General features: G+C 42.2%; 43 protein-coding genes (1 of these 43 running past the window's edge). 26 read left to right on the top strand and 17 right to left on the bottom strand.

Annotation, left to right across the window (positions count from 1 at the left end):
* A protein-coding gene (gene lpxC / locus EPB74_RS09165) for a UDP-3-O-acyl-N-acetylglucosamine deacetylase (RefSeq protein ID WP_171996353.1) crosses the window boundary here: on the top strand, window positions 1-445 show its 3' end. Its footprint begins 467 nt before the window's first position; the window shows 445 of its 912 coding nt (coding positions 468-912); its start codon lies off the left edge, out of view; the stop codon is at window positions 443-445.
* 304 nt (window positions 446-749) lie between these two features.
* Here the strand turns inward: lpxC and EPB74_RS09160 are convergent, their stop codons facing one another.
* Entirely contained in the window at window positions 750-1,265 is a 516-nt protein-coding gene (locus tag EPB74_RS09160) for a hypothetical protein (protein WP_089554252.1), read from the bottom strand.
* A gap of 198 nt (window positions 1,266-1,463) precedes the next feature.
* On the opposite strand from EPB74_RS09160, the gene EPB74_RS09155 reads away from it, so the two are divergent.
* Window positions 1,464-2,192 (top strand): CHAP domain-containing protein, encoded by a 729-nt coding sequence (locus EPB74_RS09155; RefSeq protein WP_079692527.1) that lies wholly within the window; start codon window positions 1,464-1,466, stop codon window positions 2,190-2,192.
* A gap of 125 nt (window positions 2,193-2,317) precedes the next feature.
* On the opposite strand, the gene EPB74_RS09150 is transcribed toward EPB74_RS09155, so the two are convergent.
* Window positions 2,318-3,094 carry a hypothetical protein gene (locus EPB74_RS09150; protein ID WP_274903917.1) on the bottom strand — a complete coding sequence of 259 codons (777 nt, stop codon included), beginning with the start codon at window positions 3,092-3,094 and terminating at the stop codon, window positions 2,318-2,320.
* Window positions 3,095-3,296: 202 nt separating this feature from the next.
* A complete protein-coding gene (locus EPB74_RS09145) occupies window positions 3,297-3,605 on the bottom strand; it encodes a YhbY family RNA-binding protein (RefSeq protein WP_274903916.1) in 309 nt (102 codons plus the stop codon).
* Window positions 3,606-3,959: 354 nt separating this feature from the next.
* On the opposite strand from EPB74_RS09145, the gene EPB74_RS09140 reads away from it, so the two are divergent.
* From EPB74_RS09140 to EPB74_RS09110, 7 genes are all read left to right on the top strand, one after another.
* Window positions 3,960-4,592, top strand: coding sequence for an RlmE family RNA methyltransferase (locus EPB74_RS09140; protein ID WP_079692524.1), 633 nt, complete (start codon window positions 3,960-3,962; stop codon window positions 4,590-4,592).
* Between the two features lie 421 nt (window positions 4,593-5,013).
* Window positions 5,014-6,909, top strand: a complete 1,896-nt coding sequence (ftsH, locus tag EPB74_RS09135; RefSeq protein ID WP_274903915.1) for an ATP-dependent zinc metalloprotease FtsH — start codon at window positions 5,014-5,016, stop codon at window positions 6,907-6,909.
* Window positions 6,910-7,055: 146 nt separating this feature from the next.
* On the top strand, window positions 7,056-7,952 hold the full coding sequence (gene folP / locus EPB74_RS09130; protein WP_274903914.1) for a dihydropteroate synthase: 897 nt from the start codon (window positions 7,056-7,058) through the stop codon (window positions 7,950-7,952).
* 155 nt (window positions 7,953-8,107) lie between these two features.
* On the top strand, window positions 8,108-8,389 hold the full coding sequence (locus EPB74_RS09125) for an FAD assembly factor SdhE (RefSeq protein ID WP_274903913.1): 282 nt from the start codon (window positions 8,108-8,110) through the stop codon (window positions 8,387-8,389).
* Window positions 8,390-8,516: 127 nt separating this feature from the next.
* A complete protein-coding gene (locus EPB74_RS09120; protein WP_274903912.1) occupies window positions 8,517-8,975 on the top strand; it encodes a hypothetical protein in 459 nt (152 codons plus the stop codon).
* Between the two features lie 239 nt (window positions 8,976-9,214).
* Window positions 9,215-9,958 (top strand): YidB family protein, encoded by a 744-nt coding sequence (locus tag EPB74_RS09115; RefSeq protein ID WP_274903911.1) that lies wholly within the window; start codon window positions 9,215-9,217, stop codon window positions 9,956-9,958.
* Window positions 9,959-10,324: 366 nt separating this feature from the next.
* Complete coding sequence (locus EPB74_RS09110; protein ID WP_274903910.1) at window positions 10,325-11,782, top strand: anion permease; 1,458 nt, start codon at window positions 10,325-10,327, stop codon at window positions 11,780-11,782.
* A gap of 54 nt (window positions 11,783-11,836) precedes the next feature.
* Here EPB74_RS09110 and EPB74_RS09105 read toward each other — a convergent pair whose 3' ends face one another.
* The 3 genes from EPB74_RS09105 to trmB all read right to left on the bottom strand — a co-directional run bounded on the left by EPB74_RS09105 (window position 11,837) and on the right by trmB (window position 15,808).
* On the bottom strand, window positions 11,837-12,952 hold the full coding sequence (locus EPB74_RS09105; protein ID WP_274903909.1) for a regulatory protein RecX: 1,116 nt from the start codon (window positions 12,950-12,952) through the stop codon (window positions 11,837-11,839).
* Between the two features lie 40 nt (window positions 12,953-12,992).
* Window positions 12,993-14,051, bottom strand: coding sequence for a recombinase RecA (gene recA / locus EPB74_RS09100; protein WP_079692513.1), 1,059 nt, complete (start codon window positions 14,049-14,051; stop codon window positions 12,993-12,995).
* A 1,028-nt stretch (window positions 14,052-15,079) separates the two neighbouring features.
* A complete protein-coding gene (gene trmB / locus EPB74_RS09095) occupies window positions 15,080-15,808 on the bottom strand; it encodes a tRNA (guanosine(46)-N7)-methyltransferase TrmB (protein ID WP_274903995.1) in 729 nt (242 codons plus the stop codon).
* Between the two features lie 276 nt (window positions 15,809-16,084).
* Between trmB and EPB74_RS09090 the strand changes: the two genes are divergently transcribed.
* Window positions 16,085-17,014, top strand: coding sequence for a DUF2628 domain-containing protein (locus EPB74_RS09090; protein ID WP_274903908.1), 930 nt, complete (start codon window positions 16,085-16,087; stop codon window positions 17,012-17,014).
* Window positions 17,015-17,027: 13 nt separating this feature from the next.
* Here the strand turns inward: EPB74_RS09090 and EPB74_RS09085 are convergent, their stop codons facing one another.
* Window positions 17,028-18,914 (bottom strand): monovalent cation:proton antiporter-2 (CPA2) family protein, encoded by a 1,887-nt coding sequence (locus EPB74_RS09085; RefSeq protein ID WP_079692505.1) that lies wholly within the window; start codon window positions 18,912-18,914, stop codon window positions 17,028-17,030.
* A 77-nt stretch (window positions 18,915-18,991) separates the two neighbouring features.
* Window positions 18,992-19,696 carry a hypothetical protein gene (locus tag EPB74_RS09080; protein ID WP_274903907.1) on the bottom strand — a complete coding sequence of 235 codons (705 nt, stop codon included), beginning with the start codon at window positions 19,694-19,696 and terminating at the stop codon, window positions 18,992-18,994.
* A 245-nt stretch (window positions 19,697-19,941) separates the two neighbouring features.
* Here EPB74_RS09080 and EPB74_RS09075 point away from each other — a divergent pair, with 245 nt between their 5' ends.
* Window positions 19,942-20,250, top strand: coding sequence for a hypothetical protein (locus EPB74_RS09075; RefSeq protein ID WP_274903906.1), 309 nt, complete (start codon window positions 19,942-19,944; stop codon window positions 20,248-20,250).
* Window positions 20,251-20,422: 172 nt separating this feature from the next.
* Here the strand turns inward: EPB74_RS09075 and EPB74_RS09070 are convergent, their stop codons facing one another.
* The 6 genes from EPB74_RS09070 to gmk form a co-directional block, all read right to left on the bottom strand.
* Complete coding sequence (locus EPB74_RS09070; protein ID WP_274903905.1) at window positions 20,423-21,592, bottom strand: cation diffusion facilitator family transporter; 1,170 nt, start codon at window positions 21,590-21,592, stop codon at window positions 20,423-20,425.
* A 242-nt stretch (window positions 21,593-21,834) separates the two neighbouring features.
* Window positions 21,835-24,144 (bottom strand): primosomal protein N', encoded by a 2,310-nt coding sequence (locus EPB74_RS09065; RefSeq protein WP_446740034.1) that lies wholly within the window; start codon window positions 24,142-24,144, stop codon window positions 21,835-21,837.
* A gap of 135 nt (window positions 24,145-24,279) precedes the next feature.
* Window positions 24,280-24,660, bottom strand: a complete 381-nt coding sequence (locus EPB74_RS09060) for a RidA family protein (RefSeq protein WP_079692499.1) — start codon at window positions 24,658-24,660, stop codon at window positions 24,280-24,282.
* Window positions 24,661-24,826: 166 nt separating this feature from the next.
* Window positions 24,827-27,016 carry a RelA/SpoT family protein gene (locus EPB74_RS09055; protein ID WP_274903903.1) on the bottom strand — a complete coding sequence of 730 codons (2,190 nt, stop codon included), beginning with the start codon at window positions 27,014-27,016 and terminating at the stop codon, window positions 24,827-24,829.
* Window positions 27,017-27,406: 390 nt separating this feature from the next.
* Entirely contained in the window at window positions 27,407-27,667 is a 261-nt protein-coding gene (rpoZ, locus tag EPB74_RS09050) for a DNA-directed RNA polymerase subunit omega (RefSeq protein ID WP_079692496.1), read from the bottom strand.
* A 174-nt stretch (window positions 27,668-27,841) separates the two neighbouring features.
* Window positions 27,842-28,468, bottom strand: a complete 627-nt coding sequence (gmk, locus tag EPB74_RS09045) for a guanylate kinase (RefSeq protein ID WP_089554234.1) — start codon at window positions 28,466-28,468, stop codon at window positions 27,842-27,844.
* A 371-nt stretch (window positions 28,469-28,839) separates the two neighbouring features.
* Here gmk and ispH point away from each other — a divergent pair, with 371 nt between their 5' ends.
* From ispH to EPB74_RS08990, 11 genes are all read left to right on the top strand, one after another.
* Window positions 28,840-29,796 carry a 4-hydroxy-3-methylbut-2-enyl diphosphate reductase gene (gene ispH / locus EPB74_RS09040; RefSeq protein WP_079692494.1) on the top strand — a complete coding sequence of 319 codons (957 nt, stop codon included), beginning with the start codon at window positions 28,840-28,842 and terminating at the stop codon, window positions 29,794-29,796.
* A gap of 62 nt (window positions 29,797-29,858) precedes the next feature.
* A complete protein-coding gene (locus EPB74_RS09035) occupies window positions 29,859-30,674 on the top strand; it encodes a thioesterase family protein (RefSeq protein WP_274903902.1) in 816 nt (271 codons plus the stop codon).
* 311 nt (window positions 30,675-30,985) lie between these two features.
* Window positions 30,986-32,518: a catalase gene (locus EPB74_RS09030; protein ID WP_274903901.1), complete on the top strand. Its 1,533-nt coding sequence runs from the start codon at window positions 30,986-30,988 to the stop codon at window positions 32,516-32,518.
* Window positions 32,519-32,802: 284 nt separating this feature from the next.
* Window positions 32,803-34,803, top strand: a complete 2,001-nt coding sequence (htpG, locus tag EPB74_RS09025; protein ID WP_274903900.1) for a molecular chaperone HtpG — start codon at window positions 32,803-32,805, stop codon at window positions 34,801-34,803.
* A gap of 323 nt (window positions 34,804-35,126) precedes the next feature.
* Window positions 35,127-36,608, top strand: a complete 1,482-nt coding sequence (locus tag EPB74_RS09020) for a C13 family peptidase (protein WP_274903899.1) — start codon at window positions 35,127-35,129, stop codon at window positions 36,606-36,608.
* A gap of 119 nt (window positions 36,609-36,727) precedes the next feature.
* The gene (fghA, locus tag EPB74_RS09015; RefSeq protein WP_274903898.1) at window positions 36,728-37,636 is read left to right on the top strand and encodes an S-formylglutathione hydrolase; all 909 of its coding nucleotides are present in this window, start codon (window positions 36,728-36,730) and stop codon (window positions 37,634-37,636) included.
* Between the two features lie 255 nt (window positions 37,637-37,891).
* On the top strand, window positions 37,892-38,173 hold the full coding sequence (locus EPB74_RS09010; protein WP_274903994.1) for a TIGR03643 family protein: 282 nt from the start codon (window positions 37,892-37,894) through the stop codon (window positions 38,171-38,173).
* Window positions 38,174-38,326: 153 nt separating this feature from the next.
* Window positions 38,327-39,019 carry a ribulose-phosphate 3-epimerase gene (gene rpe, locus EPB74_RS09005; RefSeq protein ID WP_274903897.1) on the top strand — a complete coding sequence of 231 codons (693 nt, stop codon included), beginning with the start codon at window positions 38,327-38,329 and terminating at the stop codon, window positions 39,017-39,019.
* Between the two features lie 85 nt (window positions 39,020-39,104).
* Entirely contained in the window at window positions 39,105-39,449 is a 345-nt protein-coding gene (locus EPB74_RS09000; protein WP_079692485.1) for a hypothetical protein, read from the top strand.
* A 121-nt stretch (window positions 39,450-39,570) separates the two neighbouring features.
* Window positions 39,571-39,882, top strand: a complete 312-nt coding sequence (locus EPB74_RS08995) for a hypothetical protein (RefSeq protein ID WP_274903896.1) — start codon at window positions 39,571-39,573, stop codon at window positions 39,880-39,882.
* A 202-nt stretch (window positions 39,883-40,084) separates the two neighbouring features.
* A complete protein-coding gene (locus tag EPB74_RS08990; protein ID WP_011514309.1) occupies window positions 40,085-40,396 on the top strand; it encodes a hypothetical protein in 312 nt (103 codons plus the stop codon).
* Window positions 40,397-40,520: 124 nt separating this feature from the next.
* Here the strand turns inward: EPB74_RS08990 and rpmG are convergent, their stop codons facing one another.
* On the bottom strand, window positions 40,521-40,676 hold the full coding sequence (rpmG, locus tag EPB74_RS08985; protein ID WP_062533708.1) for a 50S ribosomal protein L33: 156 nt from the start codon (window positions 40,674-40,676) through the stop codon (window positions 40,521-40,523).
* 160 nt (window positions 40,677-40,836) lie between these two features.
* A complete protein-coding gene (gene rpmB / locus EPB74_RS08980; protein ID WP_011280972.1) occupies window positions 40,837-41,073 on the bottom strand; it encodes a 50S ribosomal protein L28 in 237 nt (78 codons plus the stop codon).
* Between the two features lie 483 nt (window positions 41,074-41,556).
* Here rpmB and EPB74_RS08975 point away from each other — a divergent pair, with 483 nt between their 5' ends.
* Window positions 41,557-52,995, top strand: coding sequence for a hypothetical protein (locus EPB74_RS08975; protein ID WP_274903895.1), 11,439 nt, complete (start codon window positions 41,557-41,559; stop codon window positions 52,993-52,995).
* Between the two features lie 260 nt (window positions 52,996-53,255).
* Complete coding sequence (gene purU / locus EPB74_RS08970) at window positions 53,256-54,119, top strand: formyltetrahydrofolate deformylase (protein WP_274903993.1); 864 nt, start codon at window positions 53,256-53,258, stop codon at window positions 54,117-54,119.
* A 131-nt stretch (window positions 54,120-54,250) separates the two neighbouring features.
* On the opposite strand, the gene EPB74_RS08965 is transcribed toward purU, so the two are convergent.
* Window positions 54,251-55,057 carry a cytochrome C assembly family protein gene (locus EPB74_RS08965; RefSeq protein WP_274903894.1) on the bottom strand — a complete coding sequence of 269 codons (807 nt, stop codon included), beginning with the start codon at window positions 55,055-55,057 and terminating at the stop codon, window positions 54,251-54,253.
* Between the two features lie 344 nt (window positions 55,058-55,401).
* Here EPB74_RS08965 and ffh point away from each other — a divergent pair, with 344 nt between their 5' ends.
* Together ffh and EPB74_RS08955 are read left to right on the top strand one after the other, a co-directional pair.
* Complete coding sequence (gene ffh, locus EPB74_RS08960; protein ID WP_274903893.1) at window positions 55,402-56,952, top strand: signal recognition particle protein; 1,551 nt, start codon at window positions 55,402-55,404, stop codon at window positions 56,950-56,952.
* 98 nt (window positions 56,953-57,050) lie between these two features.
* Entirely contained in the window at window positions 57,051-57,569 is a 519-nt protein-coding gene (locus EPB74_RS08955) for a helix-turn-helix domain-containing protein (protein WP_274903892.1), read from the top strand.
* Window positions 57,570-57,671 lie beyond the last annotated feature (102 nt).

The raw sequence follows: 57,671 nt of genomic DNA, 5'->3' as shown, positions 1-57,671 counted from the left end.
AATTGATTTTGACCATCCTGCTATTGATAAAAATTTCCAACATGCGCAGCTACAGTTTTCTACCCAAAACTTCATCGAACAATTGAGCTCAGCGCGTACCTTTGGTTTTTTACGTGATATTGAAACTTTACGTCAGAATAATTTGGCATTAGGCGGTAGCATGGACAATGCTATTGTCATCGATGAAGCCAAGATTTTGAATGAAGAAGGTTTACGTTTTAATGATGAATTTGTTCGTCATAAAATTCTAGATGCGCTTGGCGATTTATATTTAATCGGCTATCCAATTTTAGGTCGTTTTAATGCCTACAAATCTGGTCATGCATTGAATAATTTATTAGTTCGTGAGATTTTATCGGATCATAATAACTTTGAAATTGTAACATTTGATGACAACGTAACTTGTCCTATCGAATATTTACCTTTGAATAGCTTAACTGTCTAAGGATGAATACAGGAATATACACGAAGTATCGAAACAATTACGCAATATTACATTAATTGGTTATAAGTAAGGTCAAACAATATTCGTTTAAATGGATGCTTTCCTAATAGTTTTATAAGAAATATGCTACATAGTAGGTAAGATAAAAGCTGTAGAGAATAATGAAATCATCTGTTGGTTATGTTCACAATGTGAATAGCACTGATAGATGATTTTTTTTGTTTACGAGATTACAAAAACCCAGCGCTGGCGGTGTCAACTACTTGGTTTTTTTACATAACTTTACAATAGGAAATGAGAGTTTTTACTGACCTGCTAAGCGCAAAAGTGCTTTTTTAAGGTTTTCATCAGTGGTGACACTCTCTGCAGCCTGTGATATAGTCCGCTTTGTGTTTTGGCTAAAGGCCTGATTTTCATGGCCTTTATGAGGCTTTGATAAGGGTGCTGACAACGCTGATGATGATTTAGAATAATGATTATCAGCAGATATCTTGGCCACTACGACGCGAATTTGCTTGAGTTGTTTAAATGTAATTGACTGCTCTGTTAACACCTGCAAATAAGCACTCTGTAAATAGCGGATATGATTAGCAGCAGTCATTGAGCCTACACTGAGTATTAATTGCTCAGCGGTTAAACCCACAACCCAGCAGTTACTGAGAATTTCCTCTGGTAGACAATCTACCAAAAGCTCTTTTACTTCAGTGGTTGCTTGTATATATAAACGCATATTGTCTGCAAGAGTTTGAGGTAGCGCGCTACCAGCAAAAGCTTGATGATCGATAAGTTTAGCAAGTCGGTTAGGTTGTTTTTTTGACATCGTCATAACTCATCTAAAGCGATTGAAGAAGCACATGGCTAAGCTGTTAATAATTTCAGCGTTCGTCATTGAAGAAACAAGAGTGAGCTGTTCTACTAAAGATTTTATCATGTTTGTCTTATGATTATATTTTCTAAACTAATTCATGCTTCGTCACGGATGACGAGCAATCCCGTATTCACAATAGGTAGTAAATTTATGAAACAAGCTTTATTAATTTTGTCAGTATTGGGAATGGGCGTGGCACAGACAAGTGGTGCTGCCGAAACCACCTTTCAATCAAATAATACCTTGACTCATACCATCACAAATATCTCTGCTGCTTCGAACTACGGTTCAAGTCGTAATATCTACAGCACCAATAGCGGCGCTTATGTTTCTAGTAATGACGAAATTAGCCAAGCAATCGATAATTTAAGCGCGCATGCAAAACAAAAAGAATATCAGCTTGCTTCGCTAACCAGTCGTTTGTCTTATGAGCAGCGTCAGCAGCAAGCAAATACAGTGCCAGATCGTTATTCTGCGCCTGCTATTGCAGCAGCAAATGCATCACGAGTCGCTTTATCTAACAGCTCTGGTTACTGTGCTCGTTACGTACGTAAAGCGCTACAATCAGCTGGCTATGAATTTACCCCTAATCCTTCAGCCTATCAATATGCCTCTCGTGGCACATTGTCACAAGCAGGCTTTAGCAAAATTAGTAACAATATGCCGACCCAAGTTGGTGACGTTATTGTTTATGATCGTAGCTCAAGACGTCCACATGGCCATATCCAAATATTTGATGGTAATGGCTGGGTATCTGATTTCCGTCAAAACGGTATCAGCCCATATAGCGGTGTTAATAGCTATACAACATGGCGCGATTCAAAATACGTTGATGATGCCTCAAACCGTGGTATCTACCTTGCAATGGCTGACAAATAAGAATCGTTTAGCTGCTTTTCATGGCTTTTTAAGTTAAGCGTTTTCTCCGAACTCAGTAATATCTTTTGTGATATTACTGAGTTTTTTTTGCGCTTTGAATGATGGTATCAAACCTTCAAAAGTAGCTATTTAATCAGCGCCGCTTTATGGTTAAATCTTGACCAATAATGACGATTATGAAAATCAGGCGGGGAGGAGTGTTCGGGGGCGAAATATAAAGCCGTGTTGCCAAAGTATAAAATGACACAAGGATGTATATATTCGATGGCAGTATTATTGATTCCAGTTGTTTCGTTGGACAGTTGGCTTAATGGCGTCCTAAAGCTGCGCTCGTAGTGATACAGTTTAGGTGCTGAGCTTTTAGATGTTGTCGATAACTGGCTAGAAGCTTTGGTCTCTACTAAGGGCATTTGCTGATTTGAGGTATCAATCCAATCGATAGAGGCGCGTGTCTGTCCATCTGCTTGCAGCAAAGATTTTGGTGGAAGTGTCGCAGGGTTACGATAGCTTTTAAACTGATACATTGCATAACGACCGTCAGGACTTGCGTTTATCTCGACATACGCCGTTGTTTCATGAGTATTAGGTAACTTATCACCATCTTCTGAACGTCTACTAATTAAAGAACCTGCCAAAAAGCATTCAAGGCAAGTTTGTTCCCATAGATAATCAGTAAAGCTTACTTGCTCTGATTGCCACTTTGGCCAATTGAATTGAGTAGCTAACGATTCAGTAGGTAGCATTACACTATATTCTAGCTCTAAGTAAGCGTTTGGCTGCTTTACAAGCGTTGCGGTTACTTGCACACTAATGTTTTGTAAGGTTTCTACCGTCACACCAAGTTGCTGTGCATCCTCTGCTAAAGTTTCAGTTGCTAGACGTAAATCAAAACGCTGGCTCATGTCTTTATTACCTCAAATATAGGTATTATAATATTTGATACGCACTATTATTCATATCAAATACTCGATATCAGTAAATCCTAAGCGATAAATAATATAAAAGCCGCGAGCAAAGATGCATCACGGCTTTTATAATCTAAAAATCTAACTGGCATATCAGCAGGATAAGCTTGTTTTTAAGCGGCCTACCAATAATAAACGACTAAGCGTTACGGGCAAGATTCGATAGTTTAGGATTGGCGTTTGGATTTTTACGAAGCAATAGCGCCATGCGACCAATTGAGTGAATCAACGTCGCCTTAGCAGTAGCAGCAAGCTCAGCACCGATGACGTCACGCTCTTCTTTGGTGCCTGCAGGCAGTTTTACTTTAATGAGCTCGTGATCTGATAAGGCGCGATCGATCTCTTCCGTGATGCTTGGCGTGATACCTTTGTTGCCAATCATAACAATCGGTTTTAGATCATGACCAATGCCTTTTAGGCGTTTGATGGTAGCGTTATCAAGTTGCATAGAATTCCTAGGGTTTGGTAAAAATAGATGACAGTGCGAATGTGTGCAGTTAATGACCATTATAGATAATCTATGATCATCTTGCATGAGATCAGCAGGATTTTGCACGATTTTACGTAATGAAAATGTTAAACTGCAAGTATGAGCACATTATAAACGCTACGGCCTTATAAAGCAGCGTTTTCACTAAGAAAATTTGACCGTTTAATCGTCTAAGACGGATGAATGGATTAATTAGTCGCTCAGTGAGAATAGTTGAGTACGTATTAAAAGCTGCTTATCAGAAAATTATTTAATGAAAGACCGTTTAATAGACGTTTATGAGTATTTTGCAAAATTATAGGAGCAGGAATTTTGGTCACACGTATTGAAAATAAAAAATTGTCAAAAAGCAGTAGTGCTTGGATGAAGGAGCATATTGACGATCCTTATGTGAAAAGAGCCCAAAAGGACGGCTACCGTGCCCGTGCCGCTTACAAGTTACTCGAGATTAATGAAAAAACCAATTTGATTAAAAAAGGTATGACTGTTGTTGATTTGGGTAGTGCGCCTGGTAGTTGGTCACAAGTTGCCGGTGAATTAGTGGGCGAAAAAGGCATATTGATTGCTTCTGATATTTTGCCTATGGATACTTTGCCAGACGTCACCTTCATTCAAGGCGACTTTCGCGAGGCCGAAGTGTTTGACCGTATCATGGCGGAGGTGGGCGATAGACAAGTCGATGTGGTGTTATCTGATATGGCCCCTAATACTGCCGGTAATAGCGCAATCGATCAGCCGCGTATGATGTACTTATGTGAGCTTGCGGTCGATTTCGCGCTTGCAACCTTACCAGAAGGTGGCGCGCTTATTATGAAAGTGTTTCAAGGTGAAGGTACACAAGAATTACGCAAGCAGATGCAGCTTGATTTTAGTAAAATCCGTAGTATCAAACCGGGCGCTTCACGACCACGCTCAAAAGAGATGTTTTGGATCGCTATTAAATAGTTTTAACGTCAATAAGTTGCGATAATATTACATGAGATAATGCGTCACCATATAATGTATTGATGTTTAAATGAAAACCGCTACAATCGTTAACTGAATAAATGCGAAACCTGCTTGAATTATTCAGGTTTATACCACATATAATGCTATATTAACTTTGTTTCAAACCTATGTTTAAGTATTTATGTTTTAAGCAAAGTCGTCTGATCGTAAGCGCCTTATAAACTCAGTTATCTATTGTTATTGTGCATGTTTATATGGCTTATTACTTCCAGTAAAAGTGTGAGGTTGTTTTTATGACCTCTCTTTTGGATGAATAAGCGATAATTTGCCAATAGCCCTTGAATAGTGAGACATACGTTTATATATAGACGTCACGTGTTTAGTAAACACACCAATAAGTAAGGGATGGGAATAACTAGTGAGCGACATGGTAAAAAATACCTTATTGTGGCTGGTGGTAATCGGCGTTTTAGTGCTGGTGTTTAGCGGCTTTGATAAATCATCTGAGCCGGATAGCCTTAACTACTCTGAGTTTGTGACCGCTGTGTCAGAAAATCAAGTAGCCAGTGTTGAAATTGATGGCGAGCAAATCATCGGTGAAAAGAAAAATGGTTCTTCATTTGAGACCATTAGACCAGCTGTGTCTGATGAGCAGCTCATGCCACTATTGCGCGAGAACCAAGTTGAAGTGCAAGGCACAGCGCCTAAGCGTCAAAGTGTCCTGATGCAATTGCTAATAGCCAGTTTCCCAATTCTATTGATTATTGGTCTGTTTTTGTTCTTTATGCGTAATATGCAAGGTGGTGCTGGCGGTAAAGGCGGCGGACCAATGAGCTTTGGTAAATCGAAAGCCAAAATGCTGACCGAAGACCAAATCAAAGTGAGTTTTGAAGATGTGGCTGGTTGTGAAGAAGCCAAAGAAGAAGTGGTTGAGGTAGTTGAATTCTTGCGTGACCCTGATAAATTCACTAAGCTTGGCGCGACAATTCCACGTGGTATCTTGATGGTAGGCCCACCAGGTACGGGTAAAACGCTACTAGCAAGAGCTATCGCTGGTGAAGCAAAAGTACCGTTCTTTTCGATTTCAGGTTCTGACTTTGTTGAGATGTTCGTGGGTGTCGGTGCGTCACGTGTCCGTGATATGTTTGAACAAGCGAAAAAGAGCGCCCCTTGTATCATCTTTATTGATGAGATTGATGCAGTCGGTCGCCATCGTGGTTCAGGTATGGGCGGCGGTAACGATGAGCGCGAGCAGACGCTGAACCAATTATTGGTCGAAATGGATGGTTTTGAAGGCAACGAAGGCGTTATCGTCATTGCTGCAACCAACCGTGCCGATGTTCTTGATAAAGCATTATTGCGTCCCGGTCGTTTTGACCGTCAGGTTCAAGTTGGCTTGCCAGACATCAAAGGTCGTGAGCAAATTCTTAAAGTACATTTGAGAAAACTGCCTAATACAATCGGTGTTGATGCCAACGCACTTGCCCGCGGCACACCTGGATTTAGTGGTGCGCAGCTGGCCAATCTTGTCAACGAAGCGGCATTGTTTGCGGCTCGTCGCAACAAAAAAAGCGTTGATATGAATGATTTTGAAGACGCGAAAGATAAGCTATATATGGGTCCTGAGCGTAAATCAATGGTGATACGTGAAGAAGAGCGCCGTGCTACCGCTTATCACGAAGCAGGTCATGCACTAGTTGCTGAGCTGCTTCCGGGCACCGACCCTGTGCATAAAGTCACTATTATGCCGCGTGGTTTTGCCCTTGGTGTTACTTGGCAGTTGCCCGAACACGATCAGACCAGTCTATATAAGTCAAAAATGCTGAGTGATATTGCTATCTTGTTTGGCGGCCGTATTGCAGAAGAAGTATTTATCCATCAAATGTCAACGGGTGCATCTAACGATTTTGAGCGCGCAACCAAAATGGCGCGTGCTATGGTTACCAAGTATGGCATGTCAGACGCACTAGGTATCATGGTGTATGAAGATGACGATAGCTCGCAAGGCTACTTTGGTGGTGGAACTCGCACCATATCAGAAGCCACGCAGCAAAAAGTAGATGAAGAAGTGCGCCGTATGCTAGAAGAGCAATATGACATCGCTCGTGAGTTGATTGAAGGCAACCAAGAAAAAATGCATGCCATGGTTGAGGCTTTGATGAAATGGGAAACCATTGACCGTGATCAGTTGCAAGATATCCTAGCAGGTGAACAACCTCGTCCGCCAAGAGTTTATCAGCATAATGAAGTGAACTTATCGAAAGGCGATATGAAAACAGTTGGAACGACGCCTCCGCCATTACCAGCGATGTAATATTTACTTCATCAACATTCAGTAGAAAAAGCCCTTTTTAGAAAGGGCTTTTTTGTTGCCGCTATTTTAGAATCGTATAAGATTTACTGCTATCATAAGCTACTCTTTAAGACCGTTTTTTCAATCTTTTATATAATGGATGGGTCATGTCGTTATTCCAACCTTTACCTGCTTATACGGTGACCAGCCGCGATAAAGTATTAGACCTATCACAACCTAATATTATGGGTATTCTTAATGTTACACCAGATTCATTTTCTGATGGTGGACAGTTTAATGGGATCGATAAAGCAGTTGCCCATTGTCAGCAAATGATAAAGGCTGGTGCAACCATTATCGATATCGGTGGTGAGTCTACGCGACCAAATGCGGACGCTGTGGCAACCGATGAAGAGATACAACGTGTTATACCTATTGTGCAAGCAATCAGAGATCACTGTGGTGATAGTATTTGGCTTTCTATTGACACCAGTAATCCGGCGGTCATGCAGGCAGCTTTTGAGGTAGGTGCTGATATTTGGAATGATGTGCGGGCGCTTAAACGCGCAGGTGCAGCAGCGATGGCCGCTCAGCTTGATATACCGGTTATGCTGATGCATATGCGCGGCGAACCAACAACCATGAATAATCTGGCGCAATATGATGATGTCATCAGTGAAGTACATATAGAGTTAAAAGCATGTATCGATGAAGTCACCAGTATGGGTGTCAAACGTGAAAAAATAATTATCGACCCCGGTTTTGGTTTCGCTAAAAACTATGAGCATCACTGTGTATTATTAAGTCAGCTTAAAAATTTGCAAACACTTGAACTGCCGATGATGTTTGGTATATCGCGCAAGCGATTTTTGGCAGAAGTGCTGACCAAAACTGGTGTGCAAGGGCTTACTACTACCCAACCGCCCGAGCGTGATACGGTAGGTACTGCTGCTGGTATTTTTGCGCTTCAGCAGGGTGCTAGCATTATTCGTACTCATAATGTCACTATGATGCAGCAAGCCGTGGCATTATGGAGCCAGCTATCTGCCTACGATAAATACTAATAGCTGTGACTAGATGCTTATAATTAGATGGCTATGCTTAAGTGATTAGAATCAAAAATAGATTTATTTTTGACAGTGATTTCTAACAATAGAACTGCCGAATCCTAATATTTATTTAAATACAATATACAATGTAAACCAATGAGAATATTTTTATGACGATTATAAATCAACCAGAGCCAACCAATGAACAACGTCGCATTATTTATCAAGCACGCCGAGGCCTCAAAGAGTTGGACTTTTATTTTGATCCGTATATCAAAGAGATATATCTAACGGCTGCACCTGCAGAACAAGAAACATTTGCTCAAATGTTGACTCATGAAGACCCTGATTTATTGGATTATTTCACCAATCAAAATCGTCCAGAAGATGAGGCGCTATGGGAATTGGTCAATAAGATTAAGACATGGCGCCATAGTAAAAGTTTGGTTTAATGATTCAAAGGATTGTTTGAATACCAATAATCCTCATCTGTCGTTTAAAGCGCTTGATCTAATTTTCTAATTATCAAAGCCGCTTTAAACAATCCTAATTAATTAAAGCTATGCTGCAGTAACCAATATGACAACGCTAACCTCGCTACGTATCGACACCGCTATTAAGGCAATGAGCTATTTGCGCATGGCATTTTATAGCGTCCTAGCTAGCGCGATCATTATATTAGCAGGGCTTGCTTCATTGTCACTATGGCAATATGTTTTAATGCTAATCATCAGCGCCGCAGTCATAAGTTACTTAGCATTATCACAACCAATATTATTGCATATAACACAGCCGCCACTCGATAAGAGTGTGTATCAAAATTGGCAACTGTTAATACGTACAGGTCGCGGGGATGCATTATGGCAAGCAGAGCTTAGTACGCTCAATCATTATCGCTGGGTTATATGCTTTGATTTTATTGTTATAGAACCCTATCAACGCCGTTTATCTGTGGCTGTGTTTCGTGATCAAGTCAGCGCTGAGCAATGGCGAGAGCTAACTATCTTGGCCAATATGATTTCTAGTAAAACCGCTTAGACAAAGGTAAGTTGATTTTATGGCTTCTAATTAGTTATCTGCTTTATCTGGTAATGTCAAACTATCTACTACATGTCATAACAAAATACCTATCTAGACAGAGAAAAAGATTTGATATATTAGAATCAATCGTTAAAAGTGGTTTACGAAATATTGATTAATGATATATACAGCAGTCGTTATTTCGATAAGTGAAACCTTTCGACGATGAATTTTATTATAATAAAAAGGAACAGACTATGAGTTTACTAGGGAATTTAGTGAGCCAAGTGGCACGTAGCGCGATGGACCCAGAGGATGCCCAACGCAATCCAGTCAATCAACGTATTAATCCGCGTCGTACTGGTGGGCTAGGCGATATATTGGGTAACGTATTAGGCGGTGGCAATCAACCGAGTGGCTATAACCCCCAGCAGTATGAGCGTCGCTCAGACAATGGCTTTGGCTTAGATGACATTATCGGCGGTCTAACAGGTGGTGGTTTAACAGGAAATAGTCAGCGTGGTGGTATGAGTTCAGGTGCGGGCGGGCTTGGCGACATATTAGGTAGTGTATTGGGTGGACAGACTATGGGTGGCCAAACTAGACAGTCTGGCTTCGGCGGTAAAGGGATGCTAATCGCTGCATTGATGCCAATGGTATTAAACTGGATCAAACGTAATGGTGGTTTGAGCGGTGCATTATCAAAAATTACTGGCATGGGCTATGAAAACCAAGCGAAGTCGTGGATGAGTAATCAACAAGACAATGACAATCTTGATCCAAACGAAATCAGTCGCTTATTTGATGACAGTGAAATCCAGCAAGTCGCTGCTCACACCGGCGCTAACGATACAGAAGTACGTCAAGGTTTGGCTGAGTTACTGCCTGAAGTTATGAACCAACTGACACCAAATGGTAACTTGGATAATGAGACTGAGGCTAACCAAGAGGTTGACCAAATTATTAGTCAGTTATCAAGCCGATTGGGTGCGTTAAAGTAGGATAGTTCTTTCTATTCATTGTTTTAAAGTGGCAAAAATAAAAAAGAGTACATATCTGTGTGCTCTTTTTTTTATTTTTTTAATACTATAAAAACAAGCTCATCGAAATGTATGGAACGGCAAAAGCACCCAGGAAATGAGGAGCATTTTTCATACTCAAGCACCACCGAACCTGTATTTATTCGTTTTGAACAGAGTATAAATATGTTAAAAATAGTGAATAAACACCATAAATAGATTTGAAATTATTATGATAACTGTATAATTTATTTAGTACTACTTTATAAAAGCTGTTAATTTGAGGATATTTCACCTTAAAGGTAGCGATATCTGAGGGTATAAATATTTTATAAGGATATATTACTCATGCCATTTAAGCCTATACCTGCTGCGCTTGCGATTTTAGTCAGCCTTATCATCTGGTTTGTCATTCCTGTGCCTAATGGGGTCACACCTGCAGCGTGGCATATGTTGGCATTATTTATCGGCACTATTGTCGCCATCATCGGTAAAGTCTTGCCTATTGGCGCGATTGCCATTATTGCCGTCACCTTGGTGGCGCTTACTGGTGTGACCAACGAGAGTCCAAAAGAAGCGATTGCTGATGCGTTATCAAGCTATTCGAGCCCTCTGATTTGGCTTATTGGTGTTGCAGTGATGATATCGCGGGGATTAATAAAAACGGGTTTAGGTCGGCGTATCGCTTATTATTTTATCTCTATCTTTGGTAAAAAAACCATCGGGGTCGCGTATTCTTTGACTGCGGCGGAGCTGATGATCGCACCGATTACACCCTCTAATACGGCTCGTGGCGGTGGTATTATTCATCCTATCATGAGGTCGATTGCGCAAAGCTTTCATTCTACGCCAGAAGAAGGCACACAGAAAAAAATTGGTCGTTATTTAGCCATGGTTAATTATCATGCCAATCCAATCACGTCCGGTATGTTTATTACCGCTACTGCACCGAACCCATTAGTAGTGGATCTGGTCAACAAAGCTACTGGTAGTGAGATTCAGCTGTCATGGACGACGTGGGCAGTCGCGATGTTTATACCAGGGATGCTCTGTTTATTATTAATGCCATTGGTTATTTATTTAATATATCCACCGGATGTCAAAGTAACTCCCGATGCGAAAAAATTTGCCAAAGATAATTTAACAGAAATGGGTCAGGTGAGCACGCAAGAAAAAATCATGTTAGGCGTCTTTGCGCTGATGCTGATACTGTGGGCAAATATTCCTGCTCTAATTTTTGGTGAGCAATTAAATGTTGATGCGACCACCACCGCTTTTATAGGATTGACGACGTTAATACTGACTGGCGTACTAACTTGGGATGATGTGCTTAAAGAAAAATCTGCATGGGATACCATTATTTGGTTTGGCGCCCTTATTATGATGGCCTCTTACCTTAATAAATTGGGTTTAATCAGCTGGTTCTCAAGTAATATCGAATCAATGATTGGAACGCTAGGAGTAGGCTGGGTCGGCGCTGTAGTTATTTTGACCTTAGTTTATCTGTATATCCATTACTTTTTTGCTAGTACTACCGCTCATATCACTGCGCTATTTGCCGCTTTCTATGCAGTAGGATTGACTTTAGGGGCACCTCCGATGTTATATGCGCTGATTTTGGCAGCAGCAGGCAATATCATGATGACGCTCACTCATTATGCAACAGGTACCGCACCAGTTATCTTTAACTCAGGCTATGTGACGTTAGGAGAGTGGTGGAGTATTGGTGCCATCATGAGTGTGGTAAACCTTGTAGTATGGATAGGTGCAGGGTTACTTTGGTGGAAACTACTTGGTTATTATTAAGTTTACATTAAGTTGTTATTAGATTTTTATTAATGACGAGCTATCAAATTAACATTAAAAACGCTCATCTAAGTTATCTAACGTATAGTTGAGCGCTTGAAAACAAATATCAGTATTAAAGCCACGATATTGTAAAAAGCGTAGCTGCTTTGCTTTGTCTTTTTGTTCAGTGGGTATGTTATCACCATATTTTTTGGTGCGGGCAGTAACCGCTAGTTTCAGCCAGTCTACGCCTTCGACCAAATTATCAGCGCTGTCATCTATAAATTCACTAAATTCTTCGGATTCTGTATTAGCCATATCAATGAGCTCATCGATATTGTCTGGCATGGCAATTTTTTTACGATAAAATTCCTGCTTAATATGTCCGCGCCCACGCCCTTTACGAATGCTTTCACGGATAAGCATGAGGGTCGTACGGTAATCGCTTTGATAGCCTTTATCTTCAAACTCATCGAGTAATGCATCAATCTTTTCTGAGTCTTGTTCTTTATCAATCAGCTTTTGCTTTAATTCAGCTTTACCATACTCGCGCCGTGACAAATAATAAAAAGCCAACCAACGCAATCGGCTTTCTGCTTTGATGGCATCGACTTCCGCTTGCCGTTGCTCAGGCGTGCGCAAATAAGCTTTAAGTGCAGAAGGTAAGTTATCGATTTGACTATCTGCTTTACTGTCATTAGGAGCCGTTAAATCAGATAAACATTCTGAACTTTCTAAATGTTGCCCAACGCCAGCCTTATTATGAGAGTCTATATCGGCTCTATCGCCATGAACGTTGTGTTTAACTTCTGCCAACATCTCTTTAATGCTTTGCGCTTCTGGTGGCTGATAAACAGGCACATCATTAGGTTCAGCTGTAAAGTTAGCAGCTGGATGGAAGTTTTTTTTGCGTTTTTTGGACTTGTAGGTCTTTTTTGTAGGGGAGGGTAGTACGTCAAACGATTCTACATTATAGGTAGATTCCTGATTTACTGAGTCGTGATTTATTGAGTCGTTAGCTGATGAAGGCTCTTTACTTGGATAGGCAGAACGTTTGCCATTTTTACTGGGCTTGTTAGGCGTATCTTTATAGGAGTATTTAGACGGTTTTTTGGGTCTAGTATTAGTATTACTAGCTGAGTCGGCATCCGACTCAGCTAGAATTTCAGCTAAGGTTTTAATTTCCATAATAAATCATAGTTACTTATGACAGTTAATCATTAGACCGTTATTGTACAGGTTCAGAGGCCAGTTCTTCATTAGCTTCAATAAGATCTTCTGCCTTGCTGTCACTTTTTACACCAAGCTTTTCAGCACGAATCTTAGCTTCAATCTCTTCAGCAATAACAGGGTTTTCTTTTAAGAACAGCACAGAGTTGGCTTTACCTTGACCGATTTTTTCATCGCCATAGCTGTACCACGAGCCTGCTTTACCAACCGCACCAATCTCAACACCCAAATCAATGACTTCAGCTAAGTGATTGGTACCTTCGCCATAAGTAATCTCAAACTCAGCTTGGCGAAAAGGCGGTGCCATTTTGTTTTTGATAACCTTGACACGAGTTTGGTTACCAATGATTTCATCGCCGTTTTTGACCGCACCAATACGGCGAATGTCCATACGTACTGAAGCATAGAATTTGAGCGCATTACCACCGGTTGTGGTTTCTGGGCTACCAAACATAACGCCGATTTTCATACGAATTTGGTTAATAAATACCACCATACAGTTTGAGCGTTTGGCATTACCGGTGATTTTACGTAAGGCTTGGCTCATAAGACGTGCTTGCAAACCCATATGTGAATCGCCCATCTCGCCCTCAATCTCTGCACGCGGCGTCAAGGCTGCGACCGAGTCAATGACGATCATATCGATCGCACCTGAACGTACCAACATATCGGTAATCTCAAGCGCTTGCTCGCCATTGTCAGGTTGTGAAAGTAGCAATTCATCAGTATTCACCCCAAGCTTGCGTGCATATACTGGATCTAGTGCGTGCTCAGCGTCGATAAAGGCACAAACACCGCCTTGTTTTTGGCACTCTGCAATTGCCTGCAAGGTCATGGTCGTTTTACCTGAACTTTCAGGGCCGTAAATCTCAACGATACGACCTTTTGGCAAACCGCCAATACCAAGTGCAATATCTAAACCTAATGAGCCAGTCGATACCACATCGACATCAAGTGCTGCTGAGTCATCACCCAAATGCATAATGGTGTTTTTACCAAACTGCTTTTCGATTTGAGCTAATGCAGCTTTAAGGGCTTTGGCTTTATTTTCGTCCATGCAGGACTCCTTATTATTAATCATTAATTCGGAACAGTAAGTATTATTGCTATCAAAAACTGCTTGCTCAATATCATTAATCATGACTTTAATCTTAAACAACAGATATTTTTGAACAAGGTTGGGGGAGATTATAATGTCAGGTTTTAGACAGTGATATCGAATATATCACTCTACTATACAGTAAAATTAAGTGATGACAAAAGTAAAAAAAAGTTCATAAATAATAATAAATGTAATAGTTATTCACACATTTATCATTTAATTATCAGTACATACTTCTTTATACTATTCTTGTTTAGATGAGGCAATTATAACAAAATCTAAGTCAAATAATTAGAGCAATAAGAGGCTAAGCGACAGGTAGTGTCGTATAGTATAAGGATGAAGTCTGCATAAAATATGCTCTGTTTTAACTTAGCATTTAAACTTGATAACAAGGCTGTTTGTCAATAGGTTTATGAGTTGTCCACAACAAATAAAGTGACTTTATTTATGGTGTGTGAAACATCTGAGTAGATAAAATTAATATTAAAAATATTAAAAATAAATTATTTTATTTTTAAATTGAACATAAGATGTTGATATTTAATGAATTTTATATTGTACAAAAAATGAACGATTTTACCTTATCCTTTAAGCTGCCTAGGGCAATCCTTGTCAAGTAGCGACTTATACACAGGGTTATCCACAGCTTATGGGGAGAACTCACGAAGCCCTTATACTATCAATGTTTGCGCAGATAAGGAATATCATCCAGTCTGCCATTATTAGGGATTTCTGTTTTTGCAAATTTAAATTTATCAATAATTTGCTTTGTAATCGCTATGTTTCACGTCAGGGTAGGCGGCTTATTTTTTTATGAAAGTATTTTATATTTTTAAAGTAGATAGCAGAGTAGGTTAGATTTTATACCGACCTCTATAAAACAGGCGCTTGAATAATGATAGCCATAAAAAAGCGGCTAAGGCACTTATAAATATCTTAGCCGCTATATGGGGCGCTGCTAGGGTAAAGGCTTATCGGTATCAGTCCTTGAGATAGATTAAATCCCATACGCCATGACCACGCTCTAAACCACGGCGCTCGAATTTGGTCATCGGACGAAAGTCAGGACGGTCAGTGAAGTTGCCAACGCCAGCTTGATTGGTTAAGCCTGTAAAACCATCTAAAACTTCTACCATCCAAAAAGCATAATGCTCCCAGTCGGTGGCGGTATGGAACCAGCCACCTTGCTTTAAACTGCGAGCCACGATTGCCATGCGCTCAGGGCTGACGAAACGACGTTTGTAGTGACGCTTTTTTTGCCATGGGTCAGGGAAATAAAGTTGAATGCGATCGATATGATTTTCTGGTAACTGCTTTAGCAATTGAATGGCATCACCGTTGATGATTTTGACATTGGTTAAGCCTTGGGTGCCTGCCATATAAGCGCATTTGCCTATACCTGGCTCATGTACTTCGACGCCAACGAAATTACGAGTAGGCTCTGCTACTGCCATCTCAATGAACGAATCACCGAGCCCAAAGCCAATCTCTACAGTAAGTGGGGCATCTCTACCATTAGGACTATCGGTAAATAGCACACGCAAATCATCGATGCCGTCAAGATTGCCATCGCCAAAACTGTTATTAACCAAATAATGGGCAAACTCTGGCGCAGTCAATGCCAGCTCGGCGTTTTTATTCATGTGCGTGCGTCGTTTCATAAACGTATTAACGATACGTAAATGTTTGTCATTCTCTGAAACGGCCATGGTATCGGAAGGAGTAGCAGTACTAGGCTCAGCTACTTGGTTTATATCGTTTGGACTATCGGTATTAGAAGGTTGGCTCATAATATTACTAAGACTTTATAAAGTTGCGAATATGAGCGTATTATAAGTTAAATCTGAGCAAGTGTGAACGTTGAATCCCCTTTTAGCGCGTCGTGCCTCTATCTTTTCGCTGTCCTATACATCTGGCTTAGCCTTATCATATAATAAGACTGATTGATTTCAATTTCTTCGTAGTAGTAAGTAAGGCTTATCACTATGTTATTTATCGAAACGGATACACCACCTCCTTTTTATCAAGAACAACTGACTCCTGCCAAACGTAGACAATTGGACAAATGGTTTATCAGTAATCGTAGCCAGCGCTATTATTTAAAGCGCTTTGAGCAATTTGATAAACAAGGTTATCTCTCACCAAAATGGCATTGGGCGGCGTTTTTTGTGACCTTTCCTTGGCTGCTCTACCGTAAGCGCTATATGGATGCGATTGTCTATAGTGTGGCAGGATGGTCATTTATCCAGCTCAATGTTGCTTTGGTATTGGTTACGGTTGAATTTTTGGCCATGCCTTATATCGCTGATGCTTATCAAATGACGATACGAGCAGCCATCGCTGCAATTATTTGGCTATTTTGGTCGTTTATGGTCGCACGCTGGACGGATGCTTACTATTATCGTATGGCACGTCGTGAGATTGCCGATGCTATTGATGACTATCCGCAAGATGAGCGCTTGCAACAAGCGCATTTGCGCCGAGAGGGTGGGGTTAGTTTATTTGGATTAGGGCTGGGCTTTGGATTTTTTGCATTTGCCTTAATGGTGATTAAGGTGCAGTTTTTGCCTATTATCGCCAAGCCAAAAGCAAATGAAGTATTGTTTGATGCCTATGATAGCGCTAAAACAGCACAAAATCGCGTGGCGCTGATATATCAGCAAACCGGACAATGCCCGATCAATCTGCCTATCAATACTGGCACTCAGCAAGTACGTATTGATATTGATACCAAGGCGGCGGGGGTAGCAGAAACCGACTGTGCCGTTATTGCGACGATTCAGAATGTTAATTTCCCTATACGCTATCTAAATGATCATAATTTGGTTTTTTATCATGTACTAGGCGGTGATAATTGGGAATGTATAAGTTCACTGAATAAAAAGCAAGCACCTGAAAATTGTAGCGCTGATTAGCGTTTTATAAAGCTTAGTTTTTAGAATCAGTCGCGATATGGTCTTTATCATCGATTGGTACTGCTTGGCTTTTGAGCGCCTCATAAAAATCGCTCAAATCCATTTTACGGGCTTTATCAATGTCTTCATCAAATAAGCTTTCTAGCTCTGCCATCGCTGATTGGGTCGATTCAATCATACTGGCTTCATCGTCATAGATAGCTTGTTGGCGTTCAATCAAATCATCATCATAGTCGCGGAAAGTTTGTACCGTTTCGCGTGCTTTTTCTGGTGAAATACCAAGCAGCTGTAGCGACTCACGTGACATATCTAAAGAGGTTAAATAAGTCTCACGCCAAATATGACGGACGCCAACCTCGCGTAGACGATAGTAATGCTGACGATCACGAGCTCGCGCTAAGACAACCAAATCTGGATAGTTTTTACGCAGGTATTGAGCAGTGGTGATAGAGCGCTCTAAATCATCGATGGCAAGAATAAATACACGTGCTTTTTTGATACCAGCCGCCCGTAGTATCTCAGGGTTTTTTGGATCGCCATAGTAAACTTGATTACCAAACTTACGGACGAAATCGACTCGATTGGCAGAGCGTTCAATCGCTGTAAACTCAATATTGTGCATGCGCAATACACGACCAATAATCTGACCAACTCGCCCAAAACCAGCGATAATTACCTGATGCTCGTGGTCTGGAATGGTATCGTATTCGCGGCTTGGTTTACTTTTGGCAAATAACGGCTCACCTATTTTTTCTAATAATAAGAATGCCAAGGGCGTGAGTGCCATAGAGATGGTCACGACAAGGTTCAGGGTATTGGCAAGCTCAGGTCGCAAGACGTTTTGTGCCGTTGCCACGCTAAACAAAACAAAGGCAAATTCACCGCCTTGGGCGAGGGTAACACCTAGCCGAATACTGGTCGGCCAGCGATTGCCTGATATTTTTGCAATCGCTGTAATGACACTGAATTTAATAAACATCAGCCCCATCGCACAGCCGATAATGAAGATGGGCTTTGCTAAGATGAGTTTGACATCGGTCAGCATGCCGACCGACATAAAGAACAGCCCTAATAACAGGCCTTTAAAAGGCTCGATACTGGCCTCTAGCTCGTGGCGATACTCAGAATCTGCTAACAATACCCCTGTCAAAAATGCGCCTAATGCCATAGATAAACCAATCTGACCCATCAAAATAGAGACACCCATTACGATGAATAGCGCTACCGCCGTCAGTAATTCAGAGGCACCACTTGACGCCACAAACTTAAAAAATGGTCGAACGACATAACGACTGGCAAAAATGAGTCCGGCAAAAACAGCGAATACCTTGCCAAAATAAATCAAGTCATAGCTTTGTTCGCGCACGCCTGATAAAAATGGAATGACGGCTAATAAAGGAATAACAGCAATATCTTGGAATAATAAAATCGTAAAGGCTTCACGACCATGAGTGCTCGAAAGCTGCTGTTTTTCAGTCAATATCTGTAGTACAAATGCAGTGGATGAGAGGGCGAGGCCAAAGCCGATGATAAATGCGGTATCGAGTGGTAAGGCGAAGAACTGATGTGAAAGCCACATTAATAACGTGCCAGTTAGACCAACTTGCAGACCACCCAACACAAATATAGAACGGCGTAGCGCCCATAATCGTGATGGCTGCAGCTCAAGCCCAATGATGAATAACAGCATCACCACGCCAAATTCAGAAAAATGCAACAGGCTCTCAGCGTCGCCTGCCACGTCTAAGACACTTGGACCCAATATCAGTCCTGTGATGAGATACCCTAAGACTGTCGCGATACCGAAGCGCTTACCAAGTGGTACAAACAGCAGCGCTGCTCCCAAGAAAATGGTAGCTTGTAACATCAAATTTGGTGAGCCGGCGGCGGCAGCGAACATCTGGACTCCTTAGCAAGAACGATAAAATAAGCAGTAAAGCAAGATTACGATAATAATAAAAACGATTTTAGTATAGTTTATTTTTTACGATAAATCTTCCACACGCCATTATCTGCCAGCGGATTACTATAAGCATCGTTACGGCGCTTACGCGGTGTCTGCCGACTGTCTACGATTTTAAAATCAGGTAGGGCATGAACGATAAGGCCCGTTCGATAAAAACGTACCCGTTCAGGCTCTAGCATCTCGCCCTTATTATCACGGCAAAATACATAAGCACGCAAATCAATAAACTCACGGTGGGCGACCAAACGTGCTTCATCATCATTGTCAAACGCTACTGTCATACGCTCAATGTCATCAGCACTATAATCACCGCATTTATCCGTAAGCGCACCGACCGAGCCGAAGCTTTTGGATTCCTTAGCTCGGGTCTTAGTCAGGTGCAGCCTTTGAACATGATAGATAAACTGTGGTATTTCAAGGCTGGCGGGCAACGGTAGATAGTCAGGTGGCAGATTGGCAGCGGGGTAAAACGCCATCGCACGCTCAAGTAGATTGTGCCAACGTTGCTGGTATGCTTGGACTTCTGCTAAATTACCTTCATAAATAGGCATATCACGAACTTGACGTAAAATATCAGGCGGGAACTGTTCATCTCGAAAGCTCGCAATATCTTCTTGCAGCGTTGATAGCAAAACTTTGGCGTGTTTTTTGCCATCTTTTGAAATAGGATCGTCGATATAATCGGGGGCGACAAAAGGCGCTGAACGTCTAGACATGGCAGAAGGTCATCAATTGGTTATGAAAAAGGCTTTTAATTCTTAAGTATACAGAAGTTATATTAAATATATGGCAGTAAGGTCGAATTTTCTACCGTTTTTAACATGCTATTACAATGCTAGAAATCAGCGGGATGTAAGCTTATTTGAAATAAATATGCCTTATCTGTTCATAATTACTTATTTTTAAGCGAATATGTAATATTAAATATAAAGAATAACGCAAGGATAGAGACTAGTTATCTATGAGTAATCACTCACCAAATACGCCCAATTACCATAAGTGGCACGCTTTATTAAAAGGTATTGGCAATATAGTTATTAGAATTGTTGGTGCAGGATTAGCGCTAGCATTTGGGCTATGGTTATTGCTGGCCTCAAACATGGGACCTGCTTATCTGCCGCAGATAATGAATGGCGCATTGGATTTTTGGATTCGAATAACGCTGTTAATGGCTGGGCTAGCTATTTGGATAAGCACAGCAGTATGGTTAATTTGGCTTATACTGCGTTATTTATATAGTCAGTTCAAAACAAAAGAGAAGCGCTTATAATAACGCGCTATTGGTTATAAATTATTTTTGCTTGCTGTTCGCAGGCGTGACAGAGGCGGCAAAAAGTTTATAACCAATAGCACTGTATCGTTTTTAAAGTGAATTCACTCTACGATTCGATTAGACGTCACTAATAATTGGCGACGTCTAGATTGATTATTGCATCATATTCTTAATGATTGTGACCAATATGGCTATTGCCTTCAACAGCTTGCTCTGAGACATTACAGACGAGGGCATCGCTATGGATATTGGTTTGCGGATGTGATGAGCTTTCAACCTGAATAGTCGCATGATGGATGCCGAGCTCAAGTAAGCTTTGTTCTAAATTGCCAATCAATATACTGGATTCACGAATGCTCATTTCACCATCGACGACCACATGACAAGATAAGGCATTTAGACCACTGGTAATACTCCAAACGTGTAGATCATGTACTTTTTGCACCTGCGGATGGGCAACCAGTTTTTCTTCAACATTCACTAGGGATATGCCTTCTGGTGTGCCTTCCATTAAGATATGTACGGAATCACGCACGACACGGTAACCACTAAACAAAATTAGTATGGCAACAATCACTGACGCTGCCGCATCTGCCCACACCCAGCCAAAGCTCATCATCAATAGCGCAGCGACAATGGCAGCAACTGAACCCATTAAATCACTCAATACATGCAAATAAGCACTTTGCATATTGAGGTTAACAGGCGCTTTAGAGTCCGAAGTTGTGGAGTCATTTGAATCATGACTGTGTCCATGTCCATCGCCACTACGGCTACCTCGGTGCATAAGCCATGCAACCAAAATATTGACCAGCATACCGATAGTGGCGACAATCAGCATCCCTTGGGTAGCAATTTCAGGCGGTGAATTAAAGCGTTTAATGGCCTCATAAAAGATCATTAGGGCAATAATGACAAGCGTAGCACCATTAACCGATGCGACTAAAATCTCAAAGCGTTTATAGCCAAAGGTTTTTTGATGGGTAGCTGCTTTTTCCCCAATTTTGAATGCCATTAAGGTTGCGCCAAGTGCTATCGCATCACTTAACATGTGACCGGCATCGGACAATAGGGCTAAACTGCCAGTAAGCCAGCCACCGATTGCCTCAACAAACATATAGCCAGTAATAATAACAAAACTAAATAATAACGTGCGCTGATAGCCCTTCGTATCTCGCGGTGCGACTGTTTGCTCTAGATGTTCATCATGATCATGATTGTCTTGATTATCATCAGTGTAATTACTTTCCTCACCTTCCTGAACGTGTTCATGCGTATCAGCCGAAATACTCTGATGAGAATGGCCATTTTTTTCAGGCTTTGGACGGTTTGGATTCATAACAACACTCAATTTTGCTGATAGTGGATTTAATAATCAATATTTACTCTATACAGAGTAGTGGTATATTTTGGATTACAGCAATCAAGTCGCTGTTATAAACTTATCATAGTCCAATATTAGAAGCTGTAATAACGAAGTAAAAATAATAGCGGCATCGTTCATTTAAAATAAAGAAATACACTATAAAAGTGTTTTTCTAATATCAATTTATGATACTGCTAATACTTTGCAATTTTTAACTACCAGCCCACAGGATCGATGTCTAAAGTAAGCTTAAGATATTTCGCGCTTGGCAGAGCGAGTACAGGTTGCCACCACTGGCTCAATATATGGTGTAATTGTCGTCGATCTTTGGCTAAAAGCAACAGCTGCGAATGATAGCGGCTGTTCTTTTTACTCATCGGTGCATCGATAGGACCCAGTACAGCCAGATTATGCGCTTTTGGTAAATTGGCAATTGCATCTTTGAGCGCTTGCGTGGTGGCAGCAAGGGTTTTACCTTCACAACGTATCAGCGCGGCATGACTATGTGGGGGTAACCCCATCATCTTGCGCTCTTGCAGCAGTTCGCGAGCAAATGACAAGTAGCCATCCTTCACCAATTTTAATAATAACTCATTGTCCGGTTGCAGCGTTTGAATCAATACTCGTCCTGCTTTATCACCGCGTCCTGCACGCCCTGCTACCTGAATCATCAATTGAGCGGTATGCTCTGGCGAGCGAAAGTCTGCGGATAAAAAGCCGCGATCGGCATTGGGTAAGCAAACGAGCGTGACATTGGGAAAATGATGACCTTTGGCAACCATTTGTGTACCGACCAATATGGCAGGTTTACCTTCATTGATACGCTGATAAATATTTTCCCAGCTGTCTTTACGCCTTGTAGTATCGCGATCGATTTGAATAATGGGATAAAGCGCTTTACTGGTTTGCGGGTTGGCAAAAATCGCGTGCAAGTTTTCGCTTAGCCTTGTCGTACCCATACCTTTGGCATCTAGATTTTGGCTCGCACAATCAGGGCATACAGTTGGAATATAGGCTTGCCAATCACAATGGTGGCATTTTAAATAAGAGTTGCTTGAATAATTGCTACGCTGAGCTTGGCTATTATAATGAACGGTTAAATGCGCATCACAACGCGGACAATCTGCCTGCCAACCACAAGCTTCGCATAATAAAACAGGGGCATAGCCGCGACGGTTTAAGAATATCAATACCTGATCACCAGCCTCTAGCGTTTGCCGTATTGCGCCGATTAACGCATCCGTCAGTCCGGTATCATAGCGTGCGCCATCATCTTGCGTTTGTTGGTGGGTACTTTGCAGGCGTGCATCGATGAGCTGCATAGGCGCAGGCTTAGCATTGCCAGGACGAGTCAGCAATAGGCATTCCACCAACTTGCCTTCATCGACCAATTTTAGGTGCTCAAGAGAAGGGGTAGCAGTACCAAGGACGACGGGAATTTTGGCTTGCAGTCCGCGATATAGTGCGACGTCAGCGGCATGATAACGCAGTGTATCCTGCTGTTTATAAGAGCCATCATGCGCTTCATCAACGACGATGAGCCCTAAATCTGCGAACGGATATAGTACGGCTGAGCGCGTACCGATGATGATTTGTGCATGACCAGTGCGGCAATCTTGCCATCCTTGTAGGCGATGAGTGTTATTCATACCTGAATGTAGCAAGACGATATGCGCAGCAAAGCGACTGGCAAAACGCGCGCGCGTCTGCGGTGTTAACCCAATCTCAGGCACTAAAATAAGTACTTGCTTGCCAACTTCTAATACTGCTTGCATGGCTTGTAGATAGACCTCAGTCTTGCCACTACCAGTAATGCCATTTAATAAAAATCCTGTGTAGCGTTTGGCTTCATGCGCAGCAACAATCGCAGCAACGGCAAGCTGTTGCTCATCATTGAGATCAAGCGGCATTTTTGCCAATTTGACAGGAGTGGCTGCTTGTTTTGGTTCAATATAGCGCTCAATGAGTTCTTTTTCTTCCAGTGTTTTTAAAAAGGCTCGCTGCATACCTTCTAATAATAGTATATCTTCACTAGCGCCGTGCTCACCATGTAGCTTTAGCATATCAAATTGCTGCTTTTGCTTTTTTGCATTGGCACGAAAGTCGTCATCAGTGATATGTGGCAAAATGCGCCAGTGGGTAATGAGTAAATCTAGCGGTTTACCTTGACGAACTAAGCTTGGCAAGATGACTGCTAATACCTCACCAAGGGGATAATGATAATAACGCGCCAGCCAATAGGCGAGCTTTAACATACTGGCATCTAAAATAGCTTCAGTATCTAAGTATTTATTAATAGGTTTGAGCTTATTGAGCGGCACGCTACTATCCGTTTGAGCAATATTAGCGACAACGATACCGATTAGGGTTTGACGACCAAATGACACCTCAACACGACTGCCAATTTGCGGTATTTGTGTTGAGCTATTGTTTGGCGAAGCATTTGGCAAAGCACTTATATCTGCCGGTAGGCTATAGTCAAACACCCGATAAAGGGGCACGGGCAGAGCAACTTGTACCAACATAAAAAGGCTTCGCAGTTTGATTGGGTTAATGTGAAATGAAAATAAAGAGGGAGAGACGAATAAGCTTAGCATGAGGCTAAGCTTATGATGGTTCAATATAAAATACTATTATTTAAGCAAGATTGAATATCAGACTTATTCAATATATAAAATAGACTCAATTTCGACCACGCCACCTTTAGGTAATGCCGCTACTTGGACGGCTGCACGGGCTGGATAGGGTTCGGTCAAATTGGCCATGAATACTTCATTTAATGCCGCAAAATCATTTAAATCGGTTAACGATACATTAAATTTGACCACGTCATTTAAGCTGCCACCAGCTGCTTCACAGATAGCTTTGATGTTTTCAAATACTTGCTTCGCTTGCGCATCAAAACCTTCTTTTAGCTCCATGGTTTTAGGATCAAAACCTAACTGACCTGAAATATAAACAGTATTGCCAACTTTTACCGCTTGCGAGTAAGTACCAACGGCTGCAGGTGCTTTATCAGTTTGGATGGTTTGACGGGTCATAATCTATCCTTATCATATTTTTGGGTGTTTAATGTACTAAAGCTACTTGCCAAGATATTGATAGAAGCGTTTAGCACGATTGAAATTTTCTAAAGTTCGAAATGATATATGCTTTAAGAGGCGACTTAAAAGACATAGGTTTTAACAGTTATTTTTATAAAAGTATTTATAGCTGATATAAGCGCATGATATTTGGGAAACCAAGTAACGAGCGTAGTTCGCGAATACCTTGGGCTAAGTGATTGCGACTACGAACCACAATATGGATGATGGTATCGCTGCTACGCACGTCGACTTTTTCAACGCCTATATTTAACTGCCGCAGATGATAAATAACTTTACTTATTTGCTCATCACTCAGCGCCACAGACAGTCTTAAGTAAGCGGGAAAACGAATTTTGTTACCGTGATCTTCTGAATCACTTTGTTTTATGGCTTTATCATTGCGCCAGCGCAGTTGGATAACTTGATAGGGATTGTCTTTACGAATCTCGTCAAGCGAGAAGCACTTATGCCGATGTACGACCAAACCATGACGGGATAAATGGCCAACGATAGGATCGCCATAAATGGGGTGACAACAATTGGCAAAATCAAGCTCAACGCCTGAGGCGTTAACGATCAGCTGCTGTGGTTGTGTCATATCATCGATACGTTCTTGCGATTGTATATCGCTAACTTCATCGCTAAATAAACGCGTTACCACCAGTTGCGGCAATAGCGTACCAGAGCTTATCTGCTCAAATAGCGCCTCTTTTTCTGTCAGTCCGCGCCATTCTGTTAGATTCTTCCAATCACTATCGGTTAAGTCATCCAAGCTTTTTTGATAGGTTTTTAGCGCGCGATCTAATGCTTGCATGCCATGATGTTGCTTATCAGCAGCAGATAAATCTTTGAACCAGCGCAAAATCTCTTCACGAGCTTTATTAGTTACTACAAAGCCAAGCCATTCAGCTTTTGGTTCAGAGTGACTGTTTACTTCGATTTCAACCAACTGTCCATTTTTGACGACGGTACCAAGCTTAGCAGGTTTGTTATCGATATTAGCACCAACGGCGACATTACCAATCATAGGTCCAACCGCATAGGCAAAATCTAGCGCGGTTGCCCCTTGCGGTAACTCATAAGCGCGCCCTTGCGGACTATAACAAATGATTTTGCTGGAGTGCAGATAATCCATCAGCTCGTTAATGGTAGAAACCGCGGCGGCAAAGTCAGGATTGCCTTCGTTTAAGCAGTCTTCATCGACCAAATCTTTCATATTGCGTAATGACGCTTGAATAACTGATTGGCTAACATCAGAAGCGTGCTCTGCACCGATGACGCCAAGCCTTGCCGCATTCTGCATTTGCTTGGTCAAAATTGTCACTTTGACAAAGTCATTATCACGCTCATAGATAAGGGTAAGCGATTGATTGCCACCAGGTAAGGGTCTACGGATATTATCTTCAATATGCCTGTCATCTATCTGGTATTTTTTAATCAGATAATAAGCCAACTTATCACATGCTTCGATATTATCGAGCACAATCTCAAAAGCATAATGGCGTAGCAAGGCATTAATCTCACCGCGATTTCGGAAAAACTGCCGATAGATAACCACGCGATTGTCCAAAACCTTAACGTGTCCACCACCAAGACCTAGATTGTTTAATACAATAGTCAGATAACCATGAATGGCTTCTCTTTGAAAATTACGTCCAAGCCCGTGTTGTAGCAGCTTATCAGAGATTTTATTATACATCTCAGAATCAAGGTTGCGATAACAGAGCACTTCGATATAATCGGCAATGTCATTGAGACCCATTAGCCGTGCAAAGGGTACATAAAAATCCAGTGTTTCTTGAGCGGTGGTGCGTTGTTTTTCAGGGCGTACCGCATCAAGTGTCGACATATTATGCAAACGGTCAGCAAGCTTGATAATCAATACACGCGGGTCAGCGAGTGTGGCAGTCAGGATTTTATGAAAGGTGGCGGCTTTATTTTCTTGTTTATTATGCGTCGACGACTTTAATTTGGTTACCCCATCGACCAGTCTGGCGACCACTTTGCCATAGCGCTGTTCGATTTGTTCATCACTTACCTCAGTATCTTCGACCGTATCATGCAAAATTGCCGCAATGACCGTATCTCGATCCAAGCGAAAGCCGGCCAATATCTCGGCGACTGCAATCGGGTGGGTGATATAAGGCTCTCCTGATTTGCGCTTGTCTTTAATATGCGCAATATCACCGAACTCACAGGCATCAATAATATCACGACGCTCAGCGGCAGTGAGATAACCTACTGAACGTACTAGATTGTATTGAGCGTCATCGACTAAGGGATGACTAAGTTTAGGCAAGGTTTGACTCATAAAGTAACGATCCTATTTTCCATTACCTGTTTGCCTGACTATTTATTAAGGTAAAGAATCTATCAAGGTAAATAATGACTGAATAAATAAATGCTGAGCTACTATAAAAAAGCTGAAAAATATATATAGATAGACCACCCTCTAATTAATCTTAAATCGTCTTCAATGTCAACCGCTAAGGGGATAGGCACTGCAAAAATTAAGAAATTCTCACTCAATGGTATGTTTTAAGTGGTCAACGGTTACGAAAACAGTAACGGCAGTATCATTACAACCAAAAAACCACAGCCTATGCTGTGGTCTCTATCGTCAGTCAATCTGTCTATTTATTTTATAAAGCCATTAGGAGCTTTAGATTTTTTATCTAATAGACCTTATCGAGGCGGTTTATCAAAAACTATGATCGCCTGATAGCGCTAAATCCATTGAGCTAGTAGCAAAGTTATGCTCAGGCTGGTTGAGGATATCGCGGGTGATTTTGCCAGCAGCAATTTCGCGTAATGCCAATACTGTTGGCTTGTCGTTATCGACGTCAACCAACGGCTCAGCAATACCTTTGGCTAACTGACGGGCGCGCTTGCTTGCGACTAAAACCAGCTCAAAGCGATTATCAACATTATCCAAACAATCTTCAATCGTCACTCGTGCCATAAATAGCTACCTCGGTTGTTTTTATTAGTAACGGACCTTGCCCGCCACTCAATAAAAATAATATCAAAAATATAAAGGGTGATAGCTAGGCATTATAGCATTTTTTGCTTATACGCGTAGTTGCTTTTTATGTCTAGTTACTGAAAGAGCCCAGAATAATAGTCGGCGTGCCAATTACTCTTCTACCTTCGGATTTAGCAAGTTGGTAATGGTGCGATGATAACGCTGCTGTTGACGACTAAGGGTCTGTCTATCCGCAACGATAATGGCTTTTAGCTCCGTCAAAGCGACCTCGAAACTATCGTTGATAATGACATAATCAAAATTGACGTACTGTGCCATTTCAGTCACTGCGCCGGCAAGACGCTGCTCTATCACTTCCACAGTATCTTGCCCACGCGTCGAGAGGCGTTGACGTAACGTTGAAAGACTCGGCGGCAAAATAAAAACCATCGTCGCTTCGGTAAATATCTTTTTGACTTGTAGCGCCCCTTGCCAATCAATCTCCAAGATAACATCAACACCTGCCTCTAACTGCGTGCGTACACTTTGTTCTGAGGTACCATAGTAATTGCCAAATACTTCAGCGTGTTCTAAAAACTTATTTTCACCAATAGCCGTCACAAAGTTATCGACGTCAGTAAAATGATAATGATGACCATCAATCTCGCCAGGACGTGGCGTGCGTGTTGTGTGCGAGATACTGACGGTTAAATCATTGGTGGTGGCCAGTAGTTGCTTTACCAGTGAAGTCTTGCCCGTACCTGAGGCGGCGGTGATAATAAATAATGAACCTGTCATACAGTCTGTCCTAGTAAAGTGCGTCCTAATAAAAGACTAAAAAGTGCCTTAGTAAACGGCTAAAGGCTGGTAAAAAGAAAAAACACCATCATGTATGGTGATAGAAACTATAGATAGAGATTATAATCATAATAATTGATGCATCATTATAAACTGCTTTGTCTGCTTTTATTTTACTTAAAACGACTCTTATCAACGCGCTATTAGCATACGGCCGCTTCCATATACAACATTGCTATTAAGACACTGCTTTTTTCAAGGGCAATAAAAGCAAATTATGCTAAAGTAGAGCATCGATTTCATCCCAATTTTTGAATGGAAGCTTTTAAATCTAAGCTTTAACTATAAATTATCTAATGATAGGCCTTCTTATGCAAATTTATCTTGCCAATCCACGTGGATTTTGTGCTGGTGTGGATCGCGCGATTGCGATTGTGAATCAAGCACTGACTCGTTTTGAGCCACCCATTTATGTCCGTCATGAAGTCGTACACAATAAATTTGTGGTTTCTGACTTGGCTAATCGTGGCGCGGTATTTGTTGAAGAGCTGCATGAAGTTCCGGATGGCTCGATCGTTATTTTTTCGGCTCATGGCGTCTCAAAAGCCGTTGAGGATGAGGCAGAGCGCCGTGATTTGACGGTATTTGATGCCACTTGTCCTTTAGTAACTAAAGTACATATCGAAGTTGCTAAGTTTGCCCAAGAGGGCATGGATGCGGTATTGATTGGACATGCTGGGCACCCTGAAGTAGAAGGCACTATGGGACGCTTTAACCATCGTCATGGTGGACAGATACATTTGGTCGAAAATGAAACCGACGTCGAAGCATTGACCGTACAAGATGCTGAGCGTTTGGCATTTGTCACCCAAACGACCTTATCTATGGATGACACTGCTCGCGTTATCGATGCGCTTAGAGATAAATTCCCAAGCATTCAAGGTCCTCGCAAAGACGATATTTGTTATGCCACTCAAAATCGCCAAGATGCGGTTAAAGACTTAGCCGGTCGCTGTGAAGTGGTATTGGTGGTTGGTTCGCCAAACTCGTCAAATTCTAATCGTTTGCGTGAATTGGCAGAGCGTATGAATTGCAGTGCTTACCTGATTGACAATGCTACTGAAATGGATAGAAGTTGGTTCGATGGCATACAGAGTGTCGGTGTGACTGCTGGTGCTTCAGCGCCTGAAGTGCTGATTCAAGAAGTGTTACAGCAGCTGCAAGATTGGGGTGGTGATTTGCCGAGTGAATTGTCAGGTATTGAAGAAAATGTCATGTTTAGTTTGCCCAAAGCTTTACGTATCCCGATCACACAAGTGGGTAAGTAGTATTATTTCACGACCCATAATAAGACATAGAATATTTTAATAAAACAGCCTCTAGGAAAGTCATGTCAGCTTATTACAACTTTATAAAACGCGAACAGCAAGCAGATGGTAGCAGTGTCGCCCATTATCAGCCAACCAAGCATGCCCAAGGTGCTTGGAATGAGCACGAGCAGCATATGGCACCAGCAACAGGCATACTTACCGCTGAATTAAAAAGTTTTGCGCCACAAGCTCATATGCGTATCGCTCGTATTAGCCTAGATATCTTAGGGTTAATACCGCTTGATGACTTTACTATTACTACGCGTTGTATCCGTCCGGGCAAGACCATTGAGCTTATCGAGGCAGTGATGAGCAGTCGTGGCCGCGATGCTATCATTGCGCGGGCGTGGCGACTAATGACCCAAGATACCAGCGAGATTGCAGGGCTTGAGGATCAAAAATCTGTGTATAAACCTGAGGATTTGCCAGTTTGGGATGATATGAAAGGCTGGCCAGGTGGTTTTATCGAAAGCGTACGCCTAGTTGCCGAACCAGACCGTCGTCCCGGTCGCGGCATGGTATGGATAACCAATGATGTTGACATGGTAGAGGGCGAGCCCACTGATGATATGGTGCACTTATTAGGCATGGTAGATACCGCTAATGGGGTGGTACCAAGGCTTGGACTTGGTTTGTCCAATTTAGAATGGATGTTCCCTAATACTGATTTGCAAATTCATATGCATCGCGCGCCACAAGGTCGCTGGCTGGGAATCGAAGCCGTGCAGCAATACGGTGCTGATGGGATCGGCGTTAGCAGTGCGATACTCCATGATACTCAAGGACCCTTTGGTCGCAGTGAGCAGATTTTGACGATTCGTCCGATGCCACGCTAATGCTGAGAATTATTTAGCAGGCAGGTCTTATTGAAAGTTACCCTAGGAATCAAAGCCATTTGGATGAGTTAAAAAACAATCTAAGTAGTTCTAAAAAACAAAACTAAAGCATGTAGTTAATTAATTATACAAATCAATGCTAATCGGTTGTAATAGTACCTAACAAGGCAATATTATTGAAATTACAGGTTACTATGAACAAAAATAGTCGTTTTTCGAACAAACTTACTACTATTCTGGACATATTGATAGAGGCCTATTCAGAATAGATTTTGTACTTTAATCCATTTATGTTTCAAAGGAGTATAACTATGAGCAACGACATGAGCGATAAAAAATGTCCATATGCACCCACTCAATTAACCATGAGTAATGGCGCACCAGTTGCGGACAACCAAAACAGTCTCACGGCAGGCAAACGTGGTCCACTATTGGCACAAGATATCTGGTTAAATGAAAAGCTAGCTAACTTTGCCCGTGAAGTGATTCCAGAGCGCCGTATGCATGCAAAAGGCTCTGGCGCCTTTGGTACGTTTACCGTCACCCACGATATTAGCAAATATACCCGTGCCAATATCTTCAGTGAAGTTGGTAAACAGACGGAAATGTTTGCGCGCTTTAGTACGGTGGCAGGCGAGCGCGGTGCCGCTGATGCCGAACGTGATATTCGCGGATTTGCCCTAAAGTTTTATACCGAAGAGGGCAACTGGGATATGGTGGGTAATAATACACCAGTATTCTTTTTACGTGACCCACGCAAATTCCCGGATTTAAATAAAGCAGTCAAACGTGATCCGCGTACCAATATGCGCTCGGCGACCAATAACTGGGATTTTTGGACCTTGCTGCCAGAAGCCCTGCATCAGGTTACTATCGTCATGAGTGATCGTGGTCTTCCAGCTTCGTATAGAAATATGCACGGCTTTGGCTCGCATACTTATAGTTTTTGGAATACCGCCAATGAGCGTTTTTGGGTGAAATTCCATTTCCGCACTCAGCAAGGTATCAAAAATTTAACCGATGCAGAAGCGGCAGAAGTTGTCGGTATGGATCGCGAGAGCCATCAAAAAGATTTGTATGATGCCATCGAAAACGGTGATTTTCCGAAGTGGAAAATGTATGTGCAAATCATGCCTGAAGCTGAGGCTGATCAAGTGTCTTACCATCCGTTTGATTTAACCAAAGTATGGCCAAAAGGTGATTATCCGCTGATTGAAGTCGGTGAGTTTGAATTGAATAAAAACTCGGATAACTACTTTGTCGATGTTGAGCAAGCGGCATTTGCCCCTAGTAACTTAGTACCCGGTATCAGTGTATCGCCTGATAAAATGCTACAGAACCGTTTGGTAAATTACGCCGATGCACAGCGTTACCGTGTTGGTGTCAATCATCAACAAATTCCGGTAAATAAGCCGCGCTGCCCAGTGATGAGTAACCATCGTGATGGTCAAGGGCGTGTCGATGACAACTATGGTAGTCGACCACACTATGAGCCAAATAGCTTTAGCCAGTGGCAAGAGCAGCCTGACTATGCTGAGCCGCCATTAAAGATTAACGGTGATGCAGCACATTATGATTTCCGTGAAGACGATAGCGATTACTTCAGTCAGCCAAGAGCGCTCTTTAACTTGATGAGTGCTGAGCAGCAGCAAGTGCTGTTTGATAATACTGCCAATAACTTAGCGGGCGTGCCTGATTTTATTCAATATCGCCACATTCGCAACTGTAATTGGTGTGAACCTGCTTATGGCGCAGGCGTTGCCAAAGCCTTAGGATTAAGTGTTGAAGATGCAATGGCAGCACGTGATTCAGATCCGGCTCGTCATTTACCTAGCTGTTTATAGCTATTAAATACAGTTATCGAATATATCTATTAAGTACAGTTACTAGCGTTTATTTAGTAACCATTATTTAAATAATTGCTTATACAACGACACCGCCTTAGGAAACTAGGACGGTGTTTTTTATTGAATAAATTTTTTGAGCTTGAAATTTTCTTCCGCGCCCCTATTAGTATAAACAGCTTAGCGGTATTCAAAGATTAGCTTCTCTAATATATATTTGAGCAAGTTTATTTTGATTATGGCTATTTTATAATAAATTTTAGTATAAATTGAAGGAGTTTTTTATGAGTGAACAGACCCCAGTTGATAACCAGAAAGCTGATAGCAAAAACCCAGAATTAAAAAAACATACGTTTGAAGCAGAAGTGGCGCAGCTGCTACATTTAGTAACGCATTCGTTGTATTCTAATGCTGATATCTTTGTGCGTGAGCTGGTCTCTAACGCCTCTGACGCTTGCGATAAATTGCGCTTTGAAGCCACCAATGACGACAGTCTTTATGAAAATGATGGCGAGCTACGTATTCGTATCGCCGTCGATGAAGAGGCTAAAACCATTACCTTTACTGATAATGGTATTGGCATGAATGAAGCCGATGCGATTGAAAACTTAGGTACGATTGCCAAATCTGGAACCAAAGCATTTTTAGATAAATTGTCTGAATCACAAAAGCAAGAAGGTCAATTAATCGGGCAGTTCGGTGTCGGTTTCTACTCTGGCTTTATCGTTGCTGATACGATTAGCGTTGAATCACGCAAAGCAGGCGAGCCTGTGGATAAAGGCGTACGCTGGGTATCAGATGGCACGGGTAGCTTTACCGTTGAGCCTATCACTAAAGAAACTCGCGGCACCGCTATCACTTTACATTTAAAAGAAGAATATTCTGAAGGCGAAGACAGCTATTTAGATCGTGGCAAAATTAAGCAGTTAGTGAATAAATACTCAGACCATATCAGTTTACCGATTCAGATGCGTAAAGAAGTCTGGCAAGAAGACGTACAAGAAGAAGGCAAGGACTCTGAGGAAAGTAGCGCGCCAACCAGCGGCGAGATGGTATTGACCGATGAGTGGGAAACCATTAATAAAGCCAGTGCATTATGGACACGTTCAAGCTCTGAGATCGAAGATGAAGAATATATCGATTTTTATAAAAACATCACCTATGACATGGATGCGCCGCTTACTTGGACGCATAACCGTGTTGAAGGTCGTGTTCAGTATACGCAGCTGTTATATATTCCGAAAAAAGCACCTGTCGATTTATATACTCGTGACCAGCAGCATGGGCTAAAGTTATACGTCAAACGCGTCTTTATTATGGACGAAGCTGAGCAATTACTGCCGATGTACCTGCGTTTCGTCAAAGGGGTGATTGATTCAGCAGACTTGCCACTGAACGTCAGCCGTGAGCTATTACAAGAGTCACGTGATGTAAAATCTATCCGTGATGGTAACGCCCGTCGTATTTTGACGTTGCTGGCGAGCCTTGCCAATAGTGAAGATAGCGATAAGCAAGAAAAATTCGCCCAGTTCTACGCCGAGTTTGGTGATGTTATCAAAGAAGGCGTTGGCGAAGACATGGGCAATCAAGAGCGTATTGCCAAATTGCTCCGCTATGCCACTAGTATTCAAGATGGTGAGACCACCAGTTTTGAAGACTATAAAGCACGTATGAAAGACGGGCAAAAAGCCATCTATTATTTAACGGCTGATAACTTAGCAGCAGCAAAAAACAGCCCACAACTTGAGTTGTTTAAGAAAAAAGGCATCGAAGTTATTTTGATGACCAGCCGTGTCGATGAATGGGCAATGAACTTCTTAACCTCATTTGATGAGACACCGCTACAAAACATCGCAAAAGGCGCGGTTGATTTAGGCGACTTGCAGGATGAAGCCGAAAAAGCAGAAGCGGAAAAAGCACAAGAAAGCTTAAAACCTGTCGTCGATAAATTAAAAAAGGCACTAGGCGAGCGCGCGAAAGACGTTAAAGTTTCTACGCGCTTAGTCGACAGTCCTGCTTGCTTGGTCGTTGGTGAAGGTGAGCTATCGCCACAGATGATCCAAATGCTGAAGCAAATGGGGCAGGATGTACCAGAAAGCAAACCAACGTTAGAAGTTAACCCTGATCATCCATTGATTAAAAAACTTGAAAGTAGCGAGCAGTCTGACGTCGATTTTGACAAGCTGGCGCAAGTGATTTTTGACCAAGCATTGCTAGCAGATGGAGGTCAACTAGAAGATCCAGCCGCTTATCTCAAACGCGTTAATGAGTTATTGATGAGATAATGTTTAGTGTTTGATATAAAAGGAGGTCTTGAGTCTAAGACCTCCTTTTTTTAATGGATTTTTTAAGCGAATTTTACAATTCAGCCTTATGCTCTTGACCGACAATCCGTTACAATCGCGATAGATTAGCGAGCTAAACTATTAGTCAATAATATTGATGTGCGCTATTCGTCTCTTATAATCATTTCATAGTGAATTAAATATAAAACTGATAGTCGTATGCCGTGCAAAAAATGTAAATTAAATACGTTAAATGGCATCGATATCAAAGTATTTATCATTGATGTGTTTTATTTCTCTCGATTGGCTAGAGGTCTAAGTCTTTGTCACTTGCGTCATTAAAAACCGTATCGCTTCAGCGCTTTTCGCTCAATTTCGCTGCCAATATTATTGCAACCTTGTGGATGCTAGTAGGGTCTACGCGGGCGTTTTCTTGGGTAAAACCAACCTTTATCCAGTTTGCAGTGTTCGCGCTGTTAGCGCTTGGTAGTAACGTACTATTTTCTTGGTTAGCCGCCCCAGACGGCAGTGTTTTCAATGAGCAAGGGTTGGTCAGCTATCTAATTTGGCCGATGATTATATTATTAAGCGGTATTATTTTGGCACGACGCGCTGGTAATCAAGCGCTGGTTTTCGTGCCTGTATTACTGTGGTTGGTGGCTGATACCTTATCAGCGTTATTACAAAGCTTGGTGCAGTTTTTAGGTAGTTATGGTTGGTTGCCTGATTGGAGCTATTCGTTTTTACCTATCTTATTTTTAGTGCTGTTTTTATGGCAAACTTTAGCCCTATTATGGATATTTTCTCGTCGCTTGCGTATACCTTGGTGGGAGCGTGTCATTGTCATCATCGGGGCGGTGGCATTATTGACGATATGGCAGCGCAACGTCGCTGACCAACCCATATTTAAGCAGATTGCTGTAGAGCCAGTATTGGAAGAAGCGGCATTGTACGCGCAGCCACGTCTACTGCAGGAAGCTTTAGAGCGTCTTGACCCAAGTGTAGCGGGTAAAAGCGACTGGTACTTTATGGGTGTGGCGGGATTTTCCGATCAAAACGTCTTTCGCTCTGAGATTAATAAAGTACGTGAGCTGTTTGATGTGCGTTTTGGTACCAGCGGACATTCGCTGGCATTAATTAATAATACTTATACTTGGTTGGATGAGCCGATTGCGACTAAGACCAGTATTTTGCGTGGCTTAAAAAGAATTGGTCAGCAGATGAATGCTGATGAAGACGTGCTCTTTATGACGCTATCGTCGCACGGCGATCAAGACTTTATCCATTTATCTAATCCACCGCTTGCGATGGATAATTTGGATGCTACTTGGTTGCGTGAGGCTTTAGATGCGTCAGGTATTCGCTGGCGGGTCATCGTGGTATCAGCTTGTTATTCAGGTTCGTTTATTGATGAGTTGGCATCGCCGACCACGGTAGTAATTACAGCTTCGGCAGCTGATAAGATGTCGTTTGGCTGTACCAATACAGCAGAGATGACCTATTTTGGTCAGGCATTTTTTGCAGAGAGCTTACGTGAAAACACCAGTTTTTCTGCCGCCTTTAAAGATGCTGCTTATCGAGTACAAGAGCGTGAGCTTTACATGGGATTTGAGCCGTCAGAGCCGCAAATGGTTATCGGTAGTTTAATGGAAACCGCCTTGCCGGCATTTGAACAAGTATTGTTTGATAAAACACGACCGCCGATCGCTAGTATTACTAATAATTCTAATGCGACAAACTCTATTAATATCGTGCCTGATGCGGTTCCAAGTATACCTGTAAGTGTTGATAATACTAACGACTAAATCTTAAGCACTATTTAAATTTTTGCAAATGGTACTATTTCTTAACTAAGTACTTCTTATAAGCCATTGCTATTTATAAGCCATTGCTATTTTACCTTGGATAAAAAAGGATACTGCTCATGAATAATTCTTATAATCACAGTTTATCAGCTAGCACACAGCTCATGCAAAAAAGTGTCAATCGCTGCTTTGATGGTGAGCAGCATTACTATAGCCATCAATCAACGTCTACCAAAACGCCGATGACGTTTAGTATTTATCTGCCTGATGAAGCATTAGCAGGTCAACGTTGTCCGGCGATTTTATACTTATCAGGTCTCACTTGTAATGCCGATAATGTCACCCACAAAGCCCATTTTCAACAAAAATGTAGCGAGCTTGGCATGATATTTATTGCGCCTGACACGTCTCCTAGAAGTAGTGGCGGCGTTGACAGTAGGGACAGCAATGAAGTGCCAAACGACGAGCGCTATTTTGTCGGTCAAGGCGCAAGCTATTATGTCGATGCGACGCAAGCACCTTGGGACAACAACTTTAATATGCAAAGCTACATCGTCGATGAGTTATACGATTTGCTGCGCTCAGAGTTTCCGATTCATAGTATCGGTATCACAGGGCACTCGATGGGCGGTCACGGGGCTTTATTATTGGGCTTTAAATTCCCAGGTAAGTTTGTCAGCGTCTCAGCTTTATCACCAGTGTGCGCGGCCAGTGAATCAGCATGGGGTCAGGCAGCTTATGCAGAGTATTTCGGTGATGACACATCCTTGTGGTCGCAAGCAGATGCTTCACAGGTAATTGAACAAGTCGGTCAGCAGTATTCGAGTATTTTGGTCGACCAAGGTGCTGCTGATGAGTTTTTAGCAGAAGGTCAGTTGCAAACGTCTAAATTACAACAGGCTTGTGAAAAAGCTAAGCAGCCCTTAACTTTACGTTATCAGGCCGGTCACGACCATAGCTATTATTTTATTCAGAGCGTTATTAACGACCATATCGAACATCACTGGCGCAAGGCACAGTTTAACTAGGTTTTGATGTCGCATTATTTTTTCGCTATATTGTTTTATAGTTACAAGGTTGTTCTTATGGCAAGTTATCAGGATTTAACAGTCCTTAAAGCAGGCGTTCAGCTAGCAGATTCTAATGCTGCTCAATTAGCGCTTGCGACTATGCAAGCCGATATGGATGCGGCTTTAAAAAATAAGCAGCGTACCCATATTGATATTAATGCTAATGCCAATTTGAATGGCGAGCAAACCAATCCTATTAACTCAAATGAATTTATCGCCCAATCAGTCAATGAAGCTGGCGATAGAGTACTTGATGAATCGCAAGTTTCACGTGTAATAGAGATGGCTTGGGAAGATAGAACGCCGTTTGGGGCGATAGAGCATAGCTACGGTCTTAATGAAGCTGGTGTCATTAAACTCATGCGTCAGGAACTAAAACCATCGTCTTTTCGATTATGGCGTCAGCGCGTGAGCAATCGTGCTACCAAACACCAAGCAAAACGAGGCTTTGAAGTAGGTCGCGCCTACTGTAAAACTCAATATAAGCCGCGCTAGTTATTTAAATGCTCAGTTCTATTAATTTATAGTTAGTACTTTTGATTAGCATGGTTACGTTAGATATGTAGAGATTACTAACACCGACAGCAGTTTTTTTATTAAACTTTTATATAACTATCAATGTATAAACATCAATTAGGTAGCTCAATCATGATCAGTCCCTCTAAGCCATATCTAATCGCTCCTTCTATTTTATCTGCCGATTTTGCCAAACTGGGCGAAGAAGTAGACAGAGTATTAGAGTCAGGTGCCGATGTCATACATTTTGATGTGATGGATAATCATTATGTACCCAACCTAACGTTTGGTAGTATGATTTGCAAGGCGCTACGTGACTATGGGATTGATGCGCCAATTGACGTACATCTCATGGTTAGCCCTGTCGATAGTATGATTGAGCAGTTCTTAGAGGCGGGTGCGAGTATCATCACTTTCCATCCAGAAGCCAGCACGCATATTGATCGCTCTTTGCAGCTGATTAAAGATGGCGGTGCAGAATGTGGCTTGGTATTGAACCCAGCGACCCCATTACATTATTTAGACTACGTTATGGATAAAGTAGATCAAATCTTACTGATGAGCGTCAATCCCGGTTACGGTGGTCAGTCGTTCATTGAGGGTACTCTAGAAAAAGTTCGCCAAGTCCGTCAGCGCATCATTACCAGTGGCCGTGACATCAGACTAGAGGTCGATGGTGGTATTAAAGTCAGTAATATCCGAGCTATTGCGGAAGCAGGCGCTGATATGTTTGTTGCAGGTTCCGCGATATTTAATCAAGAAGATTATAAGGCTGCTATCGATGCCATGCGCGAAGAGCTGGCCTTGGCAAATGGCAATTCATAACCATTATATTGAATAATGAATCAATCATATTGAGATGTGTTGTCTGACTTATTATATATAATGATACATCACGTAAAGGTGAAACATGAATACCCAAAACGTTAAAATTCGACCTGAAACCAAGCAAGTGCCGCAATCACCTAGCTTAGTACCCAAAGGTATTACAATAGGCTTGGCAGTGTTTGCGCTTGTTTTAAGTCTAGCAGGCTATGGTTTTCGCTTGATGGTAGGTGATGATACCGGTGAGGTATTACGCCACGCTGCGGTGATAGTGCCCGCATTTATGCTTGGTATCCCCCTATTTTTCTGGGTGGGTTCACGCATACTTAACAAGATTAAAGGCATGCATATAGAGGGCTGGAATGCCATTAGCTTGGGTTATTTAACGTCTTGTATATCGATGCTATGGTTGATGGGTACTTACAGTTAAATTTTTATCAGCAAAGATAAAGGTGCTTAATAAATATTGCACTGCAAAGTTTACTATAAGCCGTTTTTGATATGCTTTTTAATCGTTAAGTCATGCTCTATAAGCGTGACTGGAATTTTATATGAGAATAGTACCGACCAATATTGCCAATATCATTTATCCAAAAGACTTACCAAATGGTTTATTCACCAGCTTAATTATTGGCTGTTTGCTGTTAGGACTGTCGTCGCTACGACATGGTACTGACCTGCAAGGCTGGTTACACGTATTTGAAAACTGGCTGTTGATGTTATTGATACTGCCAACGGCTACTGCCACTGTGGCTCTACCGTTCAAATATCGTGACCCTACTCTTGAGCTAAAGCTTGTTTATTACCTTGGTATGTTTGTTGCGTTCTTATTCACCTTAGCAAAGCTGCGCTACTGGCGTTAATTAGTAACAGGTTTCTATAAAATTGAAACAGTTAAACCCTGTTTGTGCAAAAGACTTGTATGACAGCCCTTGAATTCTAGGCTCAAAGCGTCCATTGTATGAGTAAGATAGTTTTGCCCGCATCACTGTAAGACAGTAGCCTTAGGAAGTTTAATCAGCGCGTTTTTTACAGGTATAAAACGGGATAATAAGGAAAACATTAATGCCATACGATATTGATAATGAGATAGAAGTAGATAATGACAGTACAGATCAGTTCGCAGGATTTGCCAAAGAGACAACCCTTGAGCTGGTAGAAGCAGACGATGGCAAATTGCTATTACGCGACGCTGAACAAGATGATGCGCCACTGATGACGATCGATTTTTCTGATAAGCTAAAAGAGATATTAGGTAGTGATACCCAAGCGATTGGTCAGCATATGATTCATGCGGCTATTCAAGTAATTATGCAAAAGCAGATGAGCCAATGGCATGCCCATGTTTATGATAAAGAACCAACGCATTATAGTTAATGCTGTATAAATTAGTAGCAAACAGCTAGATAGTAGAAAGTCAGAATCTCAGCAATAAAAAAAGGGTTTATCCATTGATAAACCCTTTTTTTTGTTCAAATAAAACCATTTATAAAAATGGATATTATTTGATTTTTGCTTCTTTAAAGAGCACGTGTTGGCGAATTTTTGGATCGAATTTCTTCATCTCCATTTTGCCAGGCATAGTGCGCTTGTTTTTGGTAGTGGTATAGTAATACCCAGTACCAGCAGTTGATACTAATTTAATTTTATCTCTCATGATAGCTTTCCTGTAAATGAGCGGTCTTCAATCGATAGGTATGGATCTAAAATATTAAGTGGTGATATATTTACGAAATAAATATGAATTTCATAGATGTATCACTTAAAAGCAGTCTAATCAACGATTACCATCAGTTAATTAAACTGCCAATAGTCACTTATACTTTTTGACCTTGTGCGCGTAAATCTACTAGCACTTTATCGATACCCAGTTTGTCAATGATGCGCATACCTTTGGTAGACACACGTAGACGTACAAAACGATTTTCTGACTCTACCCAAAAACGATGGTTATGAAGGTTTGGTAGAAAGCGACGACGGGTTTTGTTGTTTGCGTGCGAAACATTATTACCCACCATAGGGCGCTTTCCAGTCACTTGGCAAACTCTAGACATGGCGAACTCCTAATCTATGAGGTATGAGTTTTTCTCATACCAGTCTGGGCAAGTTGCACGTATTTGCGGCATGGACACAGCAAGCGGCAGCTTTGCACCAAACAAAACTATATGAATGTTGAGCTGATTTACTGTCATTAAAGGCAAATAACAGACAAACCAATTCAGAAAATTTTAAAGCCGACATTTATACCATAAAAGTAATGAATACTCAAATATTTTTGTGATAGTTGTTGGTTTAAACGGTAACTATTATACCTTGAATTGAGCACGCTATGTGATTGATTATTTAATAATAAGGATTCACTTTTTAGTTGTAAGTTATGACAAAAGTCAGTAAAGTTGCAGTCATAAATTTAATACAATCTGTTAATATAACTGCTATTATTGTAAATATATGTATCTTTACCAAGCTGATATGAGGCTACGTAATAATTGCATACATTTAATCAGATAAATTACTGCTGCTGCGGAGCTCCAAAAATGTCATATACCTCATTACCTGCTTTTAAGTTATTTCAGCTTACTTCTTTATCTTGTGCCTTGGCGTTAGCAGGTTGTGGTGGCGGGGATGGTACAGATGTAATTGCACCCACACCTGATTTGGGCCCTGAAAAGCCTGGTACCGGTGGTGGGAATAATAATGGTGGTGGCACAACTAACCCTACTGAGAGACCTGATTTCTTTTTACAAGCAATCACTATTAACCCAAGTAACATTGAGATTTCGGATAACCAAGACGAACAAACGGAATTTACAGCAACTGTAAAAGCACTACAAGTTGCTGGCATTAGTGGCGTGAGTGATCAAGAAGTCACATTAAAAGTTGCTGATTCTGAGAATTCAGGGGCAGTAACTATCGAGCGTCAAGGCATACAGCTGACAGATGAGAGTGGTAACGCAGTCTACGAGCTGAAGCTGAATCCACAAGCCATCAAAGATGAGGCAGCACTACTAAGAAATGGCTTTACTTTAATTGCCACATCCAAAAAAGCAGATGGCACGATTGTCGAACAAATTAGATCTGTTCCTGTTTCTAGAAAAGGGGCTGGAGGAGGTTCGCAAGTTATTATCAGCGACCTTATTATCAAATCAGATATACAAACGACTTCCGTCTCTAATAATAAGCTGAACGCTCTTGGTGATACGGCTGTATTTAGTGTAATAGTTGAGGATAAAAATAAAGTACGTGCCCAAGGCGTGACCGTAGGCTTAGGTCTCGCAAGTACCGATGGTGTCTCTATCATTGGTGGTAATAGTAAAGTGACGGATACGAATGGTATTGCTACTTTTAATATTAAATTAGAGGAAGGTCTTTCAAAAGAGGTTCGTGATGCCCTCATTCAGCAAGGCGTTACCTACAGTATTAGTATAAAAGAGAAGAATGGCGCGACCAAACAGCAGCTTAAAGAACTGCCTGTAGCACTGCCTATCTCTGACTACAATCTGAAAGTCGACGGTGTGACCAATGCTATTAATGCTTATGGTGATACTAAGAAGCTGACAGTTACGGCAAGTCCTATAAATAGCAAGGTACCGACTCAAATTAATGGTGCTCAAGTGAGTATTAAGCTCAATAATGCGCCTGAAGGTGTAAGTTTAGCCACGGAACAATTGGTATTAGATGCTACTGGCAAGGCAACAGTAGATCTAAACGTATCGCCAACTTTAGATGATGCGGCTCGCCAAAAGCTTGCTAAAGAAGGTATCAGCTATACGATCATTCTATCTGAGCCTAACCGCTCTACTACTGTAAAAACTTTTACTAACCAAGTTTATATTCCTCAAGCTCAGTATCAAGTTAGCTTTGTGAGTAATGGCAAAAATAAAATCTCAAGCTATGGTAGCAGTACTATTGTGACTTTCCGTGTGATTGATAGAAGTAATGGTGGTCCTATTGCTAATCAAAATGTCACTGCTACTCTACCCAAAGCCTTAAGAGATGCAGGGCTACTCACCTTAGAGAGCGATGCGACTCAAAAAACTGATGCGCAAGGTTTGGTAAAATATACTATTCGCATTCCGAGCAATTTAAGCGCTGATAAAAGAGCAGTTTTAGAACAAGCCGACGTTTCCATCACTGCTACTATGAAAGAGGCGTCAGGGGTCATCAGTAGTGTGACTAGTACTAAGGTTCAGGTTACCGCAGAAAGTGAAACCGTTATCACCTCAAAAACTGTCCCCAGTATTGTGAACGTCTTAAAAGACCAGTTCCAAATCCAAGTATCAGGCAAGCGTCCAGATGGTAGTACGGCAACTGGTAAAGAAGTCAAATTAATCATTAATAATATTGACGGTATCAGTGTGCAGGGCAATACGCAGACGACTGATAATGCGGGTAATGCAACCTTTACTGTCAATATAGCCCCAAGCCTAACTAGAGAGCAACGTGAAGCATTAACCAAATTGGTTATTCCTTACACGGTTACGTTAACGGACGATGACGGTATCGTCACCAAAAATGATACTTTCAAAGTAGCAATGCCCACGGCTGACTACCGAATTAACTTTGGTACCAGTAGTAACGATCAGCTCTCAAGCTCAGGTGATAGCACCGTTATTAGCTTTCGCGTGAATGATGAAAATGGTGGCGTAATTGCTAATCAAAGAGTAACGGCAGTGTTGCCAAAAGCATTGATAGATGCAGGACTACTCACCTTAGATAGTGCCGCTACCCAAGTTACTGATGCTAAAGGAATGGTCAGCTATAAGGTGAGTGTGCCTGCAGGATTGACTACTGAGCGTAAGGCACAGCTTGAGAAGACTGGCGGCTTTGCATTAACGGCTGCTATCATTGAGGAGTCGGGCGCGAGCAGTACGGCAACCAGTGAGCGTGTGCGGATTAGCAATGAGATTAAAGTCAGTGCAACCACCTTAAGCTCAACCTCTATTCCAAGTGTGGTTAACGTTTTAAAAGACAGCTTTAAAATCCAAGTATCAGGCAGGCGTCCTAATGGTAATGTGGCTGCTGGTAAATTAGTTAAACTGACCATCGATAATGTGAAGGGAGTCAGTGTCCAAGGTAATACTCAGACGACTGATACGGCGGGTAATGCGACCTTTATCGTCAATATAGACCCAAGCTTAACGAAAGCACAGCGCGAAGCATTGGTGACGTCAGGTATTGGTTATACTGCTATCTTAACCGACGATGACGGCATCGCTACCCAAAAAGGCACCGCCAAAGCGGCGATGCCCGTTGCTGATTACCGAATTAACTTTGGTACTAGTAGTAACGATCAGCTGTCAAGCTCAGGTGGCAGCACAACTATCAGTTTCCGCGTGAATGATAAAAAAGGCGGCGTGATTGCTAATCAAAGCGTAACGGCAGTTCTACCACCAGCATTGATAGATGCAGGACTACTCACTTTAGATAGTGCCGCTACCCAAATCACTGATAATAAAGGCATGGTCAGCTATAACGTGAGTGTACCTGCAGGATTATCTGCTGAGCGTAAAGAGCAGCTTGAGAAAATCGGTGGCTTTGCATTGACTGCCACTATCGTTGAAGAGTCAGGCGCAAGTAGTACGGCTGACAGTGTATCTGTACGTATTAGTGATAAGGTTAAAGTCAGTGAAACGACGTTAAGATCTACCTCTATACCAAGTGTGGTTAACGTTCTAAAAGACACCTTTAAAATTCAAGTATCAGGCAAGCGCCTTAATGGTAATGCGGCTGCTGGCAAAGTGGTTAAACTGACCATCGATAATGTCACGGGCGTCAGTGTCCAAGGCAATACCCAGACCACCGATGCGGCGGGTAATGCGACCTTTATCGTCAATATAGATCCAACTCTAAGTAGAGCAGACCGCGAAGCATTAGCGGCATCAACAGGTATTGCCTATACCGCCATCTTAACTGATGATGATGGTATCGCTACCCAAAATGCCACTGCTAAAGCGGCAATGCCCACTGCTGATTACCGGATTAACTTTGGTACTAGTAGCAATGATCAGCTTTCAAGCTCAGGTGGCAGTACAACTATCAGCTTCCGTGTCAATGATAAAAAGACGGGCGGTGTGATTGCCAATCAAAGGGTAACGGCAGAATTACCTGAAGCATTGAGAGAAGCAGGTATCTTAATTTTAGATGGTTCTGCTAGCCAAGCCACTGATAATAAAGGTATGGTGAGCTATACGGTTCGCGTACCAGCAGGACTATCCAAAGCACAGCAAGATGATCTTGAGAAAATAAAAAGCTTTATATTAACTGCCACTATCATTGAAGAATCAGGCGCTAGAAGTACGGTTACCAGTTCGCCTGTACGTATTAGTGATGAGGTTAAAATCAGTAAAACCACGTTAAGCTCAACCTCTATTCCAAGTGTGGTTAACGTCTTAAAAGACAGCTTTAAAATCCAAGTATCGGGCAAGCGTCCTAATGGCAGTGCTGCCGCTGGCAAAGTGGTTAAATTGACCGTCGATAATGTGAAGGGTGTTAGTGTTCAAGGTAACGAGCAAACCACCGATGCGGCGGGTAATGCTACCTTCATCGTCAATATAGACCCAAGCTTAACGAGAGCACAGCGCGAAGCATTAGCGGACTCAACAGGTATTGCCTATACCGCCATCTTAACTGATGATGATGGTATCGCTACCCAAAAGTATAACGCCAAGGCGGCAATGCCCGTTGCTGATTATCAAATTAACTTTGGTACTAGCAGTAACGATCAGCTCTCGAGCTCAGGTGGCAGCACAACTATCAGCTTCCGTGTGAATGATAAAGGAACGGGCGGTGTGATTGCCAATCAAAGAGTAACTGCCGTCCTGCCAAAAGCATTGAGAGATGCAGGATTACTCACCTTAGACAGTGCCGCTACCCAAGTCACTGATAATAAAGGCATGGTCAGCTACAATGTAAGTGTACCTGCTGGTTTGAGCACAGATCAGAAAAAGGCATTAGAAGCGACTGGCAACTTTGCATTGACGGCTGCTATTATTGAAGACTCTGGCGCTAGCAGTACAGCGACGAGCGCAGCTGTACGAGTTAGTGATGAGGTTAAAGTTAGTGCCACTACCTTGAGCTCAACTTCTATCCCAAGTGTAGTCAACGTTTTAAAAGACAGCTTTAAAATCCAAGTATCAGGCAAGCGTCCTAATGGTAATGCAGCTGCTGGTAAATTAGTTAAATTGACTATCGATAATGTGAAGGGTGTCAGTGTTCAAGGTAATACCCAAACGACTGATGCAGCGGGTAATGCGACCTTTGTCCTGAATATAGACCCAACGCTAAGTAGAGCAGACCGCGAAGCATTAGTGGCGTCAGGTATTGCTTATACCGCCATCTTAACCGATGATGACGGTATCGCTACCCAAAATGCCACTGCTCAAGCAGCGCTGCCTGATGCTGCCTACCAAATTAACTTCGGTACTAATAGTAATGATCAGCTTTCAAGCTCAGGTGGCAGCACGATTATCAGCTTCCGCGTCAATGATAAAGAAACGGGCGGTGTGATTGCCAATCAAAGAGTAACTGCCGTCCTGCCAAAAGCATTGAGAGATGCAGGACTACTCACCTTGGACAGTGCCGCCACCCAAGTCACTGATAATAAAGGCATGGTGAGCTATACGGTTCGCGTACCAGCAGGTTTGAGCACAAAACAGAAAGATGATCTTGAAACTGCGGGCAGCTTTGCATTAACCGCTGCTATCATTGAGGACTCAGGTGTCAGCAGCACAGTTACAAGCACGCCTGTACTTATTAGTGATAAAGTTGCCGTCAGTGCAACCACATTAAGCTCAGCTTCTATCCCAAGTGTGGTGAACGTCTTAAAAGACAGCTTTAAAATCCAAGTATCGGGTAAGCGTCCTAATGGGAATGCAGCTGCTGGTAAAGTAGTTACGTTGGCTATTGATAATGTATCTGGGGTCAGTATAGAAGGCAACGAGCAGACGACAAATGCGGCGGGTAATGCCACCTTTACGGTCAATATAGACCCAAGCTTAACGAGAGCACAGCGTGAAGCATTGGTGACGTCAGGTATCGGCTATACTGCCATCTTAACCGACGATGACGGCATCGCTACCCAAAACGCCACGGCTACAGCGGCGATGCCTGATGCTGCTTACAAAATTAACTTTGGTACTACCAGTAATAATCAGCTCTCAAGCTCAGGTGGCAGCACGGTTATCAGCTTCCGCGTCAATGATAAAAAGACCGGCGGCGTGATTGCGAATCAAAGCGTCACGGCAGAATTACCCGAAGCATTGAGAGAAGCAGGCATCTTAATTATAGATAGTGCGGCTACGAAACTGACTGATGCACAAGGTATGGTCAGCTATACCGTTCGTGTACCAGCAGGTTTGAACGCAGATCAGAAAAAGGCGCTTGAAGCTGCGGGCAGCTTTATATTAATTGCCACTATCATTGAAGAGTCGGGTGCGATCAGTGAAGTGGCGAGCACGCCTGTACTAATTAGTGACAAAGTTGCCGTCAGTGCAACCACCTTAAGCTCAGCTTCTATTCCCAGTGTGGTCAACGTCTTAAAAGACAGCTTTAAAATCCAAGTATCAGGCAAGCGTCCTAATGGTAATGTAGCTGCTGGTAAAGTGGTTAAATTGACCATCGAGGATGTATTTGGCGTCAGTATCCAAGGTAATGAGCAGACCACCGATGCGGCAGGTAATGCTACCTTTACGGTCAATATAGATCCAAGCTTAACGAAAGCACAGCGCGAAGCATTGGCGGCGTCAGGTATTGCCTATACTGCCATCTTAACGGATGACGACGGCATCGCGACCGAAAACGCCACTGCTCAAGCAGGTATACCAGATGCGCAATATCAACTTAACGTTGGTACTAATAGTAATAGTCAGCTCTCAAGCTCAGGTGGCAGCACGGTTATCAGCTTCCGCGTGAATGATAAAACAACGGGCGGTGTGATTGCCAATCAAAGAGTCAGCGTAGTCCTACCAAAAGCATTGAGAGATGCAGGACTATTGACCCTAGACAGTGAGGCTACGAAACCGACCGATGCTCAAGGTATGGTCAGCTATACGGTTCGTGTACCAGCAGGTTTGAGCACAGAGCAGAAAAAGGCGCTTGAAGATGCAGTCAGCTTTAAATTAACCGCTGCTATCATTGAAAACTCAGGGGTTAGTAGTACAGTGGAAAGCACGCCTGTACTTATTAGTGATGAGGTTAAAGTCAGTGCAACCACCTTAAGCTCAACTTCTATTCCAAGTACCGTCAATATCCTAAAAGACAGCTTTAAAATCCAAGTATCAGGCAAGCGTCCTAATGGCAGTGCGGCTGCGAGCAAAGTGGTTAAACTGACCATCGATAATGTATCTGGTGTCAGTATCGAAGGCAACGAGCAGACCACCGATGCGGCAGGTAATGCGACCTTTATGGTCAATATAGATCCAAGCTTAACGAGAGCACAGCGTGACGCATTAGTAGCATCAGGTATTGCCTATACTGCTATCTTAACCGACGATGACGGTATCGCGACCGAAAATGCCACTGCTCAAGCAGCGATACCTGATGCTGCATACCAAATTAACTTTGGTATCAATAGTAATAGTCAGCTGCTAAGCTCAGGTGGTAGCACGGTTATCAGCTTCCGTGTCAATGATAAACAAGGCGGTGTGATTGCGGGTCAAAGCGTAACCTCTGTCTTACCATCAGCATTGATAGATGCAGGACTATTGACCTTAGACAGTGCCGCTACCCAAATCACTGATGATAAAGGAATGGTCAGCTACACGGTTCGCGTACCATCAGGTTTGAGCAAAGTACAGAGAGATAAGCTCGAAGGTATCGGCGGCTTTGTATTGACTGCCACTAACCTTGAAGAGTCGGGCGCAAGCAGTAAAGTTGAAAGTGAACGCGTGCTTGTTAAGGACAAGGCTGCACTAAGTGATATCGTACTAACATCTATCAGCACGCCTAAGGTAGTTAATACAAGCGATAGCCAGTTTAATATCCAAGTATCAGGCAAGCGCTCAAATGGTAGTGCTGCCTCTGGCAAAGTGGTTAAGCTAGCGCTTGATAAAATACTGCCTGGTGTCAGTATCGAGGGTAACGAGCAGACCACCAATGCTGCGGGTAATGCCGTATTTACCCTTAATATCAGCCAAAATTTAACCCCATCACAGCGTGACGCATTAGTGGCATCAGGTATCAGCTACACTGCTACTTTGATTGATGATGACAAAGAAGCCAAAATTAGCGATACGGTGACAGTACAACAGCCGGCAACCAGTATTGATTTTGCCTCTATTCGGACGCCTACTATCAGTGAGCTTGGCGGCAATGGTAGTATCACTGTTAAGCTACTGACCAAAGATGCGGCAAAAACACCGGTTAACGGTCAGAAAGTGGATATCGTCTTAGGGGCAAAAGCGCGGGATTATGGGGTGACACTCAGTCAAACGAGCGCAACCACAGACTTCAATGGTGAGGCGACTTATATTATTGATGTGCCGACTGGCTTAACGCGTAAGCAACGCGATGAACTGAAGAAAATTGGTATTAACTATCAATTGTCTTATGTCGAAAAAGGAATCACCTATAATTCTAAAATACGGAAGGTTAATTTATTCCAGCCTGCTATTGTATTAAGTATCCTGAATGCTCCTACTAATATAGGCAATCGTGATGGCTATACGCTGAACGAGGTGGGTGATAGCATTACCATTCAAGGTCAGCTGAGTAACAAAACCGATAATACCCAAATTGCCAGTCAGTCAGTCGAGCTGAACTTTAATGATAAGTCATTAGCAAAACTACTAACAGTGAACGGTAATGCAGGTTCTGCAACCATCGTTGCCAACACCGATACAGATGGTATCGTCAGCTTTGAGGTTGTGGTACCAAGTAACTTAACACCTGATGAAAAACAGGCGCTAAGAGATAAGGTATTAACGGCTACTTTGAAAGAGACACTGACTAATCAAGAGCAAGAAGTTAATATTAAAGTACAGTCGATGGTTGCAAATATCTCTTTGATAGACACCCAATCAAATCCACTGAATCTAAATGGTGGTGAGACGCAGATTGAAGTGACTGCTGAAAACGATAAAGGTAACGTTGTCGCTGGACAAAAAGTATTTTTGGCATTGCCGGCACTTATTGCTAGCCAAGGCGTGACACTCGTATCAGGTAACAGTCAGACTACAGATGACTCAGGTCGTGCGACCTTTACCCTTGCTGTGCCTAATAACCTGACCACTGCTCAGAAAGAGGCGATTGAAGGTGCGACTAAAAGCTTTGTTATTGTATTTTCAGCCGCAGATGCAAGTGGCAATATAGTAACCCAAAGCAGTACCGTTAATACAATAACCCCAGATGCCACCACCGGTATAAAAGAGAACCTAACGATAGGTGCCAATAAGGTTGTTAATACCAAGGGCGACACCTTTAAAGTGTTTGTACGCGTTGCTAAGAATGATGGTAGCAGTATAGCCAATCGTGAAGTACGTCTAAACGTTGATGACCCGATAAAAACAGGGGTTACGATTACCAATAATGCCGTGACTACGAATGGTGATGGCGTAGCAACCTTTGATCTCAAACTTGAGGCGGGCGCTAACGTTAACCAAGCTATTTTGGAAGCGGGTATCAAGCTGATGGCAACCACGACGACCGCTGATAACCTGACGCTAGAACAACAATACATCGTCGCTGTAGATAAAGCCACGATTGACAGCTATCAAATACTTGCCTCATCAGAGAAATCGACGCTGAGAACCGGTGGCGATCAGACCACGGCGACCTTCCGTGTTACTGATAGCAGGGGTGGTATCTTAGTCGGCGTACCGCTACAGCTAAGTATTGAGAACTTAGAGGCTAGTGGTGCTGCCTTGACCACGCCAAGCGTCGTAACAACCGATGTCAGTGGTAAAGTCGATGTCGGCGTACTATTAGCCGCAGGCACGGTCAACGCGCGTCTGAATCATAGCGTCGTTATCAATGCTAAAATCGTTACGCCGCGATATGATGCCAATGGTGATGTGACCATGGAAGTGCGTGAAGATAAGTCATTAAGCTTATCAGCGATAGGCACTGAGATTACGCTTAGCGCTACCGAAACCAAGCTTAAAGATGGTGGTCTAGCGACGATTACGACTCGCCTAATCGATGGTTCAGGACGTGCGATTGCTAATGCAGGTATGGAGCTGGTAAATTCAGATGATGAGCTTATTACTACCAATGCTACCACGACCACCAATGCCGATGGCGAAGCCAGCTTTGATATCAATGAGGCAAATCTAACCTTTGATAGCAATGGTAACTTACGCGTTTTTGCCCGCGCAGTAGGTGAAGGCGGCATAGTAGTGCAGCGTAGTAATAACAGCATTGAGCTGGTAAAAATCTCGCAAGCGGGCATCAGTTTTATTGATATTGAAAACCTTTATGATGTCAATGAGCCACAATTAATTAACGTTCAAATTCGTGCAGATAGCCCAGAAAAAGCGCTGGAACTTGTCGGTAAAGAAGTCGAAGTACAAACTACTATTGGTAGCTTAATTCCAAACTATTTGGATAAATTTACCGATAAAGTCATTGTCTCTAAGCCGATTCAGAAAAGTGACATTCAAGGCAGCATTATTACCGTAAAAGTGTGGCTCAAGTCTGAACTAGCAGGTACTGCGGTATTACAAGCCACGGTATTGGGTGAAAATGTCAATGGTCAGCCAAGATATAGAGCGATAGTCGATACTCGTTTCCGTGCAACCACACCTACCAAAATGCTATTCCAAGCAGTGAAGTCGGTTATTACTCCTGGTGGTAGCACCGAAGTGGTGGCAACAGTCAAAGACAAAAACGATGTGCCAGTAGAAGGGCAAACCGTAGTCTTTAGCCGTATTGCTGACTCATCAGCAGGTCGTCTATCATCTGCAACTGCCATTACCGATAGTAAAGGTCAGGCGCGGGTAGTCTATCAAGCAAATGCTAGCTCACCCATTGGTGGCGTAGTCATTAACGCGCGCTTATTAATAGATAATGCAGGCATTGGTCTCAAAACTACCAATATTACTGTATCTGAAGATGCGGTCTATACCACGTTATCGTTTGGTAACAAGCTGGCCTCTGATGATATCTACTACACAGTACGTGGTTCCATCTCGGTAATGGATGGCTCAGGACGCGCTGTACCAAATAAAGAAGTCTCCATTAAGTCTTATGCGGTTGAGTATGCTCAGGGTAAATACTGCTTGTTAGATAGTACAGTAAGTTATCAAGCTTCTAGCTTTTTAGAAGATGGTAATATTATCCTCCCAGCTCTAAAAACATCCGCTGAAAAAGTGCCTGTTTCACAAACTTCAAGTTGGATTGATACCGAAGATGGCAACTATAACTATACTTTAGACAAAGATAGCAACCCGATCTTAAATGAAGATAAGAACAACAATGGCAGCTTAGAAGCTATTAACCCTGTTGCTATTATTGGTGGTACGTTATCTGATGATGGTTATAGCTTTGTCACCGATGATGAAGGCCGTGCTGATTTTGAGATTCGTTATCCACTACGTTATTCAAACTGGGTAAAAGTAAAGTTTGATGCCACAACCTTTTTAAATGGTAGTGAAAGTACGCAAAGTATTAACTATCAGCTGCCTTCAGCAGAAAAAGACTTAGTTATTAACGGCTCAGACTTAAGTACGCCTTGGATTGATAATACCAGCCCATTTGGTAACGGTGGTGCAACTTGCGTGAATAGTATGAATGTGAGTATTCAGGAACAAGATAACCTTAGAACGCCTAATGTTCCTGCTTCAACCAAAGTCACTTTGTCTCCTTATCAGCCAGCTCAATCAAACTACTTTGTCTCAATTAATGGAGTATCTGGATCTGGAGCGCCAGGTGGTTTTAATACCTATATGATAGACTTTAACGAAGCGTTTGCTTTAGGTTCTGTCGTTAGCGTCAGTAATAATGGCTTTAGTTTCAATAGAGTGATTAAAGCGCAATAGATATTATCTAATCAGACCTAGAGTTTTTTAACACTTAGCCCCCAACCTCGCGTTGGGGGTTTTTGCGTTTATAATCTCAATAACCAAATACAACCAACTCAATCAGCAAAATATCGCAAAAGCGATTAAAATAGCTGTCTTCTTATATTGCTATTAGATTTTAAGTAGCAAGTTTTATTTTGATTGGGCGTACTATGTCAGACACTGCAACGATTACTTCACCGAAAACTTTATTCCAACAGGCATCTAAAGTGCCACCTATGACCAATGCTATTGATACTGCCACACTATTGATTAAATGCCGTGATCAAGCAGGTATCGTGCAAGCGGTATCCGAATTTATTCATCGCTATGGCGCTAATATCATTACCCTTGATCAGTATTCAACTGCTCATGAAGGTGGTCAATACTTTATGCGTTTAGAATTTGTCTTAGCGGGATTGAGTGAGATTATTGATAACTTTGAAGCCAGTTTTGCCCATACCGTTGCTAAGCGCCATAATATGGAGTGGCGCCTACACGACAATGCCATTAAAACCAAAGTCGGTATCTTAGTATCAAAGTTTGACCATGCGTTACTAGACTTACTGTGGCGACATCAGCGCGGACTGCTTGATTGTGAGATTACTTCTGTCGTCAGTAATCATGAAGACTTACGTCAAGCGGTAGAGAGTTTCGATATTATCTTTCATCATATACCAGTGACCAAAGATAATAAGGTAGAGGCAGAAGAGCAGATTCATCAATTGATGGCAGGCAATGATTTATTGGTATTAGCGCGCTATATGCAGATATTGTCGTCTGATTTTGTCAAGCGTTGGCCGATGCAGATTATCAATATTCATCATTCATTCTTGCCAGCGTTTGTTGGTGCAGATCCGTATCGCCAAGCTTATGATAAAGGGGTGAAGCTTATCGGTGCGACCGCCCATTATGTCACAGCCGAGTTGGATCAAGGACCTATTATTGAGCAAGACGTGCACCGTGTGACCCATCGTCAAGGGGTCGTGGAATTACGGGCGATTGGGCGTGATATTGAACGTAATGTATTAGCGCGAGCCGTAAATTGGCATGTGCAAAATCGCGTGATTGTAGCGGGAAACAAAACGGTGGTTTTTAATTAGCTTTTAATTAGAGCTGTTTTAAATTGAGAAGAAATCGTTAAAAGAGATTTAATAAAAAAGCCGCCAGTATTATTATTTAATGATACTGGCGGCTTTGTTTTTTTAATCATATTGCTGTTGCAAAACTGAGTTTATAACACCATCTCTAACACAAACTTACTGCCGACAAAGCCAATTGCTAATAAAATAAAAGCGTAAATGGTGATGTTAGCAGCGCGTTTGCCACGCCATCCAGCACGCCAGTTGCCTAATAACAGCGCCCCAAATAACAGCCATGACAGCACGCTAAACACCGTTTTGTGGGCAATGTGCTGCGCCATCAAATCTTCTACGTAAATAAAACCAATGCCTAGCGCAATGCTAAGCAGGACAAAGCCTACTAATAGCATATCAAATAATAGACTTTCCATACTTTGAAGGGACGGTAGTTTATTAACCCAAAAACGGTGAATCGATTGGTGTTTAAGTTCACGTATTTGCAGACGCAAAAATAGCGCTTGCACCGCCGCCATCAGCAGCACACAATAGGCGGCAAGTGATAGTAATATATGAGCTTCAAGCCCCATACTGATATCAGTGAGCGGGCGATAAGGCGCGCGGCCAATATAGCCGATTATCATACCTATGAGTGCGGTCGGTGCTGCTAAAATACCAAGACTCACGATAGGTCGGTACAAACAGAACATGACATAAAAGAATAAGAAAAATAAACTGATCAGGCTAATGATATTAAATAGGTTAAAATTTAACCCATAAAGAGTGACAACATGTGGGTAGAGTAGCGTCGCATGTGCCAACATACCCACCAATAATAAGCTTAAGCTTGTGCCTTTATGGATAGGTTTATCTTGAATCAGCGCCCAACCAATATGAATGCTGACTAAGAGGTAAGCCACACCAGCAAGTAAGAATGCAAGTTGCAAGATAAAAGACCTCATCTCATAATGAGCGCTCAATTTAATGCTAAAAAATGAGCGCTCAATTTAATGCTAAAATGGTATTATTAGAACAATCATCCAATTTATCATAAAATGGCAGTCAATTGAGTACCATCTTACGTATTCCTGATTGCAAAACGATTATGGGCAAAACCATTATTTGTAGACCGACTATAAATTTTGGGTGTGCTTAATGCTATAGTATTGATAATTTGCTGTTTTTTATAATAATTTTTATAACTGTTTTTATAAAAGCGCGACCCAATATTTCATAATATACGCTAATACTATTTATAAACCATTTAAATGGTTTAACTGAGAATTATTTTAACTGAGAGTTATTTATGTTTGATACCTTAACAGAACGCTTATCATCGAGCCTGCGCAATATCGCAGGCACAGGGCAATTGACCGAAGACAATATCAAAGACACTTTACGCGAAGTACGTATGGCGCTGCTAGAAGCCGATGTGGCGTTACCTGTCACCCGCGATTTTGTGAAGCGTGTCAAAGAGCAAGCGCTTGGTGCTGAGGTGCTTAAAGAGTTGGCTCCAGGACAGGCATTTGTCAAGATCGTCCATGATGAGCTGACTGAAATGATGGGCAGTGCCAATCAGCAGTTAGAGATGACTGGCAAGCCACCAGTGGTTTATATCTTGGCAGGTCTGCAAGGTGCGGGTAAAACCACCACTGCTGGTAAACTGGCTAAATTCCTACAAGAGCGTCATAAAAAGAAGGTTATGCTGGTATCTGCTGACGTCTATCGTCCAGCAGCGATTCAGCAGCTTGAACAAGTCGCTGGGCAAGTGAATGCCAAGTTCGTTAACTCAAGTAGCGACGAAAACCCGATTGATATTGCGCTACGAGCTATTGAAGAGGCTAAAATTCAATATCAAGATATTTTGATTATTGATACAGCGGGTCGTCTGGCTATTGATGAGACCATGATGGATGAAATCAAAGCGCTGACCGCTGCGGTTAATCCTTCTGAGACGCTGTTTGTTGTCGATGCGATGACTGGTCAGGATGCGGCTAATACTGCCAAAGCCTTTAACGATGCGTTGCCATTAACGGGTGTTATTTTAACCAAGACCGATGGTGATGCGCGCGGTGGTGCGGCGCTTTCTGTACGCGCTATCACAGGTAAGCCGATTAAATTCTTAGGTCGCGGTGAAAAGCTAGACGCGCTAGAGCTGTTCCATCCTGAACGTATTGCCCAACGTATTCTTGGTATGGGTGACGTACTTAGTCTAGTCGAAGAAGTTGAGCAAAAGATTGATCGTGATAAAGCCGAAAAAATGGCGAAAAAGATGCAAAAGGGCGGCGAGTTCGACCTTGAGGATCTATTGACCCAGTTCCAGCAAATGAAAAGTATGGGCGGCATGGCGGGCTTCTTAGATAAGATGCCAGGTATGGGCGGCTCTGATATGCAAAAAGCCGTCGAAGATGCTAAGCCTGAAGAAAAAGTGCGTGAGATGGAAGCGTTGATTAATTCGATGACGCCATTTGAGCGCAAAAACCCTGATAAGATTAACCCGAGCCGTAAGCGCCGTATTGCTGCTGGCTCTGGTCGTGAAATTCAAGACGTCAATCGTTTGCTCAAGCAGCACAAGCAAATGGCAAAAATGATGAAGATGATTTCAAAGCCTGAAGGCATCAGCAAAATGATGAAATCGATGCAAGGATTGATGGGTGGCGGCGCTGGAGCAGGCGGTGGTGGTGGTCCATTATTCGGCGGTGGTGGTCAGCAAGGCGGCGTTAAAGATGTGAATCCGCAGCAAATGGCGAAACAGATGGGACTTGATCCAAATAACATGCCAAGTACTGAAGATATGCAAAAGCAGATGCAAGAGCTACAAGGCCAAACACCTAAGAGTTTTAAAAAACGTTTTTAATAGTAGTTAATGCTATTAGCAAAACCTTTGTCATGAAAACCTCAAAGCTAAAATTGAACTGACCCCCATAAGTTGGACACAACTTATGGGGTATTTTTATGCGTTACACACTAGACTTCAAGATCGAAGTCATCGCATACTATCGGCAAAGACATACCGGACTTGCCACAAGTGAGAAGTTTAAAGTAGATTCGAAACTTGTACAAAAATGGGTTAAGCAATACCAAAGCGGTGGCATAGATGCCATCAAGCCAAAGTCGAGTAAAGCTCACTATAGTCGCGATTTTAAACATCACGTGATTACGACCATGTTAGAGCAAGCATTAAGTCAATCCGAGGTCGCTTTAACGTTCAACATCAGCTCACCTGCCTTAATTAGTCATTGGCACAAAGCGTATCGGCTTTATGGCATGTCTGGACTAATATCCAAACGTAAAGGTAGAATCGCCATGACCAAGCCATTTATTACCGACAAACCAGATGATGAAAAAACACTAGCAGAACTCAAACGTGAGAATGAATACCTACGTGCGGAGGTTGCCTACCTAAAAAAGCTAGATGCCTTGCTCAAACAAAAGGAACAAGCAGTGACAAAGCAAGGCTCATCGAAGCACTAAGGGATAGCTGTTGTTTATCTGACTTACTTAAAGCCTCATGTCTGCCTAAAAGCGTCTTTTATTACCATAGAACAAAGCTTGAGAGTGACGATAAGTACGCTG

The organism is Psychrobacter sp. DAB_AL62B (assembly GCF_028895345.1).
Taxonomy (GTDB): domain Bacteria; phylum Pseudomonadota; class Gammaproteobacteria; order Pseudomonadales; family Moraxellaceae; genus Psychrobacter.
The sequence above is the reverse complement of the archived record's forward strand: the minus strand, read 5'-3'. Positions and strand labels throughout refer to the sequence as shown.

Coding starts and splice junctions, on each gene's coding strand:
- EPB74_RS09160 (WP_089554252.1), bottom strand. CDS start 1,265: ATGTCAAAAAAACAACCTAACCGACTTGCTAAACTTATCGATCATCAA.
- EPB74_RS09155 (WP_079692527.1), top strand. CDS start 1,464: ATGAAACAAGCTTTATTAATTTTGTCAGTATTGGGAATGGGCGTGGCA.
- EPB74_RS09150 (WP_274903917.1), bottom strand. CDS start 3,094: ATGAGCCAGCGTTTTGATTTACGTCTAGCAACTGAAACTTTAGCAGAG.
- EPB74_RS09145 (WP_274903916.1), bottom strand. CDS start 3,605: ATGCAACTTGATAACGCTACCATCAAACGCCTAAAAGGCATTGGTCAT.
- folP (WP_274903914.1), top strand. CDS start 7,056: ATGTCGTTATTCCAACCTTTACCTGCTTATACGGTGACCAGCCGCGAT.
- EPB74_RS09125 (WP_274903913.1), top strand. CDS start 8,108: ATGACGATTATAAATCAACCAGAGCCAACCAATGAACAACGTCGCATT.
- EPB74_RS09120 (WP_274903912.1), top strand. CDS start 8,517: ATGACAACGCTAACCTCGCTACGTATCGACACCGCTATTAAGGCAATG.
- EPB74_RS09115 (WP_274903911.1), top strand. CDS start 9,215: ATGAGTTTACTAGGGAATTTAGTGAGCCAAGTGGCACGTAGCGCGATG.
- EPB74_RS09110 (WP_274903910.1), top strand. CDS start 10,325: ATGCCATTTAAGCCTATACCTGCTGCGCTTGCGATTTTAGTCAGCCTT.
- EPB74_RS09105 (WP_274903909.1), bottom strand. CDS start 12,952: ATGGAAATTAAAACCTTAGCTGAAATTCTAGCTGAGTCGGATGCCGAC.
- recA (WP_079692513.1), bottom strand. CDS start 14,051: ATGGACGAAAATAAAGCCAAAGCCCTTAAAGCTGCATTAGCTCAAATC.
- trmB (WP_274903995.1), bottom strand. CDS start 15,808: ATGGCCGTTTCAGAGAATGACAAACATTTACGTATCGTTAATACGTTT.
- EPB74_RS09090 (WP_274903908.1), top strand. CDS start 16,085: ATGTTATTTATCGAAACGGATACACCACCTCCTTTTTATCAAGAACAA.
- EPB74_RS09085 (WP_079692505.1), bottom strand. CDS start 18,914: ATGTTCGCTGCCGCCGCCGGCTCACCAAATTTGATGTTACAAGCTACC.
- EPB74_RS09080 (WP_274903907.1), bottom strand. CDS start 19,696: ATGTCTAGACGTTCAGCGCCTTTTGTCGCCCCCGATTATATCGACGAT.
- EPB74_RS09075 (WP_274903906.1), top strand. CDS start 19,942: ATGAGTAATCACTCACCAAATACGCCCAATTACCATAAGTGGCACGCT.
- EPB74_RS09070 (WP_274903905.1), bottom strand. CDS start 21,592: ATGAATCCAAACCGTCCAAAGCCTGAAAAAAATGGCCATTCTCATCAG.
- EPB74_RS09065 (WP_446740034.1), bottom strand. CDS start 24,144: ATGTTGGTACAAGTTGCTCTGCCCGTGCCCCTTTATCGGGTGTTTGAC.
- EPB74_RS09060 (WP_079692499.1), bottom strand. CDS start 24,660: ATGACCCGTCAAACCATCCAAACTGATAAAGCACCTGCAGCCGTTGGT.
- EPB74_RS09055 (WP_274903903.1), bottom strand. CDS start 27,016: ATGAGTCAAACCTTGCCTAAACTTAGTCATCCCTTAGTCGATGACGCT.
- rpoZ (WP_079692496.1), bottom strand. CDS start 27,667: ATGGCACGAGTGACGATTGAAGATTGTTTGGATAATGTTGATAATCGC.
- gmk (WP_089554234.1), bottom strand. CDS start 28,468: ATGACAGGTTCATTATTTATTATCACCGCCGCCTCAGGTACGGGCAAG.
- ispH (WP_079692494.1), top strand. CDS start 28,840: ATGCAAATTTATCTTGCCAATCCACGTGGATTTTGTGCTGGTGTGGAT.
- EPB74_RS09035 (WP_274903902.1), top strand. CDS start 29,859: ATGTCAGCTTATTACAACTTTATAAAACGCGAACAGCAAGCAGATGGT.
- EPB74_RS09030 (WP_274903901.1), top strand. CDS start 30,986: ATGAGCAACGACATGAGCGATAAAAAATGTCCATATGCACCCACTCAA.
- htpG (WP_274903900.1), top strand. CDS start 32,803: ATGAGTGAACAGACCCCAGTTGATAACCAGAAAGCTGATAGCAAAAAC.
- fghA (WP_274903898.1), top strand. CDS start 36,728: ATGAATAATTCTTATAATCACAGTTTATCAGCTAGCACACAGCTCATG.
- rpe (WP_274903897.1), top strand. CDS start 38,327: ATGATCAGTCCCTCTAAGCCATATCTAATCGCTCCTTCTATTTTATCT.
- EPB74_RS09000 (WP_079692485.1), top strand. CDS start 39,105: ATGAATACCCAAAACGTTAAAATTCGACCTGAAACCAAGCAAGTGCCG.
- EPB74_RS08995 (WP_274903896.1), top strand. CDS start 39,571: ATGAGAATAGTACCGACCAATATTGCCAATATCATTTATCCAAAAGAC.
- EPB74_RS08990 (WP_011514309.1), top strand. CDS start 40,085: ATGCCATACGATATTGATAATGAGATAGAAGTAGATAATGACAGTACA.
- rpmG (WP_062533708.1), bottom strand. CDS start 40,676: ATGAGAGATAAAATTAAATTAGTATCAACTGCTGGTACTGGGTATTAC.
- rpmB (WP_011280972.1), bottom strand. CDS start 41,073: ATGTCTAGAGTTTGCCAAGTGACTGGAAAGCGCCCTATGGTGGGTAAT.
- EPB74_RS08975 (WP_274903895.1), top strand. CDS start 41,557: ATGTCATATACCTCATTACCTGCTTTTAAGTTATTTCAGCTTACTTCT.
- purU (WP_274903993.1), top strand. CDS start 53,256: ATGACCAATGCTATTGATACTGCCACACTATTGATTAAATGCCGTGAT.
- EPB74_RS08965 (WP_274903894.1), bottom strand. CDS start 55,057: ATGAGGTCTTTTATCTTGCAACTTGCATTCTTACTTGCTGGTGTGGCT.
- ffh (WP_274903893.1), top strand. CDS start 55,402: ATGTTTGATACCTTAACAGAACGCTTATCATCGAGCCTGCGCAATATC.
- EPB74_RS08955 (WP_274903892.1), top strand. CDS start 57,051: ATGCGTTACACACTAGACTTCAAGATCGAAGTCATCGCATACTATCGG.